Genomic DNA, 57,671 nt, shown 5'->3' on the forward strand with positions numbered 1-57,671 from the left:
GGGCAATAAAGTTTTGGAGGATGAAAAATGAGCAACTTTTTAGAGCTTTCTAAAAGCAGAAGAAGTGTAAGAACTTTTGATAAAAACAGACTTGATGATTCCGTTATAAATGAGCTTAAGCAGTTTGCTGACAGTATCACCAATCCCTACGGAGTGCCTGTCAGATTCGTGTTCCTTGATAAGGATGAGAACGATCTTTCAAGCCCTGTGCTCTCAGGTGAGAAGACCTATGTGAGCGCTGTTGTGAAAAAGACAGAGCACGCGGAGGAGGCTTACGGCTACGCTTTTGAAGCACTTTTAATGCATGCGCATGAGATGGGACTTGGAACTGTCTGGATCGGCGGAACAATGCCCAGAGAGAAATTCGAGGAGGCCACAGGACTTGCAGCGAATGATCTTATGCCCTGCATGAGCCCTCTTGGAAAGCCTGCAGACAAGATGTCAATTAAGGAAACTCTCATGAGAAAGGGAGTTAAGGCTGACAGCAGAAAGAAATTTGAAGAGCTGTTTTTTGAAGAAGATTTCAATACTCCTCTGACAGAGGCTAAGGCAGAGTCCCTGGGACTTAAGGATGCACTTGAGTGTCTCAGGGTTGCACCATCAGCAGTTAACAAACAGCCCTGGCGTGTTATAATTAATGGAAACGAAGCACATTTTTATGAGAGACATGACAAGGGCTTTACAACACCTGACTATGACCTTCAGAAGATCGATGTGGGCATTGGAATGTACCACTTCGAGAAGGAACTTGCGGCCAGCGGGAAGACGGCCACTCTTGAAGTAAAGGATCCCGGAATTAAAGCGCCTTCAGATGTCGATTACGTTGCAACTTATAGGTGGTAAAAGTAATCTAATGGCTAATTCAAAAAATTATGACATGCTTAACGGCAGTCTTATAGACAAAATAGTATTATTTGCAATTCCGCTTGCAATATCCAGCATTTCTCAGCAGCTATTTAACGCTGCTGATCTTGCTGTTGTGGGAAGATTTGCATCTCCTGAGGCTATGGCAGCGGTGGGAAGTAATTCATCGGTTATTTCACTGATAATAAGCTTCTTCATCGGTCTGTCCATCGGTGCCAACGCCCTTATCGCGATGCAGATCGGAGGCGGAAAAAAGAATGAGATAAACGAAACCGTTCACACTGTAATTGCGGTATCCCTTTTGGCGGGATGCGCGATTATTTTGATCGGTTTCTTTTTATCGGGGCCGATTCTTGTCATGATGGGAGCACCATCCAATGTCCTTGGTCTGGCAAAGCTATACCTCAGGATTTATTTCTTTGCGATGCCTGCGATCATGGTCTACAACTACGGCTCTGCAGTCCTGAGAAGTAAGGGGGATTCCAAGAGACCCCTTTATGCGATGCTGATATCAGGTGTGATCAACGTTATTCTGAATTTGATATTTGTAGTTGTTTTCCATCTGCATGTAATTGGTGTTGCGCTTGCAACAGTTTTATCTAACCTTTTTGGCGCCGGATATATTCTGTATATTTTATTTAATGAGGAAGAGACCTTCAGACTTGACCTCAGAAAACTCAGTATCAAGAAGCAATACCTTATCCGCATGATGCAGATAGGCCTTCCTGCAGGACTTCAGGGCGTTGTCTTTTCATTATCCAACGTGGTTATCCAGTCGACTGTAAACAGCTTTGGTTCAGATGCCATCGCGGGTTCAACGGCCGCTGCCAATTTTGATTTCATATCCTACTGTGCGATGAGTGCCTTCGCGCAGTCTGCCGTAACCTTCACCAGCCAGAATTATGGCGCTAAGAAATTTGACAGATGCAAAAGAGTTTTCAGGATATGTATGGCCTGTGGTATCGGTGCTTCGGCGCTGGTTGTGTTCCTTTTTGTGACCTTCAGATACCAGGCGATCAGTATCTTTACAACAGAGCCTGCTATTATCGAGTTCGCAATGAAGAGAATCATGAATGCCTTTTTATTCCACTTCCTTATTGGAAGCTATGAGATAAGCGGTGGCTGCCTTCGCGGTATGAACCATTCGCTGACACCCACACTTATTTCTATTTTCGGAACCTGCGTATTCAGACTTATCTATGTCTTTACATATATTCCGACTCACCACACCTTTGAGGAGCTTTTCAGAGTTTATCCCCTTTCATGGGTGATAACTGGAATCGCCACGATTTCGGTGTATCTGATCGTGAGACGCAAGGAATTTGCGCGTCTTAGCTGAAAATAAATATGCCCGTTGCATATCGAACGCATGTTTGCTAGAATGGTATATATTAAGTAATAAAAGCGGGGATACATCATGCAGGAAATTCTTGATTGTTTAAATGAAGCGCAGCGGGAGGCGGTTACTTCAACCGAAGGCTACGTACGTGTTATAGCGGGTGCCGGAAGCGGTAAGACAAGGGCTTTGTCGCACCGCTTTGCTTATCTTGTAAACGGTCTTGGAATCATGCCGGGGCACATTCTCTGCGTCACCTTCACTAACAAATCTGCCAATGAAATGAGGCAGCGTATTCACCGCCTCACCGGAGACAACGACACAGGATACATCAACACTTTTCATGGATTCTGCGTCTCTGTGTTACAGGAGGATTCTCACGCGGTTTCCTATCCCAAGAGCTTTCTCGTTCTTGATAATTCCGATATCGATGATATGTTGAAAATCATATATGAGGAGCGTGGACTTTCCCTCCGCGACATGACCTTCAGTGCCGCCAGGGATATGTTTGAGATACGCAAGATTTTCAAGGAACCGGAATATTATCTTGATATGATCACCATGTCCCTTGAGACTCTTAAGGAAAAATACGACAGTGCAACTACTGCGGAGGACATACTGTTCTATGGCTATCTCTATCAGGAAAAGAAGTGCTTTGGACTTGATTACAATGATCTTATAAAATTCTCGCTTTACATCTTTTCACAAAATGAAGATATCAAGCTCAAGTGGCAAAAACGTCTTGAGTACATAATGATCGACGAGTTTCAGGATATCGACAGCCTTCAGTATGAGCTGATGGAGGTTCTCTCAGGCTACCATAAGAATCTTTTTATAGTAGGCGACCCGGATCAGACCATCTACACCTGGCGCGGTGCAAACGTGAAGTACCTCTTGGATTTTGATAAAAACTTCCCTGATGTAAAGACAATCATGATGAATGATAATTATCGTTCAACTCCGCAGATCCTTGGGGCAGTTAATTCACTGATTGATAAAAATACCCAGAGAATCAAAAAGGAGCTTACGCCTACACTTCCTTCGGGAGAGAGCGTCCTCTGTCATCTGGCTCCTAATACTGCCGAGGAGGCGGACTGGATAACTGGAGAGATTCTGGCCATGAAGGGGATGGGCATTCCCTACCGCGACATGACAATTCTTTATCGTGCCCACTATGTCACCAGGACAATAGAAGAGGGACTTTTAAAGGAAAAGATTCCTTATACGATCTATTCTGGTGTCCAGTTTTTTGGACGGATGGAAATAAAGGACGCACTTTGTTATCTGCGAATGATTGTTTACAGGGATGACATTTCATTTAGAAGAATCGCCAATGTGCCCAAGAGGAATCTGGGAAAACGCCGCATGAGTTTTCTGGAGCAGTACGCAGCGGAAAATAAGTGCTCACTTTATAAGGCGCTCCACGAGAATCTTGATAACGATATAATGCGTGGCACCAAGGCAGGAAAATTTATTGACCTTATCGAGAGATTTGCTGACAGCTATGAAGGGCTGCCGGTTTCAGAGGTTTTGTCAAAGATACTAAATGAGAGTGGCTATGAAGAGATGCTGAGGACTGAGGGCGCGCAGGAGAGACTTGATAATCTTGCAGAGCTTAAGCAGTCAGTGTTTGAGTACGAAACCACCTGCGGTGAGGAGGTTGGTCTGGAAGATTATCTTAAGCACGTGGCGCTTTTCACCAATGCTGACTCTGATGCGGGGCAGGAGGACAAGGTCCGCCTCATGACAGTACATGCTGCAAAGGGATTGGAATTCCCCTACGTATTTTTGTGTGGCATGAACGAGGGTATTTTTCCTTCAAGAAAAATCCATACTCTGGAGGGGATGGAGGAGGAGCGAAGGCTGGCCTTTGTAGCTATGACAAGAGCGAAAAAGAGACTATTCATATCAGAGGCCGGGGGAATGAATTTTGAGGGAATACCCAGGTATCCTTCAAGATTCATTCTGGACATCGACCAGAACCTGTTAGAATTTACCGAGAAGCCGGATGATGCGATGCTGACAGCAGTAAGAAAATATATCGACAATGACTCCAGACACTTAAAGGGAGCAGAGAAGCTTAACCTGCTAGAGCCCGGACAGCGGGTGGAGCATGCAATTCTTGGTCAGGGAACAATCCTGGAGCTAAACACGGAGGAGCAAAGCTACCTCATTCAGTTCGACGGTATGGAGACAACAAGGCAGATTTCCTTTAAGGTGAAGCTGAGGAAGATATAGATATTTACACAACAGCAGAAAAGGATCCCCTTAGATACCTACGCAAAGTAGATATGATCATTTTGAAATTCTTCCAAGCTGCTTGTAGATTGTCTTTGATAGATCCTTTCTATATAGAGCGAATGACATTACTATGGCTGTTATGATTCCAAAGATCACAAGGACGTAGCTCAGGCCTATTGCATGGCTCATGCTGCCTCCTGCGAGCTTGTCGAACAGAACTGTGGAATGTCTCGTTCCTGTAAGCATAAGAGCAATAATGATTGCAACAAGCGATATAATTGAGGTAAGCATGTATTTATAGGTGAGTGATATAAAAATCAAATCGGCTGCTGTCAGAATTGCTGACAGGATTATGTAATTGCCTGAAAAGGATGTCTCAAAAGTGCCGTTTTTCGCAAGGGCTATGCGGTGGAGGACTATGAGAGAGAAAACGACAAGTGTAAACGGAACTACAAATATATAGGGAAACACTGTCTGGGAGTGCTTCTTGAGCGTTGATGACTGCATAAGTGCTGAGGTGTTTGCCATGTAGGCTACATGGTAAACCACTGAAACAGGCATGAGCAGATACATTGACCCAAGCAGAAATTCGTCCGGAAGAAGGAATTCATATAGAAATCCAACAGCCCAAATTACTAAGACCATACAAAACTGTGTCTTGATTCCCGGAGTATATTTTGCCATCTTTAACATCTTTTTTGTGTCGTTCATCATTTTAATCAGCCTCCTTAAAGCTTCGGTAGTAATTATTTTGCATAGCCTTTACCATAAATCTGGTGATATGTAAGGATATGAAAAGTGATACGAAAAGTGGTACTGCCGGATTGATAATTCTTAAATAGTAGCTCAAAAATCCTACCAGAAATGCCACAGCACAGCCAAGGACTGTTACTATAAAACATCCCAGTGAAAAATAAATATTATAGGTAATCACTTTTCTTAGTAGCAGTAATGATGCGGTGTTTGCAGCATACATTCCAAAGATCAGTGAGAGTGACATAAAGATAATTCTTAAGTTGTTTTCTTTTCCGGTAGACATCACCAGCAGCATGGTTGGAACAATTGAAAGCGTAAACTGTATAAGCCTTCTGACCTGGTCTGTTACTGCTCCGATTTTCAAAAGGTCCTTTGCCTGCAGTGAGCATCGAAGCATTCCGTATTCATAGTCTTTTGCCAGTACGCCATTATAGGCGAAGTAATCACCAAAATAGTCAATATACAGCATCCATACAGAGGCAAATATCAGGGAAAGATATCCAATCTCTGATACTAGAGCCATGTTCATAAGGAATATTACGACCGGACACACTAAAAGCGTAGCAAGTGTAAGAAGGTCAGGGCAAAAGGTTCTGTAGGTTTTCAAGATTTTTTTCATAGGTCATATTCCCCCGATTATTTTGAATAGCTGAGTCTGGTGTTGGCGCGCATGATGCCTACTGAAAGCTGGGTCAGGGTAGGTACCTCGGTGGTGATGTCAAGTCCCGCAAGCTTATCAAGGTTATCTGAAAGGCAGAGACCTTCGAAACCAAAGCTGTTGGAGGTCATGTCAAAGAGGTACTTTTTAGCAACTTCCTCGCAGCTCTTTTCACCCTTAACATATACATATTTTTCCTTGAGATCCTCCACAAAGCCATGCTCAACAACAGTGCCGTTCTCGATTATTACAGCGTAGTCTGTGACGTTCTCCATATCGGCGATGTTGTGTGTTGAGTAGATAACGGAGTTCTCGCCCTCGTTAGATGCGATATAGTCGCGGATCATGGTGCATAGAGTCTCTCTCATCAGGGGATCTAAGGGTGATGCGGGCTCATCAAGGAGAAGGAGATTGGTCTTTCTTGAAAGAACGCCTGCAAGCATCAGCTTTGTTCTTGTTCCATCTGAAAGATTGCTTATCTTCTTGTTCTTTTCAAAAACATTGCCATTACCTACCGCAAGATCCTTTAACAGGGAGTCGTACTTGTTTTCATCAAAATCATCAAACAGAAGTGACTGAACTTCCTTAGCCTGCTTCATGTTCCAGTGGGGAAGGAAGTAGGTGCCTGTTCCTGTGTAGCCGATGCTGTTTTTTACAACAGGGTTAGACTCTCTGTCGCTTTCTGAGTATTTGTCAAAATATGTGATCTCGCCCTTGTGATCAAGGTTGATGCCGGCGATCATGTTTAAAAGTGTGGTCTTACCAGCGCCGTTTTCACCGATAAGAGCTGTTGCAAATCCCTTGGGAAAATCAAGGCTTTCTATCTTGAGATTAAAATCCTTATAGTTTTTTTCAATATTCTTACAAGATATAACTGTCTGTGTTTTCATGTCATTCCTCCTCGAAGCTTAGTAAAGTAGTTAACATTTCCTGTAATTCTTTGTCGCTCATCTTTGCGATCCTGGCAAAGCGGATAGCTTCAGTAAGGGCGGCTTCAACCTTGCGTGTATGCTGCTCCTTTAACATCTCTCCGTCCTGGGCGTTCACGTAATAGCCCTTGCCCTGGACTGCGGTGACAAGTCCCTCCTGTGCCAGAAGTTCGTAGGCCTTGATCGTTGTGATAACACTGATCCGAAGCTCCTTGGCCAGTCCACGTATTGAGGGAAGGTATTCACCCTGTTCAAATTTGCCTTCCAGTATTTCTGAGCGGAAGTTATCAGCTATCTGCTGATAGATCGGTACACCCGAATTCATTAAGATTTTCATATTGACCTCACAGAAAAATTAGTAGGTGTATATATCAACTGTATATGTGATATATATACAGTATTTACATTCGGGCGTCAACACCTTTTTTTACGAAAAATCGATTAGGGTATTATCCGTTAAAGTATTCTAAAAGTTCTATTAACTTGGATTTCCTGCATTTTATTTATGATAATGTGGAATCAGGATGCGGAGAGCATGGAGGAGCAATTGAAGTAATATGAATGCTGTTACAGGTTATCTTTTGTGTTTTGGATATGTCGGCCTTATTATTGTACTAAGCCTGGTGGCAAGAAAACTGAGGCTGTTTGGAGATGAAGGCGCCCGAAAATTCATCCATATAATGCTGTGTGTTTCATGGGTTCTAGGGACTCTTTTTGCCAACCAGATACATGCCGTTATCATACCTGTCATATCTGCAATTGCTAATTATGTTATTTTGAAAAAACGCTTAATCCCCGGGCTATATAGAGAGCAGGAAGTTTCCTATGGGACGGTCTATTATCCTATAAGCCTGGCATTGATGAACCTGGTTGCGCTTTTTAATAGGGACCTGGTGTTGGCTGCCGGAATCGGAGCATTTGCACTGGCATTAGGAGATGGCTTTGCGGCCATATTTGGGAAAATTGATAATAAATACAACATCCGCCTGAAAAAGGGAAAAAAGCTGTTTGGATCATTAGCCTGTCTTGTGTTCTCATTTATTGGAATATGGATCGTGTGCTACATACTGCATGCAAATATTCCGATCAGCTTTATGATCCTGCTTGCGGTCATCTCTATGATGTTGGAGTTTATTGGAGGAAAAATTGATAATCTCCTTATCCCGCTTGGGTTATTTGTGGTTTCGGGGTTCATGATTTCTTTTATGGTGTAGCATGCAGATAAGAAAAGCGTATCACAAGTTAATGCTGACTATGATAGTATCCACCCTGGCAGTGTTTCTGCATCTGATGGTCGATGCCATAGTCATAGGGCAATACCTTGGCGCAGAGGCTATTGCGGCGGCAGGATTGGTGAGTCCGCTTACCAATCTTTTTCTTGTGTGCGGAATGATGCTTGGCTTTGGATCCGGACTTGTGTGCATCAAGTACATGGGAATGGTAGATATGAAAAGAGCCAACACAGTTTTCAGCACGGCAACTACCCTGTCGATAGTACAGTCATTGTCGCTTTCATTTTTTATGTTCTTTTTTGCACGTTCTTTTGCCGGAATCATGGCATCATCAGCGGATAATCCATTGTTAATAGATAGTATAACCGGCTATCTTAAGGGATACGCTTTCATTCTTCCCGCAAGCTGGCTTATTTATCTTTTGTCGAATATTCTCGCGGCAGATAATGATTATAGAAGAGTCGTTATCGGAATGATGGCAGCGCTTATCTTTGATACTGTTTTTGATTTTGCAAATGTACTGATCTTTAAAGGCGGACTGTTTGGAATGGCAATGGCATCAACGCTTAGCCAGTATATTTCACTTGCTGTTTTGCTGACTCATTTCCTGAGGCCAGATAAGCTCTTTGTCTATCATCCCGGACAATACGATGTTCACGAGATAATAAATATAATCGAAAGCGGTGTGAATCATGTGTTCAGACAGGGCTCCGTTATCCTTAGGAAAATATGTATAAATGCAATTTTCATGGCAGCAGGGTCACTGGCCTGTGTAACTGCGTTCTCCATTTCCCAGTCGGTATATGCCATCGCCGAGGCTGTGGCCATAGGCATTATGGGTGCCGGTTCTATGGCGACAAGTCTGTTTTATGGTGAGAGAAACAAGAAGCAGCTTGAGGAAATTACCGCATATCATTTCAGGGTAACAATCCTGATACTAACGATAACCGGGGCACTTATAGGGCTTGGAGCCCCTGTGCTGGTCCGCGTCTTTTTGAAGGGTGGCGGAGCTGAATCGGATATTGCAAGAAGCTTCATCCAAAGCCAGGCGGTTCAGATCGTGCTTATTTCCTTGTCCTGCGCTTCTATAGGAATTTGTCAGGGAACGGGACGCTTTAAGACATCATACGCGATGACAGTTTTGCAGGACGGAGTTTTTCCGGTGGTCGGAGTATTTCTTATGTTTAAATTAGTTGGGATAGATGCTTCCAAATGGGGATTTGTTCTGTCAGGCTTTTTGGCGATGGCAGCGGTGCTTGTCATGTCTTGCATTCTTTGTCACAAGCTCCCTCTTAGTTTAAAAGGAATTGTTCCTCCTCCGAAGGACTGCTATATAGCTGATGATAAGTTTTTCGAAGCTGATATAAATTCCTATGAGGATGTTATGGAAGCTTCAAAGAACATAGTCAGGATGTGCCTGGAAAATGGCGCCAGCAAGCGCGCCGGAAACTTGCTGGGTCTCTTTGTTGAGGAAATGGGCAAGAACATAATCGACCACGGATTTGATGATGGCAAGGCACACAGCGCAGGCGTCAGGCTTGTCTGCGAGGATGACGGCTTTATGATAAGACTCCGGGATGACTGCAGAGCCTTCAATCCTGTTAACTGGCTGGAGATGCATGAATCCACTGATAAGATGAAGAATATCGGAATAAGAATGGTAATGGGACTTACTAAGGATGTTAAGTATTTGTCGGTCCTTCAGATGAATAGTCTGATCATAAATGTCAGGATGGAACAGTAGTGTATGGTAGTAACGGGATTATGGACCTTCTATAGAGAACGATGGGGCTACTATGGGGCTTCTATAGGGCTAGTGGAACCGGGTTCCTCTGGAGACTAGTGGGAGCGGGTTCCGCTGGAGACTAGTGGGAGTAGGTTCCCCTTGGAGACCGCGACATTTGAATGAAATGTTGATACAACACGTAGTAAAAAGCATGGAATGCGTAAAACTACGTGATATTTGCCAGAGTATAGAGAAAGCACGTAGAAAAAGCGGCATGTTGGCCGAAAACTACGTGATATTTACCAGAGTATAGAAAAAGCACGTAATAAAAACAGCAGGAATGCTAAAACTACGTGACGTTTGACGCTGAACATGAAAATGACGCGTATGAAATCGTTACATTGATGCTAAAATTACGTGATATTCTGCTGCACAAGAAAATGACACGTAGAAAAACGCTACATTGAAGCATAAGTTACGTGACATTTGCCTTAGCATAGAGAAAACACGTAATAAAACCAGAATGGTAGTCAAAAACTACGCGATATTTTCGCGGGACAGAAAAATTTCACGTAGAAACTAACAACCCCAACAAAATCCTACGTGCACTACCATAAAAACGAGAACCATACACGTAGAGACAGCGAAAAGAAAATAGCGCCATAAACTAACGCATCTTCAATTGAATAATGGGCGCCGGAGCGCCCATTTAATCCTTGATTGGCATGACTACCTTGTATCTGAAGGGATATGCTGGTCAACCCTGCGCAAAGCGCACCATTAGTGGCTTCGGGGTTGACAAGCATATCCCGTAAGATATCATAGTCATAAAGCCAATCAAGAGATTAGAAACTGCTCCCTTGACTTTTTTTCTTTATGAATGTTATCATACCCGAAGATTAAATATTGCTAGTAGGGTTTTGGAGATATTACCAGTGGCGGCGGATAGCTGCCAGATATCAGCAAGACCACGGTAAGGACATCCATAATCCGATCGGTTATGAGGTGTCTTTTTTGTTGCACAAGACCGGCAAGCGAATGGATGCTTGCATACAAATTCATTTGCCGGTTGTAAGAACATGGAGCACGAAGTGCGGAATGTTCGTGTGCGAAATCGAGCCTACTAGATTTTTGAAGGAGTATTCATGAGTAACGATTTATTTGAAAAAGCACCAATAAGGGAGGCGTACTTAAAGCTTGCTATTCCGGTAGTCCTCAGCATGGTAGTTCAGCTGGTTTACAGCATGGTGGACACCTACTTCATAGCTCTTACCGGCAACACTTCACTTATCGCAGGTGTTTCTGTGTGCACACCGCTTTTCACACTATTTCTTGCATTTGGTGATATGTTTGCACTGGGCGGAAACTCTTATATTTCAAGACTTCTTGGAGCAGGAAAAGGTGAGGACGGAAAGAGACTCAGCGTTTTTTGTATGTACGCAGCTATAGGCTTTGGCCTTCTCACGACGATCGTACTACTGATGTTTAAGACACCGATCCTAAGATTCCTCGGCGCGGATGGTGACGTCATGAACTATGCAGGCCAGTACTATCAGTTCATAGTCCTTGGCAGCTGCTTCATTATTTATTCACTGGTTCCCTCTAATCTTATGAGAACCGTGGGACATCCCAATGCTTCAATGATCACTTCAATAATCGGTGCGGTTGTGAATATCATTCTGGATCCTGTTTTCATCTTCGGACTTGGAATGGGAGCTGCAGGTGCAGCTATCGCAACGGTTATCGGATACATCACTTCAGACTTGTTCGCAATCTGGTACACAGCTACCAAGTGCGATGGACTGTCAGTTAAGCTTGGTGATTTTGGACTTCAGCTGGGAGAGCTTGGAAAAATCTTTGCTGTAGGTCTTCCCGCATCCGTTACGAATTTTACACAGACAATCGGAATCACTCTCACAAACCGTGCGCTTTCAGGCTACGGCAGTGACTCAATTGCAGTTATGGGAATCGTTCTGAAAATCGTAAACATTGTAATGCTTGTAATTGTAGGCCTTGCCTTCGGTGGACAGCCTCTTACAGGTTATGTATTTGGTTCGGGTAATAAGGAGAGACTTAAGAAGGTTCTGTCCTTTGCGTATCGCATAGTTGGCGGAACGGCAGCAGTGATGGCAGCAATAGTTGCACTTTTGGCAAATCCCCTTATGGGAGCATTTTTGAAGGACAGCTCACTTATATCTCAGGGAGCGCTTATGCTGAGACTCCAGATGCCCGGTATGATCCTTATGGGACTGAGCCTTGTAACTATATGTACCTTCCAGTCTATGGGCAAGGGAATGCCCGCGCTGATATTGTCACTTTGCAGACAGGGTATTGTGTATGCGGTGGTCATCACAGCTTTCCAGATGTTGTTTGGATATTACGGCGTTATCTCATCACAGCTTGGCGCAGACGTGGTTTCTGTTATAATAGCGGCAGGACTTTTCCTGATGTTCATTAAGCCTGAGCTTACTGAAGATGCCCACTAAATAATATTAAAAACCATTAACGGAGATAAAATGGCAGGTCAGATTACTCACATGGAAATTGCATACAGACTGGCAGAGCGCCTTGGGATAGACGAGGGAATCGAAGAGTTTATTCTCGGATCCGTGGCGCCTGACTCTGTTCATTTTGCAGATAATTATCTTGAGAAGAAAATCCATTCCCATATATTTGAAAACTGCGGACCCTGGGGAGATACTCAGGACTACGAGCAGTGGCTAAAAAATATAAAGAATTTCTGGGGAAAATATGGGACAGTAGAAAAGGATGACAAAAGGAGACTTTTCATACTTGGAATCTGTGCTCACTGCTATACCGATTACTGGAATGATCTTCTGATATGGAGAGCGCTTCAGAAAAAGAACGTTCCGCCAATGGACAATGAGGATTTCAAAAAGGTATACGCTCCCGAAACTATGCTGATAGACAGATGGCTTTACCAGCAGCTGGACAGAGGCCCTGAGATTTTGGAGCTTCTTGGGAATTCAAAGGAAGAGGATTTCGGGGACTTTGTAAGAGCCATAGACATGAAAAACATGAAGGAGCATCTTATAAATACCCAGTATAATCTACCGGATCCAATTGATGTTTCAGGGCATCGTTTCTATACATCAGCCATGATGCTATGGTTTCTTGATGAGACCACGGACAGAGTTTTCAAGCAGCTAAAAGAGCTGTAAAAACGTGTTGCCAAATCCAAACTACGGAGTATAATAATTTCAAACAAAGGCGTTTTGATTCACAATGTGATTCAAGGCGCCTATTTTTATGATATAGGAAATTTCTCCGAAATTCCTATATCATAAAAAGCGCTCCGCTATGGATGCGCACTCGCGCGATAGGAATATGTTGCCTTCAGCAACCGCGCTCGGCGCGAGAATGTCGCAAGCGACATTCTTTCTTGCTTTATCACTTTGCCTATTCACATGGACAAATTATTTAATCCAATAATAATATTATTAAAAAACGCATATAATATTTCGTTTTTAAGCTAAATATATTATTATTGTAATAGATGCTGAATTTGTGAATAACGGTACGAAAACAGTTTGAGGAGGAATTTAATAATGAGAGTAAGAAAAGTTCTTGCAACTGTAATGGCAGGCATTATGACTTTCAGTCTTTGTGCATGCTCGTCTTCGACAGGTTCTGCGCCTGCGTCATCAGGTTCTTCGTCCGGCGATACCATTAAGATCGGTGTCTTCGAGCCTTCTACCGGTGATTCTGCTTCCGGAGGAAAGAAGGAAATCCTTGGTATGCAGTATGCAAATTCAGAGACACCTACTGTAGAAGTTGGTGGCAAAACCTATAATGTCGAGTTGGTTATGGCTGACAATGGTTCTTCAGCAGATAAGGCTCCTTCCGCAGCTTCTGAGCTGGTTGGTAAGGATGTATCACTTGTTCTTGGTTCATACGGTTCAGGCGTTTCAATGGCAGGTGGTCCCAAGTTTGAAGAGGCTGGTCTTGCAGCAATCGGTGTAACCTGTACAAATCCCAATGTTACAGCGGGTAACGATTATTATTTCAGAATTTGTTTCCTTGATAATTTCCAGGCTGACGTTCTTGCGAACTTCGCTATTGATAAGTTCTCAGCTAAAAAGGCTTATTGCCTCGGTGAGAACGGTAACGAGTACGATCAGGGTCTTGTAGTTTTCTTCAAGCAGGTGTTTGAGGCAGCTGGCGGTGAGGTAATCACTGACTCCTTCCCGACAAACAACTCTGATTTCACATCTTACCTTAACAAGGCAAAGAGCGAAGGCGCTGATGTAATTTTTACACCTGTATCAATCGCTTATGCAAAACAGATCATGGAGCAGGCTGCTTCACTTGATATCGGAATTCCTTTCCTTGGATCAGATACTCTTGATGACAACATGGTTCTTGAGGCAACAAAGGGAACAAACCTCCAGCTTTACGTTTCAACCTTCTATCAGGAGGGTGGTTCAGAGGAATTCGATAAGGGCATCAAGGAGTACATCAACGGTAACTCAAGTGCACTTACAGCAAACGGTGGAAATGACACAATCTCAGCAGTTACAGCAATGGGTTATGACGCATACTATGTAGCTCTTGAAGCAATCAAGGCTGCAGGCTCAGGCGATAAGGCTGCCATCAAGTCAGCTATTTCAGGCGTTAAGTATGACGGTGTATCCGGCTCAATCGCTTTTGATGAGGTCGGTGATGCAGTTCGTGACACAGCTTACATCAAGACTGCAGATACAGCTACAGGAACATGGGAATTTGAAAAGGTTCAGACCGGTAGCGCAAAATAAGAAATTTTAAAGGATGATATTTTTATGGAATACGTCATTTCAATATTACTCTCCGGTATATCAGTAGGTGGTCAGTACGCGCTTATCGCTATCGGATACACTCTCGTATACGGAATACTTCGTCTTATCAACTTTGCTCACGGCGATGTATTCATGGTTGCCGGACTTCTTGGAATCTACTTCACAGCGACCCTTCCTATAGGAGGGTCGCTTCCTCTGGTTATTTTGGTAACTGTTCTTCTGGGCTTCACCATTGAGAGAGCAGCATATAAGCCCCTTCGAAATGCACCCAGAATGTCAGTTATGATCTCGGCTATCGGTGTCAGTTACCTTCTGCAAAATACTGCGACCTACGTAACTGGCGGACAGCCCATGACATATCCTACAATTCCGTTTTTGTCTGACACGGTGAATGTAGCAGGAACTCAGACAAAATGGGTAGTTATCATCACTCCCATTCTTGTGCTTGTTCTCGTCTTTGCACTTACCCAGCTTATAAACAGAACGAAAATCGGTATGGCCATGCGTGCTGTTTCAAAGGATTTTGAGACAAGCCGTCTCATGGGAATTAAGATTAACAGCGTAATTTCTGTCACATTTATTATTGGTTCAGCTCTTGCAGCAGTTGGTTCTATCCTGTTCTTTACGAACTATCCTGCGATAACTCCTACTGCCGGAGCAATGCCCGGACTTAAGGCATTTGTTGCTGCTGTTTTTGGAGGAATCGGTTCGATCCCCGGAGCTGTTATAGGTGCGTTCCTCATTGGTATCTGTGAGACCATCATCAAGGGACTGCCCTCAGCATGGGATGTTTCCGTATTTTCCGATGCATTTACTTTTGCGCTTCTGATAATAATTCTGGTATTCAAACCGCAGGGACTCTTCGGAGAAGCTGCTACTGATAAGGTGTGACGTATGAAACAAAAAAAGATAAATCTAAGAGCATTGGCAGCTATCGCCGTGATGCTTTTAATAATTATACTTCTTGAAAATATAAGCTCCATTATTCCGGGGCTTCCTCAGGTGTTCTGGCCCACAAGTCCTTTGTTCACCGTGTTAAAAAAGGCTGCCGTATACTCACTGGTTGCGGTATCAATGAACCTTCTTAACGGTTTTACAGGGCTGTTCTCACTGGGACAGGCAGGCTTTATGCTCCTTGGTGCATACACCTACGCAATCCTCATGGTGCCTGCAGCTTCCAAGGAACAGGTATACTACCTCTTTGGGGGATGTGCCTTCAATTCATCAATCATTGATATTCTCGGCGGTATCTTTGGAACAACAGGTGTGGGCGGAGCCATCAGCATGATAATTGGCTGCATCATTGCAATTATTCTTGCAGGCTGCGTTGCAGGATTTTTTGCTTATCTCATAGGCTTCCCTGTACTTCGCTTGAAAAGTGATTATCTTGCGATCGCAACCCTTGGTTTTGCAGAGATTCTCCGTGCCATTTTCCAGTGGCAGAAGCTCGGTAAAATTACAAACGGTGCAAACATGATAAAGGGCTTCCCGACATTTTCAAGCTTCAATATCACAGACGGAGCAGGACACGAGATAGTAAGACTATCAACATTTGTACCATTCCTTATCTCAACTGTCTGTATCGTGATAATTGTGCTTCTTATCAACAGCTCATACGGCAGAGCCTTCAAGTCCATCAGAGATGACGAGGTTGCTGCAGAGGCTATGGGAATCAATCTCTTTAGTCACAAGATGTTATCCTTTGTTATTTCCAGCTTCTTTGCGGGAGTTGGCGGTGCACTTTTTGCAATGTATGTTGCCAACGCACAGGCTAAGGCATTCACATCTGTTATGACCTACGAGATTCTTCTTATCGTTGTTATCGGCGGAATCGGCTCCGTAAGCGGAAGCGTGCTTGCTACTTTCCTGTATGTTGCATGCTCCGAGTGGTGGCTCAGATTCCTCGACAGTGAATTATACATTGGTAGCTTCAAAGTTCCGTTCCTTAGAAACGGTTTCCGTATGGTGGTATTTTCAATCGTCATCATGGTAATCGTGCTGTTCTTTTCACAGGGAATTATGGGAGAAAAAGAGATTAGTTTGGCAGCGCTTTTTGACAGAAGCTCTCGAAAAAAGGAAAGGAAAGAATAAGACATGGGGAACGCTTTACGTCTTGAAAATATAACAATGCAGTTTGGCGGCGTTGTTTCAGTTAATAACCTGACCCTTGATGTGGAGGAGCACAAGATCACCGCACTGATAGGACCTAACGGTGCAGGAAAAACCACAGCGTTTAACTGCATCACAGGAGTTTATCAGCCCACCAACGGTCAGATAGAGTTTATGGGTCAGCCCATAGTAAGAAATCACCCGACAGGAAAAGCTGCAAAAACCTACAAGGGTGAGAACGCGGATAAATATGCGAAAGATGCAGTTCTTTCACCGACTCCGGATCAGATTACAGGTCTTGGAATTGCCCGTACTTTTCAGAACATCCGTCTCTGGAAGAGCATGACTGTTTTTGACAACGTGCTTATTGCAAAGCATCAGCATGCTAAGCAGAATGTCTTTTCCGCAATTTTCAGAGGTAATATGGCTGAAGAGAAGAGGATGAGAGAGGAGACCATGGAGCTTCTTAAGGAGCAGGGTCTTGATGCCTACAAGGATGAGCTGGCAGTCAGCCTTCCGTATGGTCTTCAGAGACGCCTTGAGATTGCAAGAGCTCTTGCAACAAATCCCAAGCTCCTTCTTCTTGATGAGCCCGCTGCCGGAATGAACCCGCAGGAAACTATCGAGCTTGCTGAATTTGTAAGACAGATAAGAGATAAGTATGATCTCACAGTTTTCCTGATTGAGCATCATATGGATCTTGTCATGAATATTTCTGATTACATTTATGTAATCGATTTTGGAAGTGAGATAGCGCAGGGTGTTCCTAAGGAGGTTCAGCAGAACCAGCGAGTTATCGAGGCATATTTAGGTGTAACTGAGGAGGAAGGCTAATCTGTGAAGACTTGGTGAGGTTTTTGCGAACCTAGTCTGAACGTGTTCTGGGGAGCGAAGCGATGTGCAGATCACCTGGCGAGGTATTTTCGAGCCTGGTGAGATGTCATACAGAGTAGATCAGAACTTCCGAATGAATTGGAGTGATATTTATGAGCGAAAAGGTTTTACAGATAGACAACTTACAGATTGGATATGGCGGTATCGAGGCTGTCCGCGGCATAAGCTTTGACGTTAATAAGGGCGAGATTGTTACCCTTATCGGTGCTAACGGAGCGGGCAAGAGCTCAATACTTCGCACCTTATCCGGACTTGTTAAGCCCAAGGGCGGCAAGGTAATCTTTGAGGGTGAGGACATTACCGGTAAGGATCCTACTCTCATCGTACAGAAGGGAATGATGATGGTTCCCGAGGGAAGAAGGATTTTTCCTAATCTTACAGTACTTGAGAATCTTAAGATCGGTGCTTATCTTAGAAATGATGATCTTGAGCAGGATATTGAGATGGTCTTCGGATACTTCCCGAGACTTAAGGAGAGAGCATGGCAGGCAGGTGGTACTCTTTCAGGTGGTGAGCAGCAGATGCTTGCTGTTGGACGAGCTCTTATGGGAAGACCCAAGCTCCTTATGATGGATGAACCTTCTCTTGGACTTGCTCCTATCGTAGTGCAGGGTATATTCGATATTATCCGCAAGATTCACGAGGACGGAGCTACTGTTCTTCTTATCGAGCAGAATGCGAACATGGCGTTGCACGTTGCTGACAGAGCGTATGTTATCGAGAACGGTAAGATATCAATGGAGGGCACCGGCGCAGAGCTGCTTGAGGATGAGCAGGTTAAGGCAGCGTACCTTGGTAGTGCGAAGTAAGGTGGGTTTTGTTAGGTATTGTAGATAATAGAAGAGTTGTAGATATTTGATGAGAGTTTCGGGTATCTAAAATGTTGGGCTTCATGAAGTGGTTGCTTTGTGAAGTCCTTTTTTGTGGTTTTGGGGATATGATGGGAGCTATGAAGGTTTTTTTGGCGGGAGGTGGGGACATTTGCTTTGCTTTTTTGTTCTTTTTCAGTGTTCTTTTTCTTTTTTGGGGTGGCGTTACGCCTGTGGTGTGCTTTTTATGAAAATAGACTGAATAGATTGTTAGTCTAGAGGCGGTTGTTTAGCCCTATTTTGGGGTGTGTTACGCCGGTGGTCCTGTAGGAGATGATATAGACGTACCAGGTTCTGAAATAAAGTATAGTTTTCGGAGGGCTGTTACACCTACTGACTTAGAATGTACTATACTGACTGAATTTTCTTATCCAAAAATTTGTTGAAAAAGGGTTCCTCATAAAATGAACGCTATGGAGTTCAACCGATACCTCTTTCAACAAGCTTATAGACGTAACGCATACGAAATAACGATAACTTTTAAGGAGAAGCGTTAAGCCGGGAATACTTTATGCAAGCTTTTAGACGTAAAGGGATGAAAAACACCCCGCTAAGGGAGAAGACAAGAGCAGGAAATAGTCGCAAAATTGAAAATAATTACACTAGTGACCGTGAGAAGGCATATGAGCAGATGATGACTATGAAGCGAAGTTAGAATGAATGCTTCCTACATTATGTAGGGTATTCTTTTTTATAAGAATAATGTTGACAAAAATAATTTACAGATTTATATTTAGACAAACATCAAATTAGAAACATAAAGAGAGGAAAGATAATTATGAAAATGGATATATACAAGAAAATAGTTAAGGCTGCCGGAATAATGACAGGAGATATGGTGCTTATCCAGTACTGGATGGAGGAGAGCTTCAGTGATGATGTGGCATTTTTGCAGGCAGAGATTGCGGCTGCGGGAGCTACACCTGTGATGGTGGTTCAGAATCTGAAGATAAGTCAGATGATAAATGAGAATGCGACGGAGAACACTTATGGCGATAAGTTCTTCAAACTGTATGAGGATGCGGATGTGGTCATCGACCTGATGGAGAGACCGGTAGGTGTTCTTACTAAACCTCTTGAGCCTGAGAAGATGCAGCTTCTTGGTCAGTATATGGGAAGGCTGTTTCAGACCTGTGCAACCAGGAGGAAGATGCTGCAGCTTCGCGTTCCTACAAAGACTATGGCCGAGAAGGAAGGTCTCTCCTTTGAAGAATATCGTGAGAGAATGGAAGCAGCGCTGGACATTGACTACGATGCACTTAAGGATGAGTGCGAGAAGCTTAAGGCGGTTACAGAGAAGCATTCAGGTGTTACAATTATGACCGGAGATGGGAAGTATGCGCTGGACATGGCATTTGGCGACAGACAGTGGAGCGTGGATGCCGGAGATGGCGACATTCCCTGCGGTGAGATTAGCGTGGCGCCTGTCGAGAACGAGACCAACGGCGAGGTTTTCTTTGAAAAGATATATCTCCCGGATGCGGAGAATCCGAGAATCAGACATGACTTTTACAAGGTAGTTCTCACAGTAAAAAATGGTGTAATAGAGAGCTCTGACAATGACGATTTCAACAAACTTTTAGAGAGCTATGGAAAAGAAAACAGCACAATGTGCGAGCTGGGAATCGGCATGAATCCCGGAGTGACAAGTCTTTGCGGCTGCGCAGTACTTGATGAAAAAATGATAGGAACCTTCCATATCGGAATCGGAGATAATACAATGTTTGGTGGAGAGAACGAAGCGGACTTCCACAACGATCTCGTGGGTGTGGGAGAGCTTAACTGGAAGTAAAGCTGTTTTTGTTTGGAAGAAAAAAAGCCAGAACCAACATAAAGCCAAGAATAATAAACTTAGCGCCAAGAAAAATAGCATTGGCGAATTAAATAGAAAAGTTTGGGAGATTTAATTATGAGCGAAAAAGGACAAGAATTTTTTAAATATCTTGATGATAGAAAATCAGCAGTTTTATCGGAAGTAAAATCCCTCGCTGCAGAGGACAGAACAGACGAGAGCAACATCTTAAAGGCCAAGGCCAACATCTACGACATCAGCAAAGCTGTGTTTGGAGTGGCTGAAAAGGCAGTTTCAGAGGAGCAGCTTAGGGATGAGTTTTTGAAGAAGTTTGGTAACATCACAGGTCAGTGGGAGAAGGCCTACGAGCAGGCAAAGGTCCATGATGACAGCTACAAGATACTTGTTGAGGAAGCCAAGCTTTCAGCGGTAAGTGAGATAAAAGAGAAGGCTGCAGAGCTTTTTTGACTGGGAGGTAAACTATGACTGAGACTCAGGCGATAGCACTGTTTAAATGTCTTGCAGATAAATCGAGAATACAGATACTTAAGTCCCTCATGACAGAGGAGATGTATGTTGAGCGACTTTCTGAGAGGCTGGGACTTACACCTGCAACCATATCCTTCCACTTGAAAAAGCTTGTGGATGCGGGAGCTGTGAAATTCAGGAAGGAGCAGTACTACACGATCTACTCCATCAATGACGAGGTCTTCAACGTGACTATCCTTGATATTTTGAAGGAGGAGTCCGAGGAGAAAAATCTTCAGAAGGAGCGTGATGATGCGTACAGGAAGAAGGTAATCGACAGCTTCTTCGAGTATGGCAAGCTTAAAAGTATTCCCACTCAGCGCAAGAAGGAGCGCATAGTTCTTGAGGAAATCGCAAAGGCCTTCGAGGAAGGAAAGGAATACACAGAGAGGGAAGTTAATATAATAATCGCCGATTTTAATGATGACTTCTGCACCATTCGAAGAGATATGGTTGCGGAAAAGCTTCTTGAGAGGGATAAGACAAAATATAAAATCCGCAAGAATTGGTAGGTTTACGACAATAATGTTTAGGAGAACAAAGTAATAAAGAAAAAGTAAGAAAAAGTCTTCCCTGAAGTGATTAATACAATCTACCAGGGAAGACTTTTATTATGATATCACACTTTCTTCAACCTCAAAATCTCATCCAGCAACGCATTAGCCGCCACATCCTTACTCATAATCGGCAGCTCCTTCTGATCATCCTTTGTGATAAGTGTAAGAATATTTGTATCCGTTCCAAATCCTGCGCCCTCAACCTTTACGTTGTTGGCAGCGATCATGTCGAGATTTTTCTTTGTGAGCTTGTTTTTGCTGTTTTCTATCATGTTCTCGGTTTCCATTGAGAAGCCGCATAAAAACTGGCTATCCTTCTTGCGCTCGCCGAGAGTTTTTAATATATCAGTGGTTCTCTCAAGGGGAATGGACATGTCACCGTCACCCTTCTTGATCTTGTTGTCAGCAACCGTGGCGGGTCTGTAATCAGCGACGGCAGCAGCTTTTATCACGATGTCTGATGTATCAAAATCGGCCATTACTGCATCGTACATATCCTTGGCGGAAACGATGTCCACAACCTTCATGTAAGGAGGCTTCGGAAGATCGGAGGGGCCTGTCACGAGAGTTACGTCGGCGCCTCTTCGGGATGCTGCCTTTGCGATGGCATAGCCCATTTTTCCTGTGGAGTGATTGGTCAAAAATCTGACGGGATCAATAGCTTCGCGGGTGGGACCGGCGGTTACGAGAACCTTCATTCCTGTCATGTCCTTTTCGTGAGAGCAGGTGTGAAGACACACTTCAAGGAGACTCTCGGGAGAAGGGAGTTTACCCTTGCCGACTGCGCCGCAGGCGAGACGTCCGCTGTCGGGCTCGATGATCTCCCAGCCGTAGTGGCGGAGCTTCTCGATATTATCCTGAGTCACCGGATTCTCCAGCATGTTAGTGTTCATGGAAGGCGCGATAGCCTTGGGACATCTGCAGGCGAGAACGGTTGTGGCCAGCATGTCGTCTGCGATTCCGTGGGCGAACTTTGCGATTATATTAGCGGTGGCGGGAGCGACGATCACCATGTCAGCTTTGTCTGCAACGGAGATGTGCTCAACGCTGTGAACGAAATTCCTGTCAAAGGTATCTGTCAGCGCTTTGTTCCCTGTGAGTTGTTCGAAGGTAACAGGAGTTACAAATTTTGTTGCATTTTCAGTCATGATGACCTGGACGTTGGCATGCTGTTTTACCAGTGCTGAAGCCAGCTCGCAGGCCTTGTAACATGCGATTCCTCCGGTTACTCCCAGTACAATATTTTTACCACCAAGCATAATTAAACCCTCTCTTTTTTCATGAAAACAATTTGAATTAACTCTATCACAAAAGAGTGTAATTGCAAGAAAACTTGTGGAAGAAAAAATAATTTTTCATTGGGGTTGAAGTCACGAATTCCTATGATATAATCAGTTTGGTTTTGATATCGGGTAAACGTCCACTGTACCTTTTTCAAGGACAGGAGGAACAAACGCCTGTCCCGATGTCGTAATTCTAAGCACCGTATCCGCGGAAGGCGGAACGCAAGCAAGGAGGAAAAAATGAATAACAGTTTTAATCTCAGAAGGATGACAGAACTTGCCATCTTTGTCACTATCATTCTCGTAATGAAGATAACAGGATTATCTTCAATTCCGGTTGGACCACTTGTAATGACCTTCACAATGGTGCCGATCGCTATCGGAGCAATGCTCCTTGGTCCCGCAGAGGGCGCAGCTTTGGGATTCGCTTATGGTCTCACAAGTCTTAGCGATGCAATCACCGGAACATCAGCCATGACAGGCTTCTTTTTCCAGATCAGTCCTATACATACAATTATTCTCTGCGTTGGTATGAGAACTCTTGTTGGTTTCCTTACAGGCTATATCTTTAAGGTTCTTAGAAAAATCGACAGCAAGAAAATCTGGTGCTACTATGTCGGCGGACTTCTTGCACCCATGCTCAACACAGTACTTTTCATGGGATATATCGTTCTCTTCTTCTACAAGACAGAGTTCGTACAGAACCTCGTAACCAAGCTTGGCGCAGTTAACCCTATCATGTTCGTAATTCTTCTCGTTGGACTTCAGGGTATGATCGAGTGGTTCACAGGCTGCCTTGTTGGCGGAACTGTGGCTAAGGCTGTAGCTCACGCAGTTAAGAGAGACGTAGAAGTAGCGTGCTGATTGCAGTCAGACATTTTGAAAGTCAAATTTAAAGTAATAAAAAGCTATCGGAGGAAGTAACACACATGATCCTGGCTATAGATGTAGGAAATACGAACATTGTTCTCGGAGGCGTCGAGAATGGAGAGGAGCAGTTTTCGGTAAGGATTGCAAGCGACCGCAATAAAACCGCAGACCAGTACGCTCTTGATCTTCAGGGAATCTTAAGCATGCATCATGTGGATCCGTCTGAAATTGAGGGAGGGATAATTTCATCGGTTGTGCCGTATCTTCAGTCGGTGCTTCCCCGAGCAGTGAAAATCCTTACAGGTATCGACATACTGGTTGTGGGCCCTGACCTTGATACCGGGCTCGACATCCGTACCGATAATCCTAAGGCAGTCGGAAGCGACTTAATAGTCGGAGCTGTTGCAGCCCGCGCCAAGTACAAGCTTCCCGTCGCGATCGTGGACATGGGAACAGCAACTACAATGTCAGTCATCGATGAGAACGGCAGCTATATCGGGGGCATGATCATCCCGGGTCTCTGGGTTTCACTGAATGCCCTTTCATCCTTGGCAGCCCAGCTTCCCAACATCGATCTCACAGGAAAAGCGGAAGTGCTTGGCACTAATACAGTAGACTGCATGCGCGCCGGCTCACTTATCGGATGTGCCGCCATGCTGGACGGTATTATAGACAGAGTCGAGGAAGAGCTTGGAAAGCCGGTGAGCGCTGTACTCACAGGAGGAGTCAGCTCTTTCGTTGCACCCTACTGCAAGAGAGATTTCCACCTTGAGCCTGACATCCTCATACGAGGACTTCAGATATTATATGAACGAAATACAAAATAACTTTCTTGTGAATGGGTATAACATGAAAATAATGGCGCAGACTAAAAACGGTCTGCGCTATTTTTATGCGAATAAATAATTAAACATTTATAAATTATCGTTATAAAGGCTTTATATAAGGTATAATCTGAGTAGTCAGAGTTGTTAAATATGCTAGTATCGTGTCCTATTGCCTGGGCACATAAGACCAGACTGAAAATTGGTTTCAATTTGCGTAAGGGTAGTGCATATGAGTAACACAATCTACAATGGAAATCTTTCCGACAAAATGCCGGATGAACAGATATTTACAGCGATAGAGTGGCTTGCAGAGCAGATGCCCGGAGGGTTCTTTATTTACAGGGCAGATGAAGGGCAGGAGATTCTGTATGTCAATCAGGCGACACTGCTTATATTTGGGTGCGAAACAATCGAGGAATTCAAGGAGCACACCGGCTATACTTTTCGTGGAATGGTCCACCCAGAAGATTACGAGGAGATTCAGGAGTCTATAGAAGAGCAGATTGCTGATGAAGATAATAAGCACAACCTTGATTATGTTATTTACAGGATAATCAGGAAGGATGGCGAGGAACGGTGGGTTGATGACTATGGCCGTTTCACTTATCTTCCCGGCTTCGGCGATGTCTACTATGTTTTCATATCGGATATAACTGAAACAAGAATAGCGCAGGAACAGCGCGAGAGGAACGAACAGCTGGAGAGGCTCCTTGCTGAGGCTGAGCAGGCAAACATGGCAAAGACTGCGTTTTTGTCAAATATGAGCCATGAGATAAGAACGCCCATCACGGCCATACTTGGCATGAATGAGATGATCCAGCGGGAGAGCAGTGACCCTGCTATTCTCGAATACTCTGAAAATATAAGAAAAGCGGGCACGAGCCTTCTTAGAATAATTAGCGACATTCTGGACTTCTCCAAGATAGAGACAGGAAGGATGGAGCTGGTGCTGGAGCCATATTCTACAAAGGCACTGTATGCCGATCTCTATAACCTTGTGCAGCTTCGGGCGGAGTCCAAGGGAATCGGACTTAAATTCGAGGTTGATCCCCAGATACCGGAAAAGCTCCTTGGCGATGAGATAAGGATAAAGCAGATCATTTCAAACATTCTTACAAATTCAATCAAGTATACGGAGAGGGGCTATGTAAAGCTCATAGCCTATCTTGAATCAATACAGGACGGGATCGCCAATATCGAAGTCACCGTACTGGATACAGGAATCGGAATCCGTGAGGAGGAGATGGCAAGGCTGTTTGAAGCCTTCGACAGACTTGATGTGAAGAGGACCAGAACGATCGAGGGAACGGGCCTTGGACTTGCCATAACCAAGCACCTTTTGTCACTTATGGGTTCAAAGCTTGAGGTCGAGAGTGAGTACGAAAGAGGTTCAAGCTTCTCATTTTACCTAAAGCAAAAGGTGATCGATGAAACGCCTGTGGGCGAGGTGGATTTCACCCAGATTGAAAAGGATAAAAGAAACCCTCTCAAAAAGCACAGCTACTTTGTGGCTAAGGACTTAAAAATCCTGGTTGTTGACGATACGCCCATGAATCTTCAGGTAATAAAAGGGCTTCTCAAAAGAACCTGCATGAAAATCGACACTGCTTCAGGTGGCGCGGAGTGCCTTATTAAAATTGGCCAAGGCTCCTATGACATGGTTTTCCTGGACTACAGAATGCCCAACATGAACGGTGTTGAGACCCTGGATGAGATAAAGCGAAGGTTCCCCGATTTTTATGAAAAGGTGCCGATAATATCTCTCACCGCAAGCGCGATATCAGGTGATAAGGAAAAGCTCCTGGCTGCGGGATTTACAGACTATCTTGCAAAGCCTGTAAACATCGATGAGATGGAGAAAATGATGATGAAGTATCTTCCGGGGGATGCCATCTCGATCATCGATCCAACCGCAAAGGGAAATGACGAGGCAAAGGGGAATGACGTGGCAGAGGAGAATCCCGCAGAAGAGGAGGATGATGAGCTTCAGGAGTTACCCAAGGTTTTGAGGGAGTACAAGGGCATTGATGCCGGGAAAGGCATAGAGTACTGCGGGGATGCCGATGATTACATGTATGCGATTTTGACCTATGCTAAATCAGTTAATGATAAGGCAGCACAGATAGAGAAAAATCTCGCAGAGAAGGACATGGATAATTACATAATAAATGTCCACTCTTTAAAGAGTACGTCCCTGGCGATAGGTGCAACGCAGCTCTCAGAAAAAGCGAAAGCCCTTGAGGCAGCGGCAAAGGAAGGAAAAACAGATAACATCGAAGAGGATACCAAACAACTTCTGTCAGATTACAGGGAACTAAAGACTGTGCTAGATGCAGCACTTAAGGAGTAAAAAATGAGTGATGATTACAGCAAGCTGATTGAAGAGGTACAGAAAAAGAACAAGATTCTGGAGAAGGCCTTGGAGGAGGCGGAGCAGGCAAATATGGCAAAAACCGCTTTCCTCTCAAATATGAGCCATGAGATAAGAACGCCCATGAACGCCATCATAGGACTTTATAACATAGCGCTCAAAAATCCGGATCTGCCTGATGAAACCAGGGAAATCCTGAATAAAATCGGTGGAAGTGCAAATCACCTTCTTTCACTTATAAACGACATACTTGATATGAGCCGCATCGAGTCGGGAAAGGTTATCGTAAAAAAGCAGGACTTTTCCTTCGGAGATATGCTGGAGCAGATAAATACCATGGTGGAATCCCAGTGTGATGATAAGGGGCTAGAGTTCGTCTGCCATATTAACGGCCATGTAGATGACTACTATATCGGGGATGATATGAAGCTAAAACAGGCTCTCATCAACATCCTCGGTAATGCGGTCAAATTCACCGAGGCTCCGGGAACCGTGTCATTTCTGGTGGAAGAGATCAAGCGTGATAAAAAGAACGGCCACATTTGTTTTAAGATAAAGGACACCGGAATCGGAATGGATGAGGATTATCTTCCCAAGGTATTTGAGCCGTTTTCACAGGAGGTTGAGGGCGCAAGCAATAAATACGGAAGTACAGGCCTTGGAATGGCTATCACTAAGAAAATTGTGGAGATGATGAACGGCACCATAGAGGTCGAATCCACGAAAAATGTGGGAACAACCTTCACGGTTACTGTTCCACTTGGCATTAGTGAGAAGCTTGGAAGCGGTGATGAGTTTGATCCCGGAAAAATAAAGACGCTGATACTTGATGATGATGTTACAGCCTGCGAGCATGCGCAGCTCGTTCTTGGAAGGATAGGAATTGCAGCGGACTACTGCCTTAGCGGTAAGGAAGCACTATCTATTATTGAAAAGAGCAAGGCCAGACAGGAGCCCTATCAGCTGTTTCTTGTGGACTGGAAGATGCCGGAGATGGATGGAATCCAGGTGACGAGAGCTCTTCGCGAGGACTACAAGGATGAGAGCACAACCATAATCCTTACCACCTATAACTGGGATGAGATTCTGGATGAGGCATTAAAAGCGGGTGTTGATGCTTTTCTTGCAAAACCGCTTTTTGCAGGCAGTATCAGAAAAGAGATAAAAGAGATAATCGCGGATAAGCGCAAGAGATATCGCGAAGCTGCGAAGGTATCACTTAAGGGCAGGAAGGTTCTTATCGCAGAGGATATGGAGATCAACGCTCTTATCATGAAGCAGATTCTTAAGATGAAGGAGATCGAGGCGGATCACGCATCAGACGGCCTTGAGGCGATAAAGCTTTTTGAAGAGAGTCCTGTGGGCGGATATGATGCAATCCTTATGGATATCCGAATGCCTAAATGTGACGGTCTCAAAGCAACAGAGAGGATTCGTAAGCTTGAAAGAGAGGATGCGAAGAGCGTCCCGATAATCGCACTTTCAGCAAATGCCTTTGATGAGGATGTGGAGCTGTCAATAAAAGCGGGGCTTAACGCACATCTGTCAAAGCCGGTTGAACCGGATGCACTTTTTAGTGCGCTGCAGAAATACATAAAGTAAAGCATAACGGGGGATGAGATTATGGCTGTGATTTTACTTGTTGATGATGATGAAGATATTCTTGCAATGAGCGGAAGATGGCTTGAAAAGGCAGGATATGAGATTATTAAGGCGATGTCAGGAAGCGAAGCGCTTAGCGCACTTTCGGCAAATAAGATCGATCTGGTTCTTCTGGATTATGTCATGCCTGATATGAACGGAACTGAGACTCTTAAGAAAATCCGTGAGGATGAGAGGTTTGCAGAACTCCCAGTAATCCTGCGAACAGGTATGGCGGACAATGACATCGAGGGTGAGGTAGCAGGTCTTAACCCTCAGAAGATTTTGCCAAAGTCCGAGGGGAAGGGGCCGTTCCTCGAGGCAGTAGCTGAAGCGCTAGCGTAAGACCATAGATTAAGCGTATTACCTTATTTATGAAAGAAGGAGTACAAGGCTGTATGGAAAACAATACTTCCAGGGTTCTTATAGTTGATGATATGCTGGCAAACAGAATAATTCTTTCTTCGCTTCTTGCGTCCAACGGTGTTTCCTCCGATCAGGTGGAGACCGGTATGGACTGCATAAACATGTGCGAGCAGAACCGCTATGACCTTATCCTTTTGGATCATAGGATGCCGGATATGGATGGTGTTGACACTCTTGTGAGACTCAAGGATATTTTCAGGACCCAGGGGCGAAGCACACCTGTCGTGTGTCACACAACCGAGGAGGGACGAAGCAATATCAATCTATATAAAGCTGCCGGTTTTGCAGACGTACTGATAAAGCCAATAGACCCGAAGCAATTATCTGAGATACTTCTGACCTACCTTGCAAAACAGGATGAGACCATACGTGAGGAGCAGGAAAAGAAGCAGCAGGAGCAGAAGGAAAAGACTGAAGTTCACGTAAGGGATGAGGTTGAAAAGCTTCCGCTTTGGCTTAAAAATACACCGCTCTTAGACCTGGTTCAGGGCGTAACAAACTGCGAGACAGCAGAGGATTACATGGAAACCCTCACTGTGTTTGCAGCCTCTATCAAGCAAAAGACCAATGAAATTCTCAATTTCTATGAAAAGAAGGATTGGGAAATGTACACCATGAGAGTGCATTCCCTTAAGAGCGTTTCTGCTCTTATCGGTGCAAGGAAGCTGAGCGAGCTTGCAGCCTCCATGGAGAAGGCAGGCAAGGATAAAAAATACAACACCATACTTGATGAGAACAGATACCTCATGGAGGAATACAGAGCCTTCCAGACTGTGCTCTCACCCCTCATTGAGGATAAGACTAAGAAAAATGAACCTGAAGAAAAGGAGCAGAAACAGGAAAGTGCGCCTGAGTTTGATGACAGATGTGTTCTTTTCATAGAGGGAATATCAAGTATTTCAAATAAGGGCCTCGCACAGAAGCTTCAAAGTGCGGACTTTACAGTGATAAGATGTGATGCCGATCCGGGCAAGATAATTAAGCACAGAGCGTCAGCTGACATTGTTATCTACTACCCCGGAGATGATGATAAATCCCGCATCACGGTTATCATGAATCATCTGGGAGAGATGTGCCGGGATGATAATAAGATACTGTGCCTTGTGGGTGAAAGCAGCGACCTGGAATTCGCCATGTCCCTGGAGGGGGCTGACCGCGTTTCAAAGATATACAGAAGGCCCGTTAACATCGATGCTTTCGTGGATGATATAGACAGCTTTGCTCTGATTGAGAAGGAGTATCACAAGAAAAAGTCCATATTTGTGGTGGATGACGACCCTGATTTCCTTAAAATCATGGACCACTGGCTTTTTCCTGTTTACAACGTCTATCTCTTCTCAACGGGTGAGGATGCAATTGACGGGCTCTCATCATATATGCCTGACCTACTTCTCCTGGACTATGAGATGCCGGGCATGAACGGGTATGAGCTTATGAACAGAATAAAATCCGTACCGGAAACAAATCAGATTCCCATCATATTCCTCACAGGAAAAAATGATAAGGAACACGTATTTAAGATTCTGGAAAACAAGCCGGACGGATATCTCTTAAAGTCCTCTCAGAAGGAGTCACTCCTGGATGCCATCAGCAGATTCTTTGCTGAAAGTGCCTTCAAGGCATCCATGGAGGTGTAAGGTTTCTTTAAATGATTCCTCCGAAGGCGTATACTAAGATTCAGGGATAGTTTGTTTCCAATTGTTTTGGGCGCAAACGTAGATACGTAGAAGGAGGGTTACGACATGAAGGCGCTTTTTATTGGCGGAACAGGCACAATAAGTATGGGTATAGTCAGGAGACTTGCGGAGGATCCTCTGTGGGAGGTGTATCTTCTTAACAGAGGTAACAGAAGGGACGAGGTGCCTTCTTCTGTAAAGCAGATCGTTGCTGATATTAACGATGAGTTCGACGTAAGGAAAAAGCTCGAGGGAATGGAGTTTGACGTTGTCAGTGATTTCATCGTTTTTGATGAAAAGGCTGTGGAGCGAGACTACAGACTTTTTAAAGGAAAGACGAAGCAGTATATTTTCATAAGCTCTGCATCAGCTTACAACAAGCCGGCAGCAGGTTATGTGATAACTGAAGGGACAACCCTTGCAAATCCTTACTGGGAGTACTCCAGGAACAAGATTGCAATTGAGGAGTTTTTGATGAAAAAGTACAGGGAAGAGGGATTCCCTGTGACAATAGTAAGGCCCAGCCACACCTATAATGAAAAGAATGTGCCCCTTGGAGTTCATGGAAATAAGGGCTTCTATCATGTTGTAAAGCGTATGCAGGAGGGTAAGCCCGTTATCATTCAGGGAGACGGTTCCTCACTTTGGGCAGTTACCTTTAACAGCGATTTTGCTATAGGATTCACGGGACTTATGGGTAACAGGCACGCCATCGGTGAGGCCTTCCAGATAACAGGTGATGAGATACTGACCTGGGATCAGATCTATCAGACCATCGCAGATGCCTTGGGAGTTAAGCTTAAGCCCTACCATGTGTCATCGGAATTTTTGAGTGAAGTGGGCGAAAAGTACGGCTATGATTTCAGGGGGAGTCTTCTCGGAGATAAGGCAGTATCTGTGGTTTTCGACAACAGCAAGCTTAAGAAGCTGGTGCCTCAGATGACTACCAATGTTCCTTTCCATAAGGGTGTTCGCATTGCACTTGATTATGTTTTTGCACATCCTGAAAAATATGAAGAGGATCCTGAGTTTGATGCTTTTTGCGACAAGGTGATAGAAGCCCTTGAAAATGCGAAAAAAAGTATATAAAAGGCGGTTTTATAGGGTTTAATAATTTGTAACAATTTATTATAATATTGTTATCAATTTGTTTTTTTTAAGTTATAGAGGGAAAAGGTTTTTAAGGGAGTATTTAATGTTAGATAATATTGAAGTGTTCACACATAGCAGCATACGAGTAAAATTCGGAGGTGGAACGATTTACGTCGATCCCTTCAAGATAAGAGAAAAAACCAATGATGCTGATTATGTTCTGATCACACACGCACATTACGATCATTTTTCACTGGAGGACATCCGCAAGGTTATCAAGGAGTCCACAGTCCTCGTATGTCCTGAGAGAATGGTGGAGGATGCCAGAGAGCTTGAGCGTGAGGTAAAGGTAATCGTTACGGTTAAACCCGGGGTGTACAAGGAGTTTGATGGCTTCGAGATCGAGACCATCCCCGCGTACAACAATATCAAGCCCTTCCACCCGAAGCGTGCGGAGTGGGTTGGCTACATTTTAAGAGTTGATGGTAAGCGCATTTATATCGCAGGCGACACCGGCGTGACCAAGGAAGCCAAGAAGGTAAAATGCGATATCGCCATGGTACCCGTAGGCGGAACCTACACCATGGATGTTAAGAAGGCGGCTGACCTTATCAATACAATCAGACCTGAATATGCAATTCCTACACATTACGGTACGATCGTTGGAAAGCAGACTGACGGTAAAGCCTTTGCAGGACTTGTTAAGAGCCCGGTGAAGGTTGTAGAGAAAATACAGTATTTTGAGTGAGACAAGTAATAATCAAAAATCCTATATCGCGATAGATCTGAAATCCTTTTATGCATCGGTGGAATGCCAGGATATAACCAGGAATCCGCTGACTACGCACCTCGTAGTTGCAGACAGGAGCAGAACTTCCAAGACAATCTGTCTGGCTGTTTCCCCATCCCTGAAAAAATACGGGATACCGGGAAGAGCCAGGCTTTTTGAAGTGGAGCAGAAGGTTAAGGATATAAATGAGGAGAGGCTGAGGAAGGCTCCCGGCAGAGTTTTCACAGGTGAGTCCGATGACGAGGAGGAGCTTGCAAAGGATCCTTCTCTAAAGCTTGGCTTCATAGCAGCCGTTCCCAGAATGGCAAGGTACATGGAGGTAAGCACCGAGATCTACAGGACCTACCTTAAATTTATCGCTCCCGAGGATATTCATGTGTACTCCATCGACGAGGTTTTCATAGATGCGACGGGGTACCTGAGCATTCACAAGAAAACTCCGAGAGAGCTGGCAATGATGCTGATACAGGCGGTAAAGGAAGCGACAGGAATTACGGCCACGGCTGGAGTTGGAACGAATCTCTATCTCGCCAAGGTGGCGATGGACATCGTGGCGAAGCACGTGGAGGCTGATGAAAATGGCGTGCGCATAGCTGAACTTGATGAGATGAGCTATCGAAGGGAGCTCTGGGAGCACACCCCGCTTACGGATTTTTGGAGAGTGGGAAGAGGCTATGTGAAAAAGCTCTCCTCCATGGGGCTTTACACCATGGGAGATATCGCAAGATGCAGCCTTGGAAGCTCTCAGGATTTTCATAATGAGGAGCTCTTATACAAGACCTTCGGAATAAACGCTGAGCTCCTGATAGACCACGCCTGGGGTTACGAGCCCTGCACCATGGAGATGATTAAGAACTATAAGCCTGAGAATAACAGCCTCAGCCAGGGTCAGGTTTTGCATTGCCCATACACCTATGACAAGGCGAGGATAATTGTCAGGGAGATGGCGGACGCGCTGGCTATGCAGCTTATGGGTGGTGGCAAGGTTACAGATCAGGTGGTACTCACCGTGGGCTATGACATGGAGAGCCTTAAGGATCCAGAGATTTCAAAGAAATATAAGGGTAAGATCAAGAAGGACTACTACGGAAGAGAGGTGCCGGAGCACGCTCACGGAAGCTTTAAGCTAGAGGGCTTTACATCTCTTTCGGGGCACATAATAGATGCGGCGCTTGAGATATATGACGAGCACGTAAATCCCGATCTCCTCATCAGAAGGGTTAACATCGTGGCGGCCCATGTTCTTGATGAAGCCGATGCAAAAAAGCAGGCGGAGGAGACCTACGAGCAGCTTTCACTTTTTGATAATTATGAGGAAAAAAGTCTGAAGGAAAAGGAGAGGAAGGAAGCCGATGAAAAGGAGCTTGCGCTTCAGAAGGCAACTCTCGAGATTCAAAAACGCTTCGGAAAAAATGCCATTGTTAAGGGAACGTCTCTCCAGGAAGGTGCAACCGGAATGGAGAGGGGAAGACAGATAGGCGGACATAAGGCGTAAACGCACATGTCAGCATTCATGGAATTCTTCCTCCGGATGCTCGGCCTTGAGGATGTTCTCCTCGAAGGTTTTCCCTGCGTCTGATATCTTGTCATCGTAGCCCGTAAGCGCTGCGAAGGGCATGAACTGGGCAGCCCTGTTTTCCATTGGCATAGGGGCATGATTTTTTGAAATTGGTCTTTTCAGATTGATGATATCGTCGTACTTTCCCATAGGAACAGTATAGAATACTATGGTTAGTGACACAAATTATTTAGGAGGCTAGTATGAAAAAGTTCAAGATCACATTCAATTCCCCGGTAACACTGGGATTCATTTTTATCAGCTTTGCGGTGCTGCTACTGAATTTCATAACAGTAGGAAAATCGAACATGTTCCTGTTTATGACCTATCACTCATCGCTGGCTTCACCCTTTACTTACATAAGGATGCTGACTCACGTCCTTGGACACAGCGGCTGGGAGCACTTCATAGGTAACGCGACATACCTGCTTCTCCTTGGTCCCATGCTTGAGGAAAAGTACGGTTCACCAAAGCTCGTAATGGTAATAATCATCACAGCAATTGTGACGGGCCTCGTAAACTTCATAATCTTTCCCAATGCAGCCCTCTGCGGCGCCAGCGGCGTAGTATTCGCCTTTATCCTCATGACTTCCTTCACAGGCTTTAAGGAGGGCGAGATCCCGCTGACCTTCATCCTTGTGACCGTAGTCTTCATCGGGCAGCAGGTATACGAAGGCATCTTTCTTCAGGACAACGTATCAAATTTAACTCATATCCTTGGAGGTATCGTAGGAGCTGTTGTTGGTTATAGACTAAATAAGAATCGTTAATGGACAATATTTTATAAAATACAAAGAAGCGCCAGTCATGCATAAAATGACTGGCGTTAATTATTGATCTTTTTTATTCTGTTTTAATAGGAGATAACCTGGTAGTCTTTGTTCCAGATGAGCTCCAGGCCATCGAAGAGATATGTAAGCTTGCCATCAGGGTATAAACTGATGAACTTACTGGTGATATCGGAAGGATTATCCTTGGAATTGTAGAAAACACCGCCAATATCATTGTACCCCTGCTTGTCGTAAATGAAACCGTCAATAGTTATCCTGGAAGGAAAAGCAGCTAAATCTGGCATATTCTTGACTCCTTTTTATGGTGAAGGGTTGTCGTATTTCTAGTGCCTATTCTAACACTAATATATGCAAATGTAATTGATGAAAATTAATCACTGGAATTTTGAAATTGGGCATAAAATTGCAATAAATATAATGCATTAATGATTGATTTCATATATTTATGCAAAAATATTGTAGTAAAATGTGAGAGTCGAAACATTACTTTTTTAGAGAAGGAGACAATGACAATGGGTATTTGGAGAGCATCTAAGGTGGCAGAGATGTCCGCCAGAGAAAAAGCACATATGGAGAAGGTTCGCAAGTTTGCGGCTGAAGGTATGGTGCTTCTTGAAAATGACGGAACACTTCCGCTTGGGGACGGAGTTAAGAAGATAGCGTTGTTTGGTAACGGTGCACGTCACATGATCAAAGGAGGAAAGGGCTCCGGAGACGTTAACAGCAGAAGCGTGGTTGGAATCGAGCAGGGTATAAAGGAAGCAGGATACGAGATCGTGTCAGGTGTATGGCTTGATGGCTACGACAAGATCTGCGTGGATTCAAGGGCTAAGTATGACGAGCACATCCAGGAGATGGTAAAGAGCACAGGTAATCCCATGGTTGCTTTCATGGAGTACTTCAACAATCCCTATCACGATCCTGATGTTCAGGAGATCGCTGATGGCGAGATGGAGGACGCTGATGCCGCTGTTTATGTGATTGCAAGAGATTCCGGTGAGGGCCGCGACCGTAAGCCTGTTGCAGGTGACTATGAGCTCACAGACAACGAGAAGAAGAACATCGAGAAGCTTGCTGCCCGCTACGATAAGTTTGTTGTAGCTCTTAACGTGGGCGGTGTTATTGATACAAAGGCTCTCAGAAGCACCAATGGGGTTGGAGCTGTTCTGTTAATGAGCCAGGCAGGTAACGTTATTGGAACTGTTTTTGCAGATGTTCTTTTCGGAAAATCAATGCCTACAGGACACCTTGCTATGACATGGGCTGAGAACTATTCAGACTATCCGGCCTATGACACCTTCAGCTCCCAGAACGGTGACGTTGATGATGAATACTACAAGGAAGGCATTTACGTAGGATATCGCTATTTTGATTCATTCGGTAAAAAGCCCGCATATTCCTTCGGATATGGACTTTCATATACAGATTTTGAGATTTGCACCAAGGAGGTGACCCTCGATGGCGAGGTAGTTACAGCTAAGGTCAGTGTGAAAAATACAGGAAGTAAGTTCAGTGGAAAGCAGCTGGTTCAGCTCTATGTTTCAGCACCTGACGGAAAGCTCGAAAAGCCCGTTAAGGAGCTTAAGGCCTTTGCAAAGACCAAGGAGCTTGCTCCCGGAGAAGAGGAGGTTCTTACTCTTAAGGCTAAGGCTTCAGAGTTTGCATCATACGATGAGGAGTCTGCTTCCTACATTCTTGAGCCCGGTAAGTACTTCATTAGAATCGGTGAAAATGCAGGCTGCACACATGTTGTTGCTGCTGTAGAGGTTACATCTCTTATCACAACCTACAAGCTTTCAAACAGATTCGAGATCGACACAAAGCTTGAAGAACTCTCAGCTAAGGGTGCTAAGGCACTTACATACGACGGTGAGGAGGATGAAAAGGCAAGCGCCAGGGTTCTTACTCTCGCAGATGGCGTTATCAAGACTGTTACTGCTGAGTATGAGGGCGAGCCTGTTGAGCTTAAGAACGACAGCGCTGAAAAAGTTACTCTGGCAGATGTTAAGGCAGGAAAGGCAACTCTCGATGATCTTCTCGGACAGCTCACAAGAGAGGAGATGGCTGACCTTTGCGTAGGTACAGCAAGAGGAGGCTTTGGTCAGACTTCAGTTATCGGAACAGCTTCTGCTGTTGTACCCGGTGCTGCCGGAGATACAAGCTCCAAGATGGCTGACGACAGAGGCGTTCACAACCTTGTACTTGCAGACGGACCTGCAGGTCTTAGACTTACACCTTATTTCGCTGTAGATGAAGAGGATAAGTTCATCCCTGAGCTTAGTGCCATGGCCTTCGATTTTCCCGGTAAGGACGAAGGTCCCAAGACTGACATCAAGGGCGAGGTTACAAAGTACTATCAGTACTGCACAGCTATTCCGATCGCAACAATGCTTGCTCAGACCTGGAACATGGATGTAATCGAGGAGGCAGGTGACCTTGTAGGTGCAGAGATGGAGGAGCTTGGAGTTAACCTGTGGCTTGCTCCCGGTATGAACATCCAGAAGAATCCTCTTTGCGGAAGAAATTTCGAGTACTATTCAGAGGATCCATTCTATGCAGGAATGTGCGCAGCAGCAGATACCAAGGGCGTTCAGAAGCACAAGGGCTGCGGTACAACAATCAAGCACTTTGCATGCAACAACCAGGAAGATAACAGAATGCATACAAATGCTCATGTAAGCGAGCGTGCCCTCAGAGAGATTTACCTCAAGGGCTTCGAGGTTGCTGTTAAGGAATCTCAGCCGCTTTCAATCATGACAAGCTATAACCTCATCAACGGCAAGCACGCAGCTAACAACTACGATCTTCTCACAGCTGTATGCCGCAACGAGTGGGGCTTCAAGGGCGTTGTTATGACTGACTGGGGAACCACCGGCGGAATCGAGATGGAGCAGAGAAAGTTTAAGTATGGAAGCTCCAACGCTGCAGACTGCGTAAGAACAGGTAATGACCTTACAATGCCCGGCTCAGACGCTGACGTTCAGAACATTCTTGATGCAGGTGTTACAAGAGCAGAGCTTCAGTCCTGCGCCAGAAGAATCCTCAATTGTGTTCTTAAGTGCAGATATTGATTTGATGGTTTTATGAAAAATAAGTAAATAGAGTTTAAACAAGAGCTTCCCGCACTAACAAAATGGGCATTTTCCCGTGATGATAGTGTGGGAAGTTTTTGTAATATATGGTAAGATAAGCAAAGCTAAGAAGTTTACTGGACTAGAGGAGGTTGTATGATCTACGTGAATCAGGCCGGCTATGCGCCGGAAGGGGTAAAACACGCAACTTTGGTGGGGGATAAGAACTACACACTCTGCAACAAGGACGGAAAAGTGGTAAAGAACGGTGAGTGCGAGCTTTCATTTGATGCCAATAGTGCAGAGGAAGCAGCAGTTATCGATTTTTCAGAGGTGAAGGAAGAGGGTACATATTACTTCACAGATGGAAAGGGTAACAAAAGCGCTGAGTTTGTTATCGGAAAAAAGCATTACGACGAAGCTCTCTGGGCTTCCATGAAGATGTTTTATTTCCAGCGTTGCGGCATGGAGCTTGAGGAAAAGTATGCCGGAGTATTTGCAAGAAAGGCCTGCCACTGCGGCGGCGGACACATGCTTGAGGATAAGTCCATAAGACGCAAGATGCTGGGCGGCTGGCATGACGCAGGTGATTACGGAAGATATGTGACAGCAGGTGCTGTTGCCCTCGGACACATCTTATATGGTTATGAGATGTTCCCTGAGGAACTGGGGCTGGACCTCAACATTCCGGAGAGCGGCGGTGCGATGCCGGATATCCTTGCTGAGTGCAAGTATGAATTAGACTGGATCCTTGATATGCAGGACGAGGACGGTGGCGTTCATCACAAATGTACATCCCGGAATTTCTGCGGATTTATCATGCCTGATGAGGATGACCTTCCGATGGTCATCACTCCTGTATCAAGTCTTGCAACAGCTGACTTTGCAGCAATCATGGCTCTTGCAAGTCGCATTTACAGACAGTACGACGCTGCTTACGCTGACATTCTTGCAGATGCAGCAAGAAAGTCATGGGACTGGCTTGTAAAAAATCCTACCTTCCTTTTTGAGAATCCGAAGGAAGTTACAACAGGAACCTACGAGGATATGTGCGATACCGACGAGAGACTTTGGGCAGCTACCGAGATGTATCGCCTTGATAAAAACGAAGATGCAAAGAAGATCATTTTCGCTGTAATGGAGCTTCGCATAAATCTCTCATGCCTTGGATGGGCAGACGTCGGAGGCTTTGGAACTCTTGCTGTTATAAACGGCGGAGCTGAGCTTTTCGGAGAGGACCTTTACAAGAGAATGACTCTTAAGTGGCTTGATGAAGCTGACAGATTAAAGGGACTTGCTGAGAGTAACGCCTTTGGAATTACACTAAGACCTGAGGAATTCACCTGGGGAAGTAACATGGTGGTTCTCATGAATTCCATGATCTTATGTGTGGCTCATCGTCTTACAAAGGATGACAGCTATCTTGAGGCGGCGGAGTATCAGCTTGATTACATCTTCGGAAGAAATGCTATGGACCTTAGCTATGTGACAGGAATTGGTGAGAGAGCATTCAGACACCCTCATCTTCGTCCCACAGAGGCTGACGGAATAGATGAGCCTATCCCGGGATTCGTATCAGGTGGTCCGAACTACAGACCCTGCGACGAAGCTGCTAATCCTGATAACATGTCAGATAAGCCTGCCATGAGAAGATATGCGGATGATATGAGATCCTACTCAACCAATGAGATAACAATTTATTGGAATTCACCTCTTGTGTTTGCACTTGGGTACATGAATTCGGTTAAGTGATGATTAGTCCTCACAGTGAGGATGAGCTTTGAAATAGAATTAAATCTGTGTAATACGGACCTGATTCAGTGAATGAGTCGGGTCTGTATTTTTTTGATGGTATTTTGACTTTGGAATAAGTGATATGGCGGATGAGATTGGGCAGTGTGTGAAATAGTGATTTGTAACGGTACTTCAACGTGCTAAATAGGAAAATTAACTGTATCGTTTTCGCCATAATCATAATTTATGCGGAGATGGCTGGGAGTTATATTAGTTACATCAAATAGCAATGCAAATCCGAAGCATCTTCGGGGGACATAAACAAAGTGTGATGCAAAGAAAGGTGAGTATTATGAGTAAAAAGAAATTAGTTAAAAGCAACAATCGTAAGATCTGTGGCGTATGTGGTGGTATCGCTGAGTATTTCGGAATTGATCCATTCATTGTCAGACTCATTTGGGGAATCTTAGCATTTGCATGGGGAACAAGTATTTTCGTTTATATCCTGCTTGCATTTATCATGAACGACAGTCCTGATTATATCGAGGGTGATGAGTATAGATCAGAGCCCAGAAACATCGAGGAGAAGAACGTGATCAATGCAGAGCCCGTTGGATTTAGACTGAACAACGGCGTTAAGGAAGAAATTTACCGCTAATCACAGCGCAGGATAAGCATATATAGAGGGAACTATATATTTGATATATATTGAAGCCCCGGAGCACGAGAGGGAACGTGTTCCGGGGCTTTTTGTAGTGTTTTTTTGTTTGGTTTGTGGCCTTTTTGGGAGCGGTGGCGGTGGTTTGGTGGAGGGGTTACGTCTATCTGTGGAGTTGCTTCTAAACTGGTTGTTGCGTTGGAGTGCTGGGGCGGTGGCGTTACGTCTATCTGCTTGATTGCCCTTTAATCGGTTGCCTCGCGGGGGCTTTGTTCCGGGCGGTGTTGCGTCAATCCGCGAACAATTATTCCAACCGGTTGCACTGAGAGAAAGCTTGTTGGAAGGGAGTTACGCCTGGCTGGGGGCTTGTCCCTAAATCGGTTACTTCGCGGTGGCTTTGTTCCGGGAGGTGTTGCGTCAATTCGCGAACAATTATTCCAACCGGTTGCATTGAGAGAAAGCTCGTTGGAAGGGAGTTACGCCGGCTTGGAGGATTATTCTTAAACCGGTTACCTCGCGGTGGCAACATTCAGGGCGGCGTTACGCCAATCCGCGAACTATTATTCATACCGGTTGCATTGAGAAGAAGCTTGTTGAAAGGGTGTTACGCCGGCCTGGGGGATTATCCCTAAATCGGTTACCTCGCGGACGCTTTGTTCCGGGAGGTATTGCGTCAATCCGCGAACTATTATTCATACCGGTTGCATTGAGAAGAAGCTTGTTGGAAGGGAGTTACGCCTGGCTGGGGGATTGTCCCTAAATCGGTTACCTCGCGGTGGCTTTGTTCCGGGAGGTGTTGCGTCAATTCGCGAACAATTATTCATACCGGTTGCACTGAGAGAAAGCTCGTTGGAAGGGAGTTACGCCGACTTGGAGGATTATTCTTAAACCGGTTACCTCGCGGGTGCAACATTCAGAGCGGCGTTGCGTCAATCCGCGAACAATTATTCCAACCGGTTGCATTAAGAGAAAGCTTGTTGAAAGGGTGTTACGCCGGCCTGGGGGATTATCCCTAAACTGGTTACCTCGCGGGTAAAATCCACATAGATGAGGTACGTCAATCCGCGAACAAAACCTCCCATAGACTTCACACCATTCATTTCGCCTTATTATTAGTCTTCCACAAGAACAGTCTGATAAGGAATAATGTTCCTCGTACGCATAACTCTGTGCACATAGCTATCCATGCACCTTTGAGTCCATACTTTGAGCCAAGAAATGCAGCAAGTGGGATTCTTACAGTCCAGACGCTTATGAGATTGAGTACACTTGAAAGAAGTGTCTCCCCTGCGCCTCTGAACACGCCGGCTGCAACAATTGAAGCACCGTAAAGTGGCTCAGCAAAGGCCTCTATTCTTAGAATCTGAGTTCCCAATTCTCTGATCTGCTCATCAGGAGTGAGGATTCCAATCATCTGCGGTGCAAGTATCCACATAAGTGCACCACTTAATCCCATTATTGTCATGCCAAGAGCAACCGCAATAAAGCCCAGTCTTTTTCCCAGAGCTTTTCTTTTTGCACCAATACACTGTCCGACAACAGTTGTTGCAGCGACACCTATTCCAAAGCCCGGCATGTAGCACAGACTCTCTGCGGTTATTGAGAATGAATTAGCTGCAACAGCGATAGTTCCAAAGGGTGAAACAATTCTTGTAAACGCAACGTAAGCAAAGCCCATGATGATATTGTCGATTGCAACCGGAATGGCTATTTTTAAAGCCTTCGGCAGTTCTTCATTTGCAAAGATCCTGAACCGCGGAATCTCTTCTCTTCGTCCTGCAATGTGCAGCATCTCTGAACGAACTAAGAGAAGATAAAGCATGATGCATGCTGTAATAACTATGGATATAGATGTACCAAGAGCCGCACCAACTACGCCTAATCTAGGAATGAGCAGCGCATTAAATAGTACATCAAGTGCACACATAATAATGCTGAATATGCTGGGAAGTCTGATGTTTCCGCTGGATTGGATCATTCCCTGGGATACATAAAGCATCTCATGAATTGGAATTGTCAGAGCATAAACAAGAAAATAGTTTGACGCATCATGTCTTATTTCCGGTGCACCACCCATCCATGTGGGTAAGAATCCGCTTATGATAACGCCTGTCGCAGAGAGGACAACACTAAACAAAAGCGCTGTAAGAAGTCCCCATCTGACTATCATTCGCGCACCGGCCTCATCCTTTGCTCCAATTCTGTGTGCCACGCGTACCGTAAATCCCATACTTGCAGCGGTCATAACTCCGCCAAAAAGCCAGGTGGTACTTGATACGAGACCTATGGACGCCGAGGCTCCAGCACCCAAATGCCCTACCATGGATGCGTCTATATATTGCATTATTATTGATGAAATCTGAGCTAAAATCGCCGGAAGACTAAGATGAAGAATCAAAGAAATCTCTTCTCTTAAAGTAAGCTTTTGACCATTTCTTATTGCCTTTAATGGATCTTTCGTTGTCATTGAAATCTGTTCCTTGTTCGTCATTTTCCAGAAATGGATATTACTTTGCACACTATTTATTGTCAAGTATACGTATCTTATTGGCTCTCTTTCAACTTGATTTTTTCACTGCTTAACCGATCTGAATAATTGTTCGCGAATAGACGTACCTCATATATGTGGATTTCACCCGCGAGGTAACCAGTTTAGGGATAATCCCCCAGGCCGGCGTAATTCCTTTTTAACTTGCTTTCTCTCAGTGCAACCGGTATGAATAATAGTTCGCGGATTGACGCAACGTCGCCCCGAAACAGAACCTCCGCGAGGTAACCGATATAAGTGTAATCGGACAAATTGACGCAACGCCGCCCGGAACAGCCCCTGCGCGAGGTAACCAGTCGATAGTAAATCAAACATATAGACGTAACTTCCCCCTCGCCAGGCGGCGACACATCGCTTCAGAAAATAACAACATTCCCACAAATGATCCCCACAACAAAAACTGACATATCAAATAACGATTTTTAAGAAGCCCTTCCACCACACTTCACCCTATAATCATAACTGTAGTGCTAAGAATATGTTTCGACCACAGTAGTCCGGGCATATAGAATCCGAGGAGGTTGCAGAGGCATTTGATGAGCTTCATAAGAGCGGAAAAGTTAAATACTTCGGCGTGAGCAACCTTGTGCCCATGCAGATCGAGCTCCTTAAAAAGTATGTGAAGCAGCCCCTTGTTATCAACCAGGTGCAGCTCTCCCTGGAGCAGTCACAGCTTATCGATCAGGCTCTTTACATGAACAACAAGACCACTGAGTTTTCAATAAATCGTGATGGCAACGCACTTGATTACTGCAGACTTAACGACATAACAATTCAGGCATGGTCACCTCTTCAGGTTGGCATGTTTGGCGGAACCTTCATTGACAATCCGGATTTCCCTGAGCTCAACAAGGTTCTTGGAGAGCTGGCAGACAGAGAAGGCGTGTCCAAGGCAGCAGTAGCAATCGCATGGATCTTAAGGCATCCGGCAAAAATGCAGGCGATAATCGGAACCATGAATCCTGAGCATATCAAGGATGTCTGCACTGCGACTGACGTTAAGCTCTCACATCACGATTGGTATGAATTATATCTTGCAGCTGGAAAGTTCTTACCGTAAAGTATACTCATAGACACAATTTAATCTGATAATATTGAAAAGGATGGCTATGGGGGCAAGAACAAAAAAGGAATGGATCATAAGATCCGTGATTTTGATGGTGGCGCTGGGATACGTGATTCTTGCTTACGGAATGACGATGGTCATTAAATCCGGTGCGGGAACGCTTATATGTGTTGCGCTGGTTGAGCCTGTTGCCGGAATATTCCTTCCGGTGAATGAGAGGATAGTTGCCGGAATTATGAAAAAATTCCGTTACTAGATAAATTTAAGAAAGTCAGAAGAGGAAAAAATGAATGAGTGAAACAATCTATTTTGCAGGGGGATGCTTCTGGGGAACCCAGAGATTTTTTGATCAGTTTGATGGAGTAGAGAGTACGGAAACCGGCTATGCCAACGGACCGACACAGAACCCCACCTACGAGGAGGTCTGCAACGATTCAGGCCACGCCGAGACAGTTAAGGTGGTGTACGACAGCAGCAAGATAAGCCTCGAGGAGCTTATCGATGATTATTTCAAGATTGTCGATCCGGTTTCAGTTAATAAGCAGGGCGGGGATGAAGGAATCCAGTACCGAACAGGAATCTATTATACAGACAATGCGCAGCTTCCGATCATTCAGAAGAAGATGGAGGAGCTTGAAAAAGAGATCGGCCAGAAGAGTGCTATTGAGGTGTGTGAGCTTGAAAACTTCTACAGCGCTGAGGAATACCATCAGAAGTATCTTGTGAAAAATCCTACAGGATATTGCCACATTCCTGCTGTGATGTTCGAGCTTTACAAGAAAAAGGGCAAGGCAGAGTAAGCGCTTGTATAGTGGATTTTTGCATTGTATAATTAACAAGAATCTTAATAAAAATTTTTTTATGAAGGTGCTCTTATAGGGCACCTTTATTGATGTGAAAGGGAACTATGAAAAAAAGAGTAATGATGTTGCTTTTGGCAACCGTGTTGGGAATTGGAGCTACAGCTTGTGGCAGTGACAAGGATAGTCAGGATAAGTCTGAATTTGTCATGGATGAATCCAAAAAGAAGGCGGATACAGAGACTTCAGAAGACTCAGAAGCAGCCACAGATGAATCTACAGAAACTACTGAGAACGCAGATGCTTCTTCAGAAGAAGCTTCAGCAGAGAATAGCAAAAACTCAGAAGATGCTGAAAATGCAGAATCTGAATCCACAACAGAAACAGATGCTTTAGATGAGACAGAAACCGCAGAAACCCCCGATGGTATCTGGGAGACCTACCTGGCTTCCTTCGACAAAGATGCAATCGGCATGGATGATGAGAATGGCAATCCCTACACCATAATCTACAAGGGACAGTTTGCAGACGATACCTTCACTGCCTACGGTTCAATGGGCTATAGAAGTGATTATGATTCTGACAGCACCTATATCACCGATGAAGAGCCGCATGTTTTCAAGCTTAGTGAGGATGCGGTCTATAACAACACCAAGGGACAGAAGGTAACGAAGGAAGAGTTCGCAGAGCTTTTCAATGAGGGAATGTCCAAGAAGTATCATCTCGGAATTCTGGTAAAGGAGGGAATGGTATCCCACTTCTTCCTGGATGAAGTTAACTTTGCACCCAATCTTCCGTCCGAGCAGGCTGCTACGGATATGAGAGACTTCTTCTTCCCGGAGGGTGAGGGCGAGTATAACTATGACGTTTATAATCTCATGCTTGAGGATGATGAGAGCGTCAAGGTGAAGGTTGAAAAGAAAGAGACCTACAGCGAGGGTGATGTTTACACCATAACTCTCCTTCGTGATGAATGCCCCGGAAGTACAGATGTGGACGGTTCTGACAGATTCAGACTTGGCTACTACTATGTAACAGAAGGCTCAATATATTACCTCAGAGACATTGTGGACGAGACTCCTGCTGAGGAGGACTTCTTAGAAAACGGCGTAGTTGTCTGTGCGCCTGAGGATGATGAGAGCACAGTGGATACCTTCGAGCTTAGAATTGAGCACGATGGCGATATCTGCAGATACAGATGCTGGGATACCGCAGTTGAGACAGGCTGGTACTGCAGAATGGAGTGGACTAAGGGAGTAGGACTCACCTACTACAGATCCGGCTATGGCGCAGAAGCAGAACCCATCGAAATAGCCCTCGAAGGCGTGGAAGTAGATCGTGAGTCTTAACTGAATCGATAGACGCGACATCACGATAAGCGCAGCAGATTTTCCAGAATCCTGACAACCCAAAACAAAGGGGGACCAATCATGACAATACACCAAATCCTACAAAAACAAATCGATTCAATATACGGCAAGAGCCTTGGCGAGAAAACCGGCAGGGTTCTTATCCCTGCCTTCATTGGAGACTTCCGCAAGGTTCTTGAAAAGAGCGACCTTGGCACCACAGTCTCCGAGGAATACATGACTGAGGATAAGAAGATGCACCTTATCTTCACGGGACAGCGAAGGATGGGGGCAGCAGGCTTCGACTTCATTGTCACATCCTGCAAATGCAACGATAAAGAGCTGCTGACAGGGGAGCTGTCACTCTTTCCTGCAATAGCAGGCCTATAACTTCTTTCAGGGGGGACATACTTGGAGGAAACGTATGAAAAAGAAATTTATCATTTCTAAACTTCTGATCTTTTCACTGATGATATGCTTCGTACTTGGGAGCTTAAGGTTTAACGTCAATGCGGCGAAGAAGAAATTCGCCTATGATTACGGCGTGTTCCTGTCGGTTAATTCCGGGAAAAGTGCCTTTAAGAAATTCAAGGATTACAAGACGATAGTGATCGATGTTCAGAACGGCTTTTTGGCAAAGGATATTAAGAAGCTTAAAAAGCAGGGCCACAAGGTCTACAGCTACATCAACGTCGGTGCCATCGAGAATTACAGAGATTACTATAAAAGCTACGAGGACATAACCCTCGGTGTATACGAGAACTGGCCTGATGAGAAGTGGGTTAATGTCCATGATGAAAAGTGGCAGAGATTTATTTTGGATGACCTCTCATTGAAGATCATTTCCACAGGCGTGGACGGCTTTTTTGTGGATAACATAGATGTCTATTACCAATACCATAACGACGATATCTACTCCGGCGTGGAGACCATACTTAAAGGCCTTAAGAAAAAGGGCAAGGTCATCATCAACGGCGGAGATACATTTGTCACAGAATATTATGATAAAAACAGAAGCCTAAATGATATTCTTGACGGCGTAAATCAGGAGACTGTTTTCTCAAGGATTATCGATTATGACAAGGATAAGTTCGGGAAAAACAGCTCCTTAGACGCAAAGTACTTCAAGAAATATATGAAGCTTGTAAAGAAGTGCAGGAAAAAATGCTACCTTCTGGAATACACGAAGGATAAGAATCTTAGCAACAAAATCCAAAAATACTGCAAGAAAAAAGGCTATAAATACTATATTTCAGATAAGCTGGATCTTTCTTAAAAAGCTGCCGGATACCTCAAATGCTCCAGCTGCTTGGTGACCTTCTCCTTTGTCAGTGGCTTTAATATCAGGCCGCTGCAAAACATATCCAGAGCCTTCATGGCGTTAGCCGGATTCTCGGTATTGAATATTATGTTTGCATAGGGATTTAAATCGATCAGCTTCTGTGCCAGAACAAAAGCGTTCTCATTAGATAATTCCGCATCGATAAATGCGGTGGAAATGCTATTGGTGGTTGCGTGGCTGTAGGAATCAACAGCGTTGCTGAAGCTGTCGAGACGGTCGTTGCTTATAATATCTGAAATCATCAAAGAGTATTGTGTCTTTAAATCAGGGTTATCTTCAACCAGAATAACTGAACTGGTAGCACTATCCTGATAATCTGCCGGCATGTCGGATCTATCCAAAGCGCCGCCGCTTGGATGGTCCGATTTGTTATATCTTACAACAAGGTCAGATATACTGATATTCAGAGCGCGGGAAATTTTGCCCAGCATTTCAAGGTCGGGCTTACGTATTCCGACTTCCCAGTTTCCAACACATTTTCTTGTGACGAAAAGCATGTCTGCAAGAGCCTTCTGTGACAGACCCTTCTTTTGGCGAATCGCCCTTAATTTTCTACCGAATGTTTTGCCAGTTTGCATATTTTTGGATCCCCCTCTCCCACAATAAATACAACCTGAACATGTTAATATTGTAAAATAATTGATAGTTTACAGCAAGACTTTAGAAGTATTCATTAAGCATAAATAAACAAAGAGTTAAATGGTGTTTTACGGGGGCACGTTCTGTTCCTTTTGTTATGTAAAGGCTCATTTTTGCGGTATAGTAAAAGAGTATATTCATATTATTTGGATAATTGGAATATTATAAAAAATTCCTATGAAAAACAGTTTTTTTGGTGGGGGGACACATATGCTAAAGCTTCAATTTTTGACTGAGGATATTTTTCAGATCAGTCAATTTCAGTTTTTGGCAGTGACTCAGATACTTCTGATCATTGGCATGTATGGAGTTTTTATCAAGGCAGGAGTTAGGAGCAAGATAGTATTTGTTCCATTCATACATTGGATAAAGCTTGGAGAGATTCTGGAACATGAGTGGCTTGGAATATTTATTTCCTTCTTTGGAATACTAAGACTCATGCTGATACAGATGTACGACCTGGACCCGTGGGAGGGTGACCCAACGGCGGTTATAATGCTAAAGTTCATATCCTACGGATTTATAGTTTGTACGATTATATATTCTTTAGCGACTATTATTATGTTCAAGTACCTGGTGGATTGTTCGGGGAAGAGCATGTTTTGGGTAATACCCTTCGCCTTTTTACCGGGACTTACAATGACCTATTGGGGAATGAATAAAAATGTGAGGGTGGATGTATGATGAAAAAAGGCTTGGGACGGGGTACTACAAGATTATTAATAAGGGTTATGTGCGCTTTTCTTGGGGCTATGCTTATATGCACAAGTCCTGTGAGAGTATTGGCGCTTACACCTGCTGAGGAAAAGGCCCAGAAGAGAGCTGAAGAGGCAGCAAACAAGGCATATCAGGATGCTATTGCAGAGGGCATGGATGATTCAGAGGCTATGGCTGAAGCCCAGCGAGCTTCGGAGGAAGCCCTGAATAACTCACTTCCGTATTACGAGGAGTATGAGGAGCAGGCTGCTGAGAACGCGAAGCAGCTGGAGGAAGCCCAGGCTGCACAGAAGGCTGCGGAGGAAGCTCTTCAGAATCAGACATCTGCGATACTTGAACAGACACAGGCGTTGGAAGAAATCTCTGATATGGTGGAGGCTCTGGGAAAAAAGGAAGAGGAAGAAGGAGCTTCCGTGATAAAGGTTGCTGAGACCAAAACCTCCCATGAGAATCCCTGCATAACCTGGTTTGTAAAGGGTATAGATCAGAAGGTCAAGGAATCCGAAGCATTTATCGGCTCCAGAAGCATAGAGATAGCAGATAGCGGAAAACTTGGCGCCGGCGCAGGTCCTGCACCCAAGACACTTTTATTGGTGGATAACTCCAATTCTGTGTCCAAGTACAAGGATAAGATCAAGACCATCCTGACAAGACTTGTGTGGAACCATCAGCCCGAGGAGAGATTCTCACTGGTTGCATTCGGTGAAGAGATAAATGTTCTTTTAGACTTTACAGATAACTATGATGATGTGCGAATGGCCATTGATAAGATGACCTATAAGGATCAGAGCACATACCTTAGAAATATTCTCTATGATGAGATAAAGGCAATGAATGATGATGGCGAGGATGATTTTAACCGTATCATCATCATCTCAGATGGAACAGAAGAGAGCCGACTGGGAGTTACCTATGAGGAACTGACAGACCTTATAAAAAGTGACATCTACAAGTGCCCTATTTACACCATAGGATGTCACTATCAGCCTGCGGTGGGAGATCTGGATAAGCTGTTTGCATTATCAAGAAGATCATCAAGTCCCTACTTTGCGCTGGAAGATTATGAGGATGTTAACCAGATTGCGGATATCATCCGTGAAGATGATAAGACCATCAGATTTTTCAGATTCTCTGTTCCTGATGATCTTAGAGATGGCTCAACCAAGACCATAGGTCTGCACCTGGTATATGAAGAGAGTGATTACATGTTTGCACACTCTACTCAGGTACCGATAGCCTCTGCCGATGTTCTTAAACAGGTAGCTGAGGATAAGAAACTTGCGGATGAGAAAGCAAAAGAAGAAAATGCAGCATTAAGAAGCGAAATAGATAGTCTTAGGGAGGCCGGAGAAAATAAGGACAAGACAGAGGAAGTAACTGAGTCGCAAACAGGCGATACCGGTGATACGCAAAACCCCGATGATTACTATTATGATGACGAAGATTATGACATGACCTTCAGAGATGTGATGTTTTACTACATTTATCATAACGCCCTCTGGATATCGCTGATATTTATAATAATCAATTTTGCATACATCGGATATAAGAACAGACATACCAAGAAGGTTCGCAAGGTTGAGGAGGAAGAGAAAAATGAAGAAGCTGTGACGGAAGAGCTCAGCTCTGACATAAACAGTGCGATCTACCTGTTTGAAACCAGCAGACCTGATGTGAGATATCCGATCAAGATCGGAGAGGAAAAGATAATAGGAAGATCAAGGGCAAGATGTGATATCACATTCCCTACAGATAAAGCGATGTCGGCAAGGCAGGCCTGCATAAGAGTTGAAGCCGGTGATGAAACAAAGGCAGTCCTTGAAAATCTGGATACGCAGGGTGGTACCAGTGTCGACGGACAGGTGGTGCAGAACGATATCACCCTTAGAAACGGAGCCAGAATAAAGCTCGGATCTACGATACTGGAGGTCAGATATGAATGATATGACTGATATAGGTTTAGATATTGAGTCCTTTTTTTACGATATGTTTTTAGATGACCCATTATCTTTATTTATAACAATCATAGAAGTTATAGCTATAATTCTGGTAATCATACGATTCAGAAACAGTAAGAAACAAACTCAAAGGTTAGAGGAACAACAGAAAAACCTTATGATGTTAAAACTGACGCAGGAGCTTACGAATCCGCTGTGGGTAGAGCACGGAGGAAAGCCTGATATGAAGGTGGTACCCTTCGAGACGAAGTGGACGGAGGCTCAGGAGGATGCCACTGAGGGAATCAGAGTGGAGCTTGATATAAAGAACTCTAATGCAGACAGGAAGTATACCTTTGTGGTTCAGGATGCTATAAGCGTAGGTAAGGATGATGCCTGCTCGATCACGATTGCAGATAATTCGATAGAAGATAAGCATCTGGAATTTTTTACTGAAAATGGAGAGCTGATGGTTAGAAAGATATCTCCAAAAAGCATGGCAGTATTGGAAAGGGAGAGAGATTATAAGAAGCTTGGGGAAAAGGCGTTGAGAGTTGTGGATAAGGATGTAATCCGACTCGGACACAGTGAACTGACAATCGAAATGATAAGTTAGAGGTCATTGTAAATGAGTACTGTCGTTTCTGTATATAGCAAAAAAGCATATAGAGAATATGTACTTTTACCTCCGCAGAGTAACGCGGATTTCTCCATTGTGGCTAAAAGTAATGAGTTCTGGCTGGAAAATGATCTGAGCATCTTTTTTGAGGTGCTTGGAGGAAGTTTTTATGTTACACCGGATGACCGGTATAGATTATTAAATAGTGACGGTGAGGAAATGACAGATTGTGCACTTGTGGATGGGCTGTCATTTGGACTTGTTACAAGAGAAAATGAAGAACTAAAACTATCAGTAAGAGTGAGGGAAAACACTTTTGTTCCCTTCACAACCATGAAGCTTAGGGATGGGGATAAATACTTCTCTCTAGGAAGCGCAAAAGAGTGCGATATTTGCTACTCATATAGGAGCCTTATCGCTAATGAGCAGGCAGTAATAGAAAAAAGAGGAGGGAACATTTTCCTCATCTGCAAGAAAGAATACGGAACCTATGTTAACGGAGGCGCAGTCAAGGGAGAGTATGAGCTGAATCCCGGAGACATAGTTAATATCTATGACCTTAAGCTTATTCTTCTTACCAAAAACAATGGGCTTGTAGTATCGGTAAACGAAGAGCTTACAGGTTGTGAAATTAATAAAGAGAAACTAATTGAGTATGATCCGTCAAAAAAAGCCGATCTGGCAGAATATCGTCCTGTTTCAGGAGATGGGCTATTTTACAGGGCTCCCAGGCAGATGGCTCATATAGAGACAACGAAGGTTACGTTTGAGGCGCCGCCGGAACTTTCCAAGAATGAACCCCCAAGTCTTTTGGAGACAATCGGGCATTCATTTTTGATGATTCTTCCAATGGTTGCAGGAAGTGCCGTTATGCTTATCGGCACCATGCAGAGTGGTGGGAGGCATACATTTTTGATGTACTCAGGTCTTGTCATGGCTACTGCGTCTGCTATAACAGGTGTTACCTGGGGAATTATAAATATAAGAAATCAGCGCAAAAGGCTAAAGACCGAAGAGAATAAGCGCTTTGAAGCATATGGGCAGTATCTCATAAAAAAGAAAGAATGGATAGAGCAGATGTATGAAAAAAATGCAACTGCTCTTAAAGATATGTACCCGGAGGCAGAAGTCTGTGCAGGCTATAGCAGAAATGATCAGCGCCTATGGAACAGGAACAAGGGACAGGAGGACTTTTTACATATAAGGCTTGGTATAGGAGATATACCTTTTCAAGCCGAAATAGAAGTTCCTGAGGAGAAGTTTCACGTAGATGAGGATGTTCTTAGAAGCAAACCGCGATACATAAAGGATAACTTTAAGACATTATATGACGTGCCACTACTAATTAACCTTAAGGAGCACCCACTTATCGGACTTGTGGGAGGTGAGGACAGATTCGGAGCCTATGAGCTGGTGCGGATCATGGCCGTTCAGCTGGCGGCAACTCATTGCTACACAGAAGTGAAAATGGTATTTATCTACGATGAGGAGTCTTCTATGGACTGTGATGAGTGGGGATTTGTCAGGTGGCTCCCCCATGTTTGGTCACAGGATAGGAAAATAAGATTTGTGGCAGCAACTAACACAGAGATAAATGATGTATGCTATGAGCTTTCCAAGGTACTTCGTGAGCGCTTCGAGACAACAGATGCAGAAATTATCGCAGGAAAATTGGAAACTATTCCGCACTATATCATTTTTGTATCAAATCCTGCGCTTATTGAAGGAGAGATTATTTCTAATTATTTATTCCAGAATAATGGGAAAATCGGCCTTACAACAATCTTTCTTTCAGAGTTTTATCAGGATCTCCCGAATGAGTGTACCTATGTTATTCAAAACGACCCCACCTTTACAGGGATAAAAGAACCGGGTGGAAAGGATATACCGATAGTAATTGATAAGCTTCCTGTTGAGAAGGCAGAGGCATTTGCAAGGCGTATCTCAGGAATAAAGGTCAAGGAGAGTGGTGCCGGTGGTGAGCTCCCTGAGAGACTTACCTTCCTTGAGATGTATGGAGTAAGCACTGTAGATGAGCTAGGCAGTGCTGACCGCTGGTTAAAGAGCAGAATATATGAAAATATCAGGGGCATACTTGGCTATAGGGGAGGATCTGAGCTCTGTGTGCTGGATATTCATGAGAAGTACCATGGCCCTCACGGACTGGTAGCAGGAACTACAGGTTCAGGTAAATCAGAGACATTGCAGACATATCTGTTGTCTCTTGCAGTCAATTACAGCCCCGATGATATGACCTACTTTATCATCGACTATAAGGGCGGCGGAATGGCTAACCTTTTTGAGAACCTTCCGCATTTGTCAGGGCAGATATCCAATCTGTCAGGAACACAGATAAATAGAGCACTTGTCTCCATAAAAGCTGAAAACAGAAGACGTCAGAGGCTTTTTAATGATGCAGGTGTAAATAATATAAACAAATATACCAAGATGTATAAAAATGGCGAGATATCAGAGCCCATTCCGCATCTCATTATCGTAATAGATGAGTTTGCAGAGCTCAAGCGTGAAGAACCGGACTTTATGAGAGAGCTTATAAGTGTGGCACAGGTAGGACGAAGCCTGGGTGTACATCTTATTCTTGCTACTCAAAAGCCATCCGGAACTGTTGATGACAACATCTGGAGTAACTCCAAATTCCGCCTGTGCCTCAGGGTTCAGACCAAGGAGGACTCTAACGAGATGCTGGGACGTCCGGATGCAGCCCGTATTATCCAGGCAGGACGAGGCTATCTTCAGGTGGGTAATGATGAGCTATATGAGATGTTCCAGTCAGGCTACAGTGGTGCCAGGTACAACCCCGTAGTGGGCAACAGCAATGAAGCGACAGGCCTCATAAGTCGTACCGGGCAGGTAGAACTGATGTATGTAAATAAGAACGATAATGAGCATAAAAAGGACGACGTCACACAGCTGGATGCAGTGGTAAATTATCTGAGAGATGTAGCAAAAATACAGGGATTTGAGGAAACTCATCCGCTTTGGATGCCTATACTTAGAAATCCCATGTTCCTTGGTGACTTCGAGGAATATAACGATAGATGCTTTGATTTTGAAAATGGTGTTTACAGAGTTGACAGTGAGTCACTTAGAACAAGATGGGATATTACCTGCGTAGTCGGACAAAGTGACGACCCTCGTAATCAGGCTCAGGATCCGCTTATTCTGTCCTTTGCAGATGGCGGACACCATGCTGTTATAGGATCAGTAAACAGTGGTAAGTCAACCTTTATGGCGACGGTTGTTTACTCCCTTGCAACTACTTATTCACCGGAGTTATTCCAGTTCTATGCAATAGATTATTCAAGCCATATGCTCGCCGGTTTTGAGGCACTTCCTCACTGCGGAGGCATTCTCTATGAGAACGATGAAGAGAAAATGGAGCGATTTTTCAACCTTATTGATGACATGCTGGAGGAGAGAAAAAGAGTATTCCGAGGAGGTAATTACAGTCAGTATTTCAGGACTCACGGCGCGGAATACCCTGCGATATTTATCTTTATTGACAACTTTGCATCCTTTAAGGAAAAGACAGAAGACGCTTATGTTCCTAACGTAATGAAGATATCCAAGGAAGGAGTTGGTAACGGTATATATCTGGTTATGTCAGCAGCGGGATATAACACGACAGAGATTCCTTCAAGACTTGGTGAGAATATGGGAACAGCCATAGGCCTGTGTCTTGCAGACAAATTTGCCTATGGAGACATTTTGAGAGATATTCGTGTGGATGTAATGCCCGAAGCAGGCTTTAAGGGAAGAGGTCTGTGCTATGTAGGAAACAGGATACTTGAGATTCAGATTGCACAGGCTCTTGAAGCAGCTGATGACTATAAGAGGATGGAGGCTATTACCGAAAACTGCAAGATAATTGCAAAGGCATGGAGCGGTGTTCATGCAAGACCTATTCCTGAGATTCCCGAGAATCCTACATGGAATGTCTTCAAGGAGCATCCGGATGTACTTGCCGACGCAGAAACAGACAACATTATTCCTATCGGCTACAGAACAGACAACGCGCTTATATCAGGGCTTGACATGTATAAAAACTACTGCTTCATGATCTGCGGCGCTGCTCACACAGGTAAAAAGAGCATGATGAGACTGATGATTCTGTCGGCTCTTATGAAAAAAGATGCAAAGGTCGTCATTATTGATGATGGCAGAGTATTCAATGATTTTGAATCTCTTCCTAATGTGAGGATGATACATAACGGAGAAGAGCTGTATGATTGGTGCTTTAATGAGCTGACACCTATGTTCAAGGAAAGAAATGTTGTAAAGAAGAGACTTTTTGAGGCCGGCTTTGAAGGTGATGAATATTACGAAGAAATAGCAGAGTTTAACAGTGTTTTTGTTTTCATTTCATCTCTTACATGGTTTATCAAAGCCGTGTATAACGATTCCCACGGCATGAAGGGCTTCATGGAGACAATCTTCAAAAAGGGTGAGAACCACAAGATAGCCTTTATTGGAAGTATTGATATCAATGAAAGAACAGAGGTTGGAGGCTTCGAGGTATTTAATGCATTTGCTTCATATCACACAGGTATTCATCTTGGAGGCGAGGTTACATTTAATAGCTGGTTAGGATTTGAATATTTAAAGCCATCCGAGCAGATAATAAAGTATCAGCAGGGAACAGGATTGTTATCGTCATCAAGCGGTGGAAATATTGAGTATAAGGTAATTATTCCTTTGGCCAAGAAGGCTAAGAAAAAATTGGTGACTTAAGGATTTATAGCAAGTGGGAAGGAGAATAGAAATAATGATTTTTTTGGAAATATTTATTCCCGCTCTTTCTTTATCAGTAGATGTACGAACGAAGGATACACATACCGTTATTATGCTTATCGGAGAAGTATGTGAGCTGATAAGACAGAAGATTAGCGAAAATGAGAGAGAGGAAAAACGCTTTATTTTGTATTCTCCCGGTCAGAACAAAATTTTTCCGGAACAGGCAAGCTTAAGAGACTGTGGTCTTATAAGTGGTAGTAAAGTAATGCTCTTGTAATTTACAGGTGGCAGGAAAGGATATGCTTATGGCTAATTTTGTGTTGTGTTATCTGCAGGGGCTATATAACACCAAAGAGCAGATGGAACTGTGCATTAAAAGGATGGAAAAGGCCAGGGACAAAATTAGAAAAGACGTTGCAGAGCTGGATAAAATGTGGGAAGGACCTGCTCATGATACATATAGAGAAGAATGGAAGGCAGAGCTCTCGCGTGTGGATGATATTATAAAAAACTTGAGAGAAATAATAAAATATGAGGACATTGCATATAAAGAATATGTAGATTCGACAAACTATTGTCAGACCACGATAGAGCTAATTGGAAAACCGGTCGTTCTTCCCAGTAATAGCGGGGTACAGTTACCTGATGGCACCAATTTACATCTTCCGGGTCCACAACGGCAAGCTCCGCCTAATGATGGTAAGGGACATTACGTGCCTAAAAGAGGATGGGTAAAATGAAAATAACGGAAAGGAGCAAATATGGCAGTAGTAATCAAAGTATCTACAGAGCAGTTATACACTAAAGTAGTTTCAATAAGTGATTCCATTAAGGTGATTCAACAGGAAATTGCCAATTTTAATGGGTTACAGCATGAGCTTGCAAAAAAATATTGGGGTGGAGATGCAGCAGATTATAATTATCTCGAGTATTCGGATTTAACAAAGGATATGGGACCGGTATTGTATGGAATGATGAATAAAGTAAATAATCTTAATGAGATAGCAATCACATACGATAAGGTCGAAGGATATAACAAACACGCCGAAGCGGGATTGCTTCCGGAAGATTTTTTGGATTAGGCAGATAATAAGTTTTTACATAAATTATAAAAAGTATATAAGGAGAAGAGATATGTGGGAAGGGCTTTTACCAATAGGAAGTATAGTTAAACTGGAGAATTTTGACAGGCTTGTGATGATTATGGGGGTATGGGCAATAATAGATGGCGAAGAAGAAAATGTGATTGACTATTCAGGGGTTATATATCCTGAAGGATATATAAACAAAGAACTAACGCTTGCTTTTGATAGAGATAAGATTACTGATGTTCTTTACATTGGATATATGGATGATCAGCAGAAATATCTGATGGATAGGGTTGAGCCATTGCTTGATGGTATTAAATCAGGTGAACTCAGTGTCGATGAGGCATTGGAAATGGCAAGTCAGATTGCGGCAGACGAAGATATGGATGAATTTGAAGACGAACCGGAAGACGAACCGGAAGACGAATCGGAAGACGAACCGGAAAACGAGAATGAAGATGATCAGGAGGATGAATAATATGTGGAACGGATTGTTGCCAATTGGAAGTGTGGTATCTATTCAGGGCGGAAGTAGTCGACTAATGATCCTGGCTTCAGGGGTAGTTATGGATTACGATCATAAAAAGGTTTACGATTATTGCTCTTGTCCTTTTCCTCAGGGGTTCTCTAATCATGAAAATATGATTATGTTCAATCGGGATGCTATCGAAGATATTTATTGCGTGGGATATTTATCTCCCGAAGGCGAAGAATATAGAAAAAGAGCGGAGGAAAA

General features: G+C 44.1%; 52 protein-coding genes (1 of these 52 cut by a window edge). 43 read left to right on the top strand and 9 right to left on the bottom strand.

What is annotated here, in order from left to right; genetic code table 11:
* Positions 1–27: 27 nt before the first annotated feature.
* The 3 genes from G587_RS0118875 to G587_RS0118885 all read left to right on the top strand — a co-directional run bounded on the left by G587_RS0118875 (position 28) and on the right by G587_RS0118885 (position 4,438).
* On the top strand, positions 28–843 hold the full coding sequence (locus G587_RS0118875; RefSeq protein WP_026493514.1) for a nitroreductase family protein: 816 nt from the start codon (positions 28–30) through the stop codon (positions 841–843).
* Positions 844–853: 10 nt separating this feature from the next.
* On the top strand, positions 854–2,203 hold the full coding sequence (locus G587_RS0118880; RefSeq protein WP_026493515.1) for an MATE family efflux transporter: 1,350 nt from the start codon (positions 854–856) through the stop codon (positions 2,201–2,203).
* A 78-nt stretch (positions 2,204–2,281) separates the two neighbouring features.
* Complete coding sequence (locus G587_RS0118885; protein WP_026493516.1) at positions 2,282–4,438, top strand: ATP-dependent helicase; 2,157 nt, start codon at positions 2,282–2,284, stop codon at positions 4,436–4,438.
* A 57-nt stretch (positions 4,439–4,495) separates the two neighbouring features.
* Here G587_RS0118885 and G587_RS0118890 read toward each other — a convergent pair whose 3' ends face one another.
* The 4 genes from G587_RS0118890 to G587_RS0118905 are packed head-to-tail and all read right to left on the bottom strand — an operon-like array spanning position 4,496 to position 7,109.
* Positions 4,496–5,155, bottom strand: coding sequence for a hypothetical protein (locus tag G587_RS0118890; protein WP_026493517.1), 660 nt, complete (start codon positions 5,153–5,155; stop codon positions 4,496–4,498).
* A gap of 1 nt (position 5,156) precedes the next feature.
* Positions 5,157–5,816 carry a hypothetical protein gene (locus tag G587_RS0118895; RefSeq protein ID WP_026493518.1) on the bottom strand — a complete coding sequence of 220 codons (660 nt, stop codon included), beginning with the start codon at positions 5,814–5,816 and terminating at the stop codon, positions 5,157–5,159.
* 17 nt (positions 5,817–5,833) lie between these two features.
* Positions 5,834–6,745, bottom strand: a complete 912-nt coding sequence (locus G587_RS0118900) for an ATP-binding cassette domain-containing protein (protein WP_026493519.1) — start codon at positions 6,743–6,745, stop codon at positions 5,834–5,836.
* A 1-nt stretch (position 6,746) separates the two neighbouring features.
* The gene (locus G587_RS0118905; RefSeq protein WP_330364545.1) at positions 6,747–7,109 is read right to left on the bottom strand and encodes a GntR family transcriptional regulator; all 363 of its coding nucleotides are present in this window, start codon (positions 7,107–7,109) and stop codon (positions 6,747–6,749) included.
* 232 nt (positions 7,110–7,341) lie between these two features.
* Here G587_RS0118905 and G587_RS0118910 point away from each other — a divergent pair, with 232 nt between their 5' ends.
* The 12 genes from G587_RS0118910 to G587_RS0118975 all read left to right on the top strand — a co-directional run bounded on the left by G587_RS0118910 (position 7,342) and on the right by G587_RS0118975 (position 21,242).
* Entirely contained in the window at positions 7,342–7,998 is a 657-nt protein-coding gene (locus G587_RS0118910) for a hypothetical protein (protein WP_026493521.1), read from the top strand.
* Positions 7,999–8,029: 31 nt separating this feature from the next.
* Positions 8,030–9,760: an MATE family efflux transporter gene (locus G587_RS0118915; protein ID WP_196812623.1), complete on the top strand. Its 1,731-nt coding sequence runs from the start codon at positions 8,030–8,032 to the stop codon at positions 9,758–9,760.
* Positions 9,761–10,887: 1,127 nt separating this feature from the next.
* The gene (locus tag G587_RS0118920; protein WP_026493523.1) at positions 10,888–12,228 is read left to right on the top strand and encodes an MATE family efflux transporter; all 1,341 of its coding nucleotides are present in this window, start codon (positions 10,888–10,890) and stop codon (positions 12,226–12,228) included.
* A gap of 30 nt (positions 12,229–12,258) precedes the next feature.
* Complete coding sequence (locus tag G587_RS0118925) at positions 12,259–12,924, top strand: zinc dependent phospholipase C family protein (protein WP_026493524.1); 666 nt, start codon at positions 12,259–12,261, stop codon at positions 12,922–12,924.
* Between the two features lie 387 nt (positions 12,925–13,311).
* Positions 13,312–14,517 (top strand): ABC transporter substrate-binding protein, encoded by a 1,206-nt coding sequence (locus G587_RS0118930; protein ID WP_026493525.1) that lies wholly within the window; start codon positions 13,312–13,314, stop codon positions 14,515–14,517.
* A 24-nt stretch (positions 14,518–14,541) separates the two neighbouring features.
* A complete protein-coding gene (locus tag G587_RS0118935) occupies positions 14,542–15,429 on the top strand; it encodes a branched-chain amino acid ABC transporter permease (RefSeq protein ID WP_026493526.1) in 888 nt (295 codons plus the stop codon).
* Between the two features lie 3 nt (positions 15,430–15,432).
* The gene (locus G587_RS0118940) at positions 15,433–16,629 is read left to right on the top strand and encodes a branched-chain amino acid ABC transporter permease (protein ID WP_026493527.1); all 1,197 of its coding nucleotides are present in this window, start codon (positions 15,433–15,435) and stop codon (positions 16,627–16,629) included.
* Positions 16,630–16,632: 3 nt separating this feature from the next.
* Entirely contained in the window at positions 16,633–17,481 is an 849-nt protein-coding gene (locus G587_RS0118945) for an ABC transporter ATP-binding protein (RefSeq protein WP_026493528.1), read from the top strand.
* A gap of 152 nt (positions 17,482–17,633) precedes the next feature.
* The gene (locus tag G587_RS0118950; RefSeq protein ID WP_035787343.1) at positions 17,634–18,350 is read left to right on the top strand and encodes an ABC transporter ATP-binding protein; all 717 of its coding nucleotides are present in this window, start codon (positions 17,634–17,636) and stop codon (positions 18,348–18,350) included.
* An 838-nt stretch (positions 18,351–19,188) separates the two neighbouring features.
* Entirely contained in the window at positions 19,189–20,202 is a 1,014-nt protein-coding gene (locus G587_RS0118965; RefSeq protein WP_026493531.1) for an aminopeptidase, read from the top strand.
* Between the two features lie 117 nt (positions 20,203–20,319).
* Positions 20,320–20,670 carry a hypothetical protein gene (locus G587_RS0118970; protein WP_026493532.1) on the top strand — a complete coding sequence of 117 codons (351 nt, stop codon included), beginning with the start codon at positions 20,320–20,322 and terminating at the stop codon, positions 20,668–20,670.
* Positions 20,671–20,684: 14 nt separating this feature from the next.
* A complete protein-coding gene (locus G587_RS0118975) occupies positions 20,685–21,242 on the top strand; it encodes a DUF2087 domain-containing protein (RefSeq protein WP_026493533.1) in 558 nt (185 codons plus the stop codon).
* A gap of 107 nt (positions 21,243–21,349) precedes the next feature.
* Here G587_RS0118975 and coaBC read toward each other — a convergent pair whose 3' ends face one another.
* Positions 21,350–22,546: a bifunctional phosphopantothenoylcysteine decarboxylase/phosphopantothenate--cysteine ligase CoaBC gene (gene coaBC, locus G587_RS0118980; protein ID WP_026493534.1), complete on the bottom strand. Its 1,197-nt coding sequence runs from the start codon at positions 22,544–22,546 to the stop codon at positions 21,350–21,352.
* A 264-nt stretch (positions 22,547–22,810) separates the two neighbouring features.
* On the opposite strand from coaBC, the gene G587_RS0118985 reads away from it, so the two are divergent.
* The 9 genes from G587_RS0118985 to G587_RS0119025 all read left to right on the top strand — a co-directional run bounded on the left by G587_RS0118985 (position 22,811) and on the right by G587_RS0119025 (position 33,758).
* The gene (locus G587_RS0118985) at positions 22,811–23,434 is read left to right on the top strand and encodes an ECF transporter S component (RefSeq protein ID WP_026493535.1); all 624 of its coding nucleotides are present in this window, start codon (positions 22,811–22,813) and stop codon (positions 23,432–23,434) included.
* Positions 23,435–23,499: 65 nt separating this feature from the next.
* Positions 23,500–24,267, top strand: a complete 768-nt coding sequence (locus G587_RS0118990; RefSeq protein WP_026493536.1) for a type III pantothenate kinase — start codon at positions 23,500–23,502, stop codon at positions 24,265–24,267.
* Positions 24,268–24,496: 229 nt separating this feature from the next.
* Complete coding sequence (locus tag G587_RS23620; protein ID WP_051201159.1) at positions 24,497–26,617, top strand: PAS domain-containing hybrid sensor histidine kinase/response regulator; 2,121 nt, start codon at positions 24,497–24,499, stop codon at positions 26,615–26,617.
* A 3-nt stretch (positions 26,618–26,620) separates the two neighbouring features.
* Entirely contained in the window at positions 26,621–28,240 is a 1,620-nt protein-coding gene (locus G587_RS23625; protein WP_051201160.1) for a response regulator, read from the top strand.
* Between the two features lie 21 nt (positions 28,241–28,261).
* Entirely contained in the window at positions 28,262–28,624 is a 363-nt protein-coding gene (locus tag G587_RS23630) for a response regulator (protein WP_026493537.1), read from the top strand.
* Between the two features lie 53 nt (positions 28,625–28,677).
* Positions 28,678–30,342, top strand: coding sequence for a response regulator (locus G587_RS0119010; RefSeq protein ID WP_026493538.1), 1,665 nt, complete (start codon positions 28,678–28,680; stop codon positions 30,340–30,342).
* A 105-nt stretch (positions 30,343–30,447) separates the two neighbouring features.
* On the top strand, positions 30,448–31,470 hold the full coding sequence (locus tag G587_RS0119015; protein WP_026493539.1) for an NAD-dependent epimerase/dehydratase family protein: 1,023 nt from the start codon (positions 30,448–30,450) through the stop codon (positions 31,468–31,470).
* A 106-nt stretch (positions 31,471–31,576) separates the two neighbouring features.
* Complete coding sequence (locus G587_RS0119020; protein ID WP_026493540.1) at positions 31,577–32,221, top strand: MBL fold metallo-hydrolase; 645 nt, start codon at positions 31,577–31,579, stop codon at positions 32,219–32,221.
* Positions 32,214–33,758 (top strand): Y-family DNA polymerase, encoded by a 1,545-nt coding sequence (locus G587_RS0119025; RefSeq protein ID WP_330364547.1) that lies wholly within the window; start codon positions 32,214–32,216, stop codon positions 33,756–33,758. The genes G587_RS0119020 and G587_RS0119025 overlap by 8 nt, the downstream gene beginning before the upstream one ends.
* Positions 33,759–33,767: 9 nt before the next feature.
* Here the strand turns inward: G587_RS0119025 and G587_RS0119030 are convergent, their stop codons facing one another.
* On the bottom strand, positions 33,768–33,971 hold the full coding sequence (locus G587_RS0119030; RefSeq protein WP_035787344.1) for a hypothetical protein: 204 nt from the start codon (positions 33,969–33,971) through the stop codon (positions 33,768–33,770).
* Positions 33,972–34,024: 53 nt separating this feature from the next.
* On the opposite strand from G587_RS0119030, the gene G587_RS0119035 reads away from it, so the two are divergent.
* Entirely contained in the window at positions 34,025–34,591 is a 567-nt protein-coding gene (locus G587_RS0119035; RefSeq protein ID WP_026493543.1) for a rhomboid family intramembrane serine protease, read from the top strand.
* 83 nt (positions 34,592–34,674) lie between these two features.
* On the opposite strand, the gene G587_RS0119040 is transcribed toward G587_RS0119035, so the two are convergent.
* Entirely contained in the window at positions 34,675–34,896 is a 222-nt protein-coding gene (locus G587_RS0119040) for a hypothetical protein (RefSeq protein ID WP_026493544.1), read from the bottom strand.
* A gap of 228 nt (positions 34,897–35,124) precedes the next feature.
* Here G587_RS0119040 and G587_RS0119045 point away from each other — a divergent pair, with 228 nt between their 5' ends.
* From G587_RS0119045 to G587_RS26690, 3 genes are all read left to right on the top strand, one after another.
* Positions 35,125–37,683: a glycoside hydrolase family 3 protein gene (locus G587_RS0119045; RefSeq protein WP_051201161.1), complete on the top strand. Its 2,559-nt coding sequence runs from the start codon at positions 35,125–35,127 to the stop codon at positions 37,681–37,683.
* A 156-nt stretch (positions 37,684–37,839) separates the two neighbouring features.
* On the top strand, positions 37,840–39,435 hold the full coding sequence (locus tag G587_RS23635) for a glycoside hydrolase family 9 protein (protein ID WP_035787345.1): 1,596 nt from the start codon (positions 37,840–37,842) through the stop codon (positions 39,433–39,435).
* 334 nt (positions 39,436–39,769) lie between these two features.
* On the top strand, positions 39,770–40,075 hold the full coding sequence (locus G587_RS26690; RefSeq protein ID WP_081673432.1) for a PspC domain-containing protein: 306 nt from the start codon (positions 39,770–39,772) through the stop codon (positions 40,073–40,075).
* Between the two features lie 1,096 nt (positions 40,076–41,171).
* On the opposite strand, the gene G587_RS0119065 is transcribed toward G587_RS26690, so the two are convergent.
* Positions 41,172–42,542, bottom strand: coding sequence for an MATE family efflux transporter (locus tag G587_RS0119065; RefSeq protein WP_026493547.1), 1,371 nt, complete (start codon positions 42,540–42,542; stop codon positions 41,172–41,174).
* A 586-nt stretch (positions 42,543–43,128) separates the two neighbouring features.
* Here G587_RS0119065 and G587_RS23645 point away from each other — a divergent pair.
* From G587_RS23645 to G587_RS0119095, 6 genes are all read left to right on the top strand, one after another.
* Positions 43,129–43,683, top strand: a complete 555-nt coding sequence (locus G587_RS23645) for an aldo/keto reductase (RefSeq protein ID WP_330364571.1) — start codon at positions 43,129–43,131, stop codon at positions 43,681–43,683.
* Between the two features lie 49 nt (positions 43,684–43,732).
* Positions 43,733–43,945, top strand: coding sequence for a hypothetical protein (locus tag G587_RS0119075; RefSeq protein WP_026493548.1), 213 nt, complete (start codon positions 43,733–43,735; stop codon positions 43,943–43,945).
* Between the two features lie 34 nt (positions 43,946–43,979).
* Complete coding sequence (gene msrA, locus G587_RS23650; protein ID WP_035787347.1) at positions 43,980–44,489, top strand: peptide-methionine (S)-S-oxide reductase MsrA; 510 nt, start codon at positions 43,980–43,982, stop codon at positions 44,487–44,489.
* A gap of 107 nt (positions 44,490–44,596) precedes the next feature.
* Positions 44,597–45,838, top strand: coding sequence for a hypothetical protein (locus G587_RS0119085; RefSeq protein ID WP_026493549.1), 1,242 nt, complete (start codon positions 44,597–44,599; stop codon positions 45,836–45,838).
* A gap of 81 nt (positions 45,839–45,919) precedes the next feature.
* The gene (locus tag G587_RS0119090) at positions 45,920–46,228 is read left to right on the top strand and encodes a hypothetical protein (protein WP_026493550.1); all 309 of its coding nucleotides are present in this window, start codon (positions 45,920–45,922) and stop codon (positions 46,226–46,228) included.
* Between the two features lie 34 nt (positions 46,229–46,262).
* Positions 46,263–47,114 carry an endo alpha-1,4 polygalactosaminidase gene (locus G587_RS0119095; protein ID WP_026493551.1) on the top strand — a complete coding sequence of 284 codons (852 nt, stop codon included), beginning with the start codon at positions 46,263–46,265 and terminating at the stop codon, positions 47,112–47,114.
* On the opposite strand, the gene G587_RS24775 is transcribed toward G587_RS0119095, so the two are convergent.
* Complete coding sequence (locus tag G587_RS24775) at positions 47,111–47,758, bottom strand: helix-turn-helix domain-containing protein (RefSeq protein ID WP_051201162.1); 648 nt, start codon at positions 47,756–47,758, stop codon at positions 47,111–47,113. The genes G587_RS0119095 and G587_RS24775 overlap by 4 nt on opposite strands.
* A 271-nt stretch (positions 47,759–48,029) precedes the next feature.
* Between G587_RS24775 and G587_RS0119105 the strand changes: the two genes are divergently transcribed.
* The 9 genes from G587_RS0119105 to G587_RS25250 form a co-directional block, all read left to right on the top strand.
* On the top strand, positions 48,030–48,503 hold the full coding sequence (locus G587_RS0119105; RefSeq protein WP_026493552.1) for a hypothetical protein: 474 nt from the start codon (positions 48,030–48,032) through the stop codon (positions 48,501–48,503).
* Positions 48,500–50,479 carry a VWA domain-containing protein gene (locus tag G587_RS0119110; protein WP_026493553.1) on the top strand — a complete coding sequence of 660 codons (1,980 nt, stop codon included), beginning with the start codon at positions 48,500–48,502 and terminating at the stop codon, positions 50,477–50,479. The genes G587_RS0119105 and G587_RS0119110 overlap by 4 nt, the downstream gene beginning before the upstream one ends.
* Before the next feature lie 172 nt (positions 50,480–50,651).
* Positions 50,652–51,089, top strand: coding sequence for an FHA domain-containing protein (locus G587_RS0119115; protein WP_196812625.1), 438 nt, complete (start codon positions 50,652–50,654; stop codon positions 51,087–51,089).
* Positions 51,090–51,101: 12 nt separating this feature from the next.
* Positions 51,102–55,844: a type VII secretion protein EssC gene (gene essC, locus G587_RS0119120; RefSeq protein WP_026493555.1), complete on the top strand. Its 4,743-nt coding sequence runs from the start codon at positions 51,102–51,104 to the stop codon at positions 55,842–55,844.
* Positions 55,845–55,878: 34 nt separating this feature from the next.
* Positions 55,879–56,124, top strand: coding sequence for a hypothetical protein (locus tag G587_RS0119125; protein WP_026493556.1), 246 nt, complete (start codon positions 55,879–55,881; stop codon positions 56,122–56,124).
* Positions 56,125–56,152: 28 nt separating this feature from the next.
* Positions 56,153–56,587 (top strand): WXG100 family type VII secretion target, encoded by a 435-nt coding sequence (locus tag G587_RS0119130; protein WP_207637485.1) that lies wholly within the window; start codon positions 56,153–56,155, stop codon positions 56,585–56,587.
* A gap of 21 nt (positions 56,588–56,608) precedes the next feature.
* Complete coding sequence (locus G587_RS0119135; protein WP_026493558.1) at positions 56,609–56,929, top strand: hypothetical protein; 321 nt, start codon at positions 56,609–56,611, stop codon at positions 56,927–56,929.
* Between the two features lie 52 nt (positions 56,930–56,981).
* Positions 56,982–57,413, top strand: coding sequence for a DUF4176 domain-containing protein (locus G587_RS24780; protein ID WP_051201163.1), 432 nt, complete (start codon positions 56,982–56,984; stop codon positions 57,411–57,413).
* Position 57,414: 1 nt separating this feature from the next.
* On the top strand, positions 57,415–57,671 hold the 5' portion of the coding sequence (locus G587_RS25250; RefSeq protein ID WP_051201164.1) for a DUF4176 domain-containing protein. Its footprint extends 52 nt past the window's final position; only the first 257 of its 309 coding nucleotides appear in the window; it begins with the start codon at positions 57,415–57,417; its stop codon lies beyond the right edge, outside the window.

It is taken from the genome of Butyrivibrio sp. XPD2002 (assembly GCF_000423945.1).
Classification (GTDB): Bacteria; Bacillota; Clostridia; order Lachnospirales; family Lachnospiraceae; genus Butyrivibrio.

Bases quoted from the DNA above. Each gene is read 5' to 3' on its own strand.
- G587_RS0118915 (WP_196812623.1), top strand. From the start codon at position 8,030: ATGCTGACTATGATAGTATCCACCCTGGCAGTGTTTCTGCATCTGATG.
- G587_RS0119110 (WP_026493553.1), top strand. From the start codon at position 48,500: ATGATGAAAAAAGGCTTGGGACGGGGTACTACAAGATTATTAATAAGG.
- G587_RS0118940 (WP_026493527.1), top strand. From the start codon at position 15,433: ATGAAACAAAAAAAGATAAATCTAAGAGCATTGGCAGCTATCGCCGTG.
- G587_RS0119105 (WP_026493552.1), top strand. From the start codon at position 48,030: ATGCTAAAGCTTCAATTTTTGACTGAGGATATTTTTCAGATCAGTCAA.
- G587_RS23625 (WP_051201160.1), top strand. From the start codon at position 26,621: ATGAGTGATGATTACAGCAAGCTGATTGAAGAGGTACAGAAAAAGAAC.
- msrA (WP_035787347.1), top strand. From the start codon at position 43,980: ATGAGTGAAACAATCTATTTTGCAGGGGGATGCTTCTGGGGAACCCAG.
- G587_RS0118970 (WP_026493532.1), top strand. From the start codon at position 20,320: ATGAGCGAAAAAGGACAAGAATTTTTTAAATATCTTGATGATAGAAAA.
- G587_RS0119040 (WP_026493544.1), bottom strand. From the start codon at position 34,896: ATGCCAGATTTAGCTGCTTTTCCTTCCAGGATAACTATTGACGGTTTC.
- G587_RS0118895 (WP_026493518.1), bottom strand. From the start codon at position 5,816: ATGAAAAAAATCTTGAAAACCTACAGAACCTTTTGCCCTGACCTTCTT.
- G587_RS0118920 (WP_026493523.1), top strand. From the start codon at position 10,888: ATGAGTAACGATTTATTTGAAAAAGCACCAATAAGGGAGGCGTACTTA.
- G587_RS0118985 (WP_026493535.1), top strand. From the start codon at position 22,811: ATGAATAACAGTTTTAATCTCAGAAGGATGACAGAACTTGCCATCTTT.
- G587_RS0119090 (WP_026493550.1), top strand. From the start codon at position 45,920: ATGACAATACACCAAATCCTACAAAAACAAATCGATTCAATATACGGC.
- G587_RS23630 (WP_026493537.1), top strand. From the start codon at position 28,262: ATGGCTGTGATTTTACTTGTTGATGATGATGAAGATATTCTTGCAATG.
- G587_RS26690 (WP_081673432.1), top strand. From the start codon at position 39,770: ATGAGTAAAAAGAAATTAGTTAAAAGCAACAATCGTAAGATCTGTGGC.
- G587_RS0118875 (WP_026493514.1), top strand. From the start codon at position 28: ATGAGCAACTTTTTAGAGCTTTCTAAAAGCAGAAGAAGTGTAAGAACT.
- G587_RS0118910 (WP_026493521.1), top strand. From the start codon at position 7,342: ATGAATGCTGTTACAGGTTATCTTTTGTGTTTTGGATATGTCGGCCTT.
- G587_RS0119065 (WP_026493547.1), bottom strand. From the start codon at position 42,542: ATGACAACGAAAGATCCATTAAAGGCAATAAGAAATGGTCAAAAGCTT.
- G587_RS0119130 (WP_207637485.1), top strand. From the start codon at position 56,153: ATGGCTAATTTTGTGTTGTGTTATCTGCAGGGGCTATATAACACCAAA.
- G587_RS0118925 (WP_026493524.1), top strand. From the start codon at position 12,259: ATGGCAGGTCAGATTACTCACATGGAAATTGCATACAGACTGGCAGAG.
- G587_RS23620 (WP_051201159.1), top strand. From the start codon at position 24,497: ATGAGTAACACAATCTACAATGGAAATCTTTCCGACAAAATGCCGGAT.
- G587_RS0119075 (WP_026493548.1), top strand. From the start codon at position 43,733: ATGGGGGCAAGAACAAAAAAGGAATGGATCATAAGATCCGTGATTTTG.
- G587_RS0119115 (WP_196812625.1), top strand. From the start codon at position 50,652: ATGATGTTAAAACTGACGCAGGAGCTTACGAATCCGCTGTGGGTAGAG.
- G587_RS0119030 (WP_035787344.1), bottom strand. From the start codon at position 33,971: ATGGGAAAGTACGACGATATCATCAATCTGAAAAGACCAATTTCAAAA.
- G587_RS0118900 (WP_026493519.1), bottom strand. From the start codon at position 6,745: ATGAAAACACAGACAGTTATATCTTGTAAGAATATTGAAAAAAACTAT.
- G587_RS0118950 (WP_035787343.1), top strand. From the start codon at position 17,634: ATGAGCGAAAAGGTTTTACAGATAGACAACTTACAGATTGGATATGGC.
- G587_RS0119035 (WP_026493543.1), top strand. From the start codon at position 34,025: ATGAAAAAGTTCAAGATCACATTCAATTCCCCGGTAACACTGGGATTC.
- G587_RS0118905 (WP_330364545.1), bottom strand. From the start codon at position 7,109: ATGAATTCGGGTGTACCGATCTATCAGCAGATAGCTGATAACTTCCGC.
- G587_RS0118975 (WP_026493533.1), top strand. From the start codon at position 20,685: ATGACTGAGACTCAGGCGATAGCACTGTTTAAATGTCTTGCAGATAAA.
- essC (WP_026493555.1), top strand. From the start codon at position 51,102: ATGAGTACTGTCGTTTCTGTATATAGCAAAAAAGCATATAGAGAATAT.
- G587_RS0119010 (WP_026493538.1), top strand. From the start codon at position 28,678: ATGGAAAACAATACTTCCAGGGTTCTTATAGTTGATGATATGCTGGCA.
- G587_RS0119085 (WP_026493549.1), top strand. From the start codon at position 44,597: ATGAAAAAAAGAGTAATGATGTTGCTTTTGGCAACCGTGTTGGGAATT.
- G587_RS0118930 (WP_026493525.1), top strand. From the start codon at position 13,312: ATGAGAGTAAGAAAAGTTCTTGCAACTGTAATGGCAGGCATTATGACT.
- G587_RS0118965 (WP_026493531.1), top strand. From the start codon at position 19,189: ATGAAAATGGATATATACAAGAAAATAGTTAAGGCTGCCGGAATAATG.
- G587_RS0118880 (WP_026493515.1), top strand. From the start codon at position 854: ATGGCTAATTCAAAAAATTATGACATGCTTAACGGCAGTCTTATAGAC.
- G587_RS23635 (WP_035787345.1), top strand. From the start codon at position 37,840: ATGATCTACGTGAATCAGGCCGGCTATGCGCCGGAAGGGGTAAAACAC.
- G587_RS0119045 (WP_051201161.1), top strand. From the start codon at position 35,125: ATGGGTATTTGGAGAGCATCTAAGGTGGCAGAGATGTCCGCCAGAGAA.
- coaBC (WP_026493534.1), bottom strand. From the start codon at position 22,546: ATGCTTGGTGGTAAAAATATTGTACTGGGAGTAACCGGAGGAATCGCA.
- G587_RS0118935 (WP_026493526.1), top strand. From the start codon at position 14,542: ATGGAATACGTCATTTCAATATTACTCTCCGGTATATCAGTAGGTGGT.
- G587_RS24780 (WP_051201163.1), top strand. From the start codon at position 56,982: ATGTGGGAAGGGCTTTTACCAATAGGAAGTATAGTTAAACTGGAGAAT.
- G587_RS0119135 (WP_026493558.1), top strand. From the start codon at position 56,609: ATGGCAGTAGTAATCAAAGTATCTACAGAGCAGTTATACACTAAAGTA.
- G587_RS0119125 (WP_026493556.1), top strand. From the start codon at position 55,879: ATGATTTTTTTGGAAATATTTATTCCCGCTCTTTCTTTATCAGTAGAT.
- G587_RS0119015 (WP_026493539.1), top strand. From the start codon at position 30,448: ATGAAGGCGCTTTTTATTGGCGGAACAGGCACAATAAGTATGGGTATA.
- G587_RS0118890 (WP_026493517.1), bottom strand. From the start codon at position 5,155: ATGATGAACGACACAAAAAAGATGTTAAAGATGGCAAAATATACTCCG.
- G587_RS0119020 (WP_026493540.1), top strand. From the start codon at position 31,577: ATGTTAGATAATATTGAAGTGTTCACACATAGCAGCATACGAGTAAAA.
- G587_RS0118885 (WP_026493516.1), top strand. From the start codon at position 2,282: ATGCAGGAAATTCTTGATTGTTTAAATGAAGCGCAGCGGGAGGCGGTT.
- G587_RS24775 (WP_051201162.1), bottom strand. From the start codon at position 47,758: ATGCAAACTGGCAAAACATTCGGTAGAAAATTAAGGGCGATTCGCCAA.
- G587_RS0119095 (WP_026493551.1), top strand. From the start codon at position 46,263: ATGAAAAAGAAATTTATCATTTCTAAACTTCTGATCTTTTCACTGATG.
- G587_RS0118990 (WP_026493536.1), top strand. From the start codon at position 23,500: ATGATCCTGGCTATAGATGTAGGAAATACGAACATTGTTCTCGGAGGC.
- G587_RS0118945 (WP_026493528.1), top strand. From the start codon at position 16,633: ATGGGGAACGCTTTACGTCTTGAAAATATAACAATGCAGTTTGGCGGC.